This is a genomic window from Amphibacillus marinus, assembly GCF_900110345.1.
Taxonomy (GTDB): Bacteria; Bacillota; Bacilli; order Bacillales; family Amphibacillaceae; genus Amphibacillus_D; species Amphibacillus_D marinus.
The window spans coordinates 176,275-233,945 of the sequence record NZ_FODJ01000004.1 but is presented as its reverse complement, the minus strand read 5'-3'; the positions used below and the strand labels follow the sequence as shown (position 1 = coordinate 233,945).

Annotated in this window: 45 protein-coding genes and 3 riboswitches (2 of these 48 only partly in view); of the genes, 12 read left to right on the top strand and 33 right to left on the bottom strand. The window is 39.4% G+C overall.

Annotated features, from left to right (window positions below; all coding sequences use genetic code 11):
* The 8 genes from BM000_RS08115 to BM000_RS08080 all read right to left on the bottom strand — a co-directional run.
* Positions 1-1,489 carry the 5' portion of a DUF5696 domain-containing protein gene (locus BM000_RS08115; protein WP_091496699.1) on the bottom strand. 1,109 nt of this gene lie to the left of the window's left edge, so the window shows 1,489 of its 2,598 coding nt (coding positions 1-1,489); it begins with the start codon at positions 1,487-1,489; its stop codon lies off the left edge, out of view.
* A 14-nt stretch (positions 1,490-1,503) separates the two neighbouring features.
* Entirely contained in the window at positions 1,504-2,124 is a 621-nt protein-coding gene (locus tag BM000_RS08110) for a Yip1 family protein (RefSeq protein ID WP_091496697.1), read from the bottom strand.
* Positions 2,105-3,574 carry an NHL repeat-containing protein gene (locus BM000_RS08105; protein ID WP_091496694.1) on the bottom strand — a complete coding sequence of 490 codons (1,470 nt, stop codon included), beginning with the start codon at positions 3,572-3,574 and terminating at the stop codon, positions 2,105-2,107. Before BM000_RS08105 ends, BM000_RS08110 begins: the two co-directional genes overlap by 20 nt.
* A gap of 11 nt (positions 3,575-3,585) precedes the next feature.
* Complete coding sequence (locus tag BM000_RS08100; protein ID WP_091496692.1) at positions 3,586-4,464, bottom strand: carbohydrate ABC transporter permease; 879 nt, start codon at positions 4,462-4,464, stop codon at positions 3,586-3,588.
* Between the two features lie 3 nt (positions 4,465-4,467).
* Positions 4,468-5,448, bottom strand: coding sequence for a carbohydrate ABC transporter permease (locus BM000_RS08095; protein ID WP_245751609.1), 981 nt, complete (start codon positions 5,446-5,448; stop codon positions 4,468-4,470).
* A gap of 14 nt (positions 5,449-5,462) precedes the next feature.
* On the bottom strand, positions 5,463-8,402 hold the full coding sequence (locus BM000_RS08090) for an extracellular solute-binding protein (protein WP_245751608.1): 2,940 nt from the start codon (positions 8,400-8,402) through the stop codon (positions 5,463-5,465).
* A 153-nt stretch (positions 8,403-8,555) separates the two neighbouring features.
* Positions 8,556-9,893: an ABC transporter substrate-binding protein gene (locus BM000_RS08085; RefSeq protein ID WP_091496690.1), complete on the bottom strand. Its 1,338-nt coding sequence runs from the start codon at positions 9,891-9,893 to the stop codon at positions 8,556-8,558.
* 532 nt (positions 9,894-10,425) lie between these two features.
* Complete coding sequence (locus BM000_RS08080; RefSeq protein WP_091496688.1) at positions 10,426-11,202, bottom strand: 3D domain-containing protein; 777 nt, start codon at positions 11,200-11,202, stop codon at positions 10,426-10,428.
* Positions 11,203-11,464: 262 nt separating this feature from the next.
* On the opposite strand from BM000_RS08080, the gene BM000_RS08075 reads away from it, so the two are divergent.
* A complete protein-coding gene (locus BM000_RS08075; protein ID WP_091496686.1) occupies positions 11,465-12,205 on the top strand; it encodes a MurR/RpiR family transcriptional regulator in 741 nt (246 codons plus the stop codon).
* Positions 12,206-12,416: 211 nt separating this feature from the next.
* On the opposite strand, the gene BM000_RS08070 is transcribed toward BM000_RS08075, so the two are convergent.
* Positions 12,417-13,871: a glycoside hydrolase family 1 protein gene (locus tag BM000_RS08070; protein WP_091496684.1), complete on the bottom strand. Its 1,455-nt coding sequence runs from the start codon at positions 13,869-13,871 to the stop codon at positions 12,417-12,419.
* A gap of 114 nt (positions 13,872-13,985) precedes the next feature.
* Positions 13,986-14,543, bottom strand: coding sequence for a nitroreductase family protein (locus BM000_RS08065; protein WP_091496682.1), 558 nt, complete (start codon positions 14,541-14,543; stop codon positions 13,986-13,988).
* Between the two features lie 179 nt (positions 14,544-14,722).
* Here BM000_RS08065 and BM000_RS08060 point away from each other — a divergent pair, with 179 nt between their 5' ends.
* The 4 genes from BM000_RS08060 to BM000_RS08045 all read left to right on the top strand — a co-directional run bounded on the left by BM000_RS08060 (position 14,723) and on the right by BM000_RS08045 (position 19,767).
* A complete protein-coding gene (locus BM000_RS08060; protein WP_091496680.1) occupies positions 14,723-15,904 on the top strand; it encodes a galactokinase in 1,182 nt (393 codons plus the stop codon).
* Positions 15,904-16,905 carry a UDP-glucose 4-epimerase GalE gene (gene galE / locus BM000_RS08055; RefSeq protein WP_091496678.1) on the top strand — a complete coding sequence of 334 codons (1,002 nt, stop codon included), beginning with the start codon at positions 15,904-15,906 and terminating at the stop codon, positions 16,903-16,905. Before BM000_RS08060 ends, galE begins: the two co-directional genes overlap by 1 nt.
* Positions 16,906-17,218: 313 nt before the next feature.
* Positions 17,219-18,703 carry a UDP-glucose--hexose-1-phosphate uridylyltransferase gene (gene galT, locus BM000_RS08050; protein ID WP_091496676.1) on the top strand — a complete coding sequence of 495 codons (1,485 nt, stop codon included), beginning with the start codon at positions 17,219-17,221 and terminating at the stop codon, positions 18,701-18,703.
* Positions 18,704-18,723: 20 nt separating this feature from the next.
* A complete protein-coding gene (locus BM000_RS08045; protein WP_091496674.1) occupies positions 18,724-19,767 on the top strand; it encodes an aldose epimerase family protein in 1,044 nt (347 codons plus the stop codon).
* An 88-nt stretch (positions 19,768-19,855) separates the two neighbouring features.
* Here the strand turns inward: BM000_RS08045 and BM000_RS08040 are convergent, their stop codons facing one another.
* From BM000_RS08040 to BM000_RS08025, 4 genes are all read right to left on the bottom strand, one after another.
* Positions 19,856-21,058: an ROK family transcriptional regulator gene (locus tag BM000_RS08040; RefSeq protein ID WP_091496672.1), complete on the bottom strand. Its 1,203-nt coding sequence runs from the start codon at positions 21,056-21,058 to the stop codon at positions 19,856-19,858.
* A 188-nt stretch (positions 21,059-21,246) separates the two neighbouring features.
* Entirely contained in the window at positions 21,247-23,031 is a 1,785-nt protein-coding gene (gene ade / locus BM000_RS08035; protein ID WP_091496670.1) for an adenine deaminase, read from the bottom strand.
* A 94-nt stretch (positions 23,032-23,125) separates the two neighbouring features.
* Positions 23,126-23,226, bottom strand: a riboswitch (purine riboswitch).
* Positions 23,221-24,075 carry a Cof-type HAD-IIB family hydrolase gene (locus tag BM000_RS08030; RefSeq protein ID WP_091496668.1) on the bottom strand — a complete coding sequence of 285 codons (855 nt, stop codon included), beginning with the start codon at positions 24,073-24,075 and terminating at the stop codon, positions 23,221-23,223. (Overlaps the previous riboswitch by 6 nt.)
* 264 nt (positions 24,076-24,339) lie before the next feature.
* Positions 24,340-25,323, bottom strand: coding sequence for a ring-cleaving dioxygenase (locus tag BM000_RS08025; RefSeq protein WP_091496666.1), 984 nt, complete (start codon positions 25,321-25,323; stop codon positions 24,340-24,342).
* A 167-nt stretch (positions 25,324-25,490) separates the two neighbouring features.
* A riboswitch (TPP riboswitch) is annotated at positions 25,491-25,606 on the top strand.
* Between the two features lie 81 nt (positions 25,607-25,687).
* Here BM000_RS08025 and thiW point away from each other — a divergent pair.
* On the top strand, positions 25,688-26,176 hold the full coding sequence (gene thiW / locus BM000_RS08020; protein ID WP_091496664.1) for an energy coupling factor transporter S component ThiW: 489 nt from the start codon (positions 25,688-25,690) through the stop codon (positions 26,174-26,176).
* A 43-nt stretch (positions 26,177-26,219) separates the two neighbouring features.
* On the opposite strand, the gene BM000_RS08015 is transcribed toward thiW, so the two are convergent.
* Positions 26,220-27,515, bottom strand: coding sequence for a hemolysin family protein (locus BM000_RS08015; RefSeq protein WP_091496662.1), 1,296 nt, complete (start codon positions 27,513-27,515; stop codon positions 26,220-26,222).
* A 164-nt stretch (positions 27,516-27,679) separates the two neighbouring features.
* On the opposite strand from BM000_RS08015, the gene BM000_RS08010 reads away from it, so the two are divergent.
* From BM000_RS08010 to zupT, 4 genes are all read left to right on the top strand, one after another.
* Positions 27,680-28,516, top strand: a complete 837-nt coding sequence (locus tag BM000_RS08010) for a MurR/RpiR family transcriptional regulator (RefSeq protein WP_091496661.1) — start codon at positions 27,680-27,682, stop codon at positions 28,514-28,516.
* Positions 28,517-28,529: 13 nt separating this feature from the next.
* Entirely contained in the window at positions 28,530-29,681 is a 1,152-nt protein-coding gene (gene nagA / locus BM000_RS08005; protein WP_091496659.1) for an N-acetylglucosamine-6-phosphate deacetylase, read from the top strand.
* The gene (gene nagB / locus BM000_RS08000; protein ID WP_091496657.1) at positions 29,678-30,412 is read left to right on the top strand and encodes a glucosamine-6-phosphate deaminase; all 735 of its coding nucleotides are present in this window, start codon (positions 29,678-29,680) and stop codon (positions 30,410-30,412) included. The genes nagA and nagB overlap by 4 nt, the downstream gene beginning before the upstream one ends.
* A gap of 527 nt (positions 30,413-30,939) precedes the next feature.
* Entirely contained in the window at positions 30,940-31,749 is an 810-nt protein-coding gene (zupT, locus tag BM000_RS07995) for a zinc transporter ZupT (protein ID WP_091496655.1), read from the top strand.
* A 63-nt stretch (positions 31,750-31,812) separates the two neighbouring features.
* On the opposite strand, the gene helD is transcribed toward zupT, so the two are convergent.
* Positions 31,813-34,158: an RNA polymerase recycling motor HelD gene (gene helD, locus BM000_RS07990; protein WP_091496653.1), complete on the bottom strand. Its 2,346-nt coding sequence runs from the start codon at positions 34,156-34,158 to the stop codon at positions 31,813-31,815.
* 225 nt (positions 34,159-34,383) lie between these two features.
* Between helD and BM000_RS07985 the strand changes: the two genes are divergently transcribed.
* Positions 34,384-35,562 carry an MFS transporter gene (locus BM000_RS07985; RefSeq protein ID WP_091496732.1) on the top strand — a complete coding sequence of 393 codons (1,179 nt, stop codon included), beginning with the start codon at positions 34,384-34,386 and terminating at the stop codon, positions 35,560-35,562.
* Between the two features lie 101 nt (positions 35,563-35,663).
* Here the strand turns inward: BM000_RS07985 and BM000_RS07980 are convergent, their stop codons facing one another.
* The gene (locus BM000_RS07980; protein WP_091496651.1) at positions 35,664-36,044 is read right to left on the bottom strand and encodes a RidA family protein; all 381 of its coding nucleotides are present in this window, start codon (positions 36,042-36,044) and stop codon (positions 35,664-35,666) included.
* A gap of 185 nt (positions 36,045-36,229) precedes the next feature.
* Here BM000_RS07980 and BM000_RS07975 point away from each other — a divergent pair, with 185 nt between their 5' ends.
* Positions 36,230-36,628 carry a secondary thiamine-phosphate synthase enzyme YjbQ gene (locus tag BM000_RS07975; RefSeq protein ID WP_091496649.1) on the top strand — a complete coding sequence of 133 codons (399 nt, stop codon included), beginning with the start codon at positions 36,230-36,232 and terminating at the stop codon, positions 36,626-36,628.
* Between the two features lie 137 nt (positions 36,629-36,765).
* Here the strand turns inward: BM000_RS07975 and BM000_RS07970 are convergent, their stop codons facing one another.
* From BM000_RS07970 to BM000_RS07895, 16 genes are all read right to left on the bottom strand, one after another.
* On the bottom strand, positions 36,766-38,244 hold the full coding sequence (locus BM000_RS07970) for an alpha-N-arabinofuranosidase (protein ID WP_091496647.1): 1,479 nt from the start codon (positions 38,242-38,244) through the stop codon (positions 36,766-36,768).
* A gap of 4 nt (positions 38,245-38,248) precedes the next feature.
* A complete protein-coding gene (locus BM000_RS07965) occupies positions 38,249-39,550 on the bottom strand; it encodes a glycoside hydrolase family 27 protein (RefSeq protein WP_091496645.1) in 1,302 nt (433 codons plus the stop codon).
* A 16-nt stretch (positions 39,551-39,566) separates the two neighbouring features.
* Positions 39,567-41,072 carry an arabinosylfuranosidase ArfA gene (arfA, locus tag BM000_RS07960; RefSeq protein ID WP_091496643.1) on the bottom strand — a complete coding sequence of 502 codons (1,506 nt, stop codon included), beginning with the start codon at positions 41,070-41,072 and terminating at the stop codon, positions 39,567-39,569.
* 576 nt (positions 41,073-41,648) lie between these two features.
* On the bottom strand, positions 41,649-42,764 hold the full coding sequence (locus BM000_RS07955; protein ID WP_091496641.1) for a GntR family transcriptional regulator: 1,116 nt from the start codon (positions 42,762-42,764) through the stop codon (positions 41,649-41,651).
* A gap of 280 nt (positions 42,765-43,044) precedes the next feature.
* Entirely contained in the window at positions 43,045-44,535 is a 1,491-nt protein-coding gene (gene araA / locus BM000_RS07950; protein WP_091496639.1) for an L-arabinose isomerase, read from the bottom strand.
* A 27-nt stretch (positions 44,536-44,562) separates the two neighbouring features.
* Positions 44,563-45,249 (bottom strand): L-ribulose-5-phosphate 4-epimerase, encoded by a 687-nt coding sequence (araD, locus tag BM000_RS07945; protein WP_091496636.1) that lies wholly within the window; start codon positions 45,247-45,249, stop codon positions 44,563-44,565.
* A 571-nt stretch (positions 45,250-45,820) separates the two neighbouring features.
* The gene (locus BM000_RS07940; RefSeq protein ID WP_091496634.1) at positions 45,821-46,819 is read right to left on the bottom strand and encodes an acrylyl-CoA reductase family protein; all 999 of its coding nucleotides are present in this window, start codon (positions 46,817-46,819) and stop codon (positions 45,821-45,823) included.
* Positions 46,820-46,945: 126 nt separating this feature from the next.
* Complete coding sequence (queF, locus tag BM000_RS07935) at positions 46,946-47,443, bottom strand: preQ(1) synthase (protein ID WP_091496632.1); 498 nt, start codon at positions 47,441-47,443, stop codon at positions 46,946-46,948.
* Between the two features lie 240 nt (positions 47,444-47,683).
* A riboswitch (PreQ1 riboswitch) is annotated at positions 47,684-47,730 on the bottom strand.
* 46 nt (positions 47,731-47,776) lie between these two features.
* Complete coding sequence (locus BM000_RS07930; protein ID WP_091496630.1) at positions 47,777-48,979, bottom strand: acetylornithine transaminase; 1,203 nt, start codon at positions 48,977-48,979, stop codon at positions 47,777-47,779.
* Positions 48,972-49,769 (bottom strand): acetylglutamate kinase, encoded by a 798-nt coding sequence (gene argB / locus BM000_RS07925; protein ID WP_342708162.1) that lies wholly within the window; start codon positions 49,767-49,769, stop codon positions 48,972-48,974. Before argB ends, BM000_RS07930 begins: the two co-directional genes overlap by 8 nt.
* Before the next feature lie 4 nt (positions 49,770-49,773).
* The gene (gene argJ / locus BM000_RS07920) at positions 49,774-51,000 is read right to left on the bottom strand and encodes a bifunctional ornithine acetyltransferase/N-acetylglutamate synthase (RefSeq protein ID WP_091496625.1); all 1,227 of its coding nucleotides are present in this window, start codon (positions 50,998-51,000) and stop codon (positions 49,774-49,776) included.
* A gap of 13 nt (positions 51,001-51,013) precedes the next feature.
* On the bottom strand, positions 51,014-52,051 hold the full coding sequence (gene argC / locus BM000_RS07915; RefSeq protein ID WP_091496623.1) for an N-acetyl-gamma-glutamyl-phosphate reductase: 1,038 nt from the start codon (positions 52,049-52,051) through the stop codon (positions 51,014-51,016).
* 679 nt (positions 52,052-52,730) lie between these two features.
* Positions 52,731-54,170, bottom strand: a complete 1,440-nt coding sequence (locus tag BM000_RS07910) for an ABC transporter substrate-binding protein (protein ID WP_177178251.1) — start codon at positions 54,168-54,170, stop codon at positions 52,731-52,733.
* A gap of 52 nt (positions 54,171-54,222) precedes the next feature.
* Positions 54,223-55,224 (bottom strand): carbohydrate ABC transporter permease, encoded by a 1,002-nt coding sequence (locus tag BM000_RS07905; RefSeq protein ID WP_245751607.1) that lies wholly within the window; start codon positions 55,222-55,224, stop codon positions 54,223-54,225.
* Positions 55,225-55,241: 17 nt separating this feature from the next.
* Positions 55,242-56,087 carry a carbohydrate ABC transporter permease gene (locus BM000_RS07900; protein WP_245751612.1) on the bottom strand — a complete coding sequence of 282 codons (846 nt, stop codon included), beginning with the start codon at positions 56,085-56,087 and terminating at the stop codon, positions 55,242-55,244.
* A 2-nt stretch (positions 56,088-56,089) separates the two neighbouring features.
* Positions 56,090-57,671: the 3' portion of a DUF5696 domain-containing protein gene (locus BM000_RS07895; protein WP_091496617.1), read on the bottom strand. Its footprint extends 785 nt past the window's final position; 1,582 of the gene's 2,367 nt are visible here — the last part of the coding sequence; its start codon lies off the right edge, out of view; its stop codon occupies positions 56,090-56,092.

The following is a 57,671-nucleotide window of genomic DNA, read 5'->3' as shown; positions in this document are numbered from 1 at the left end:
CGCCTAAAAACGTTTCTCTTTTCCAAATTGCCCCAGATAAATCGAGATAAAAAGGTACCGTCTGGGTTGTTGCTATCGGCTCAAGCTGATAACGATTAATTAAGTAATCCTGATAAAGCTTAGCCATCCCAACATAGCTTGCCGAGTCATTGACAGCAAACCGATAGCGCAAAGCCATTGCTTGGTCATACGTTCCACCTTGGAAAATTGAAACCGTACTAGAGCGATCACCACCAGACAGTGTTAATTGACCAGATTCCTTAATAGTAAACACACTATAAACGTTATTATATTCATTTAATCGATAGGCAACATCGGCGTAAACAGAAGCAATGGCGTCACCAGATTCAATTATGGCTAAAAAAGCATGATCATCCTGTTTCATACCAAACACCGGCAGCCGTGCAGTCTCGGTAATAGCACCTTCAGTTCGGTTAAAAACAGCTTCATCCTCACCATAGATAGGTATCCGAAACGGCTGGTAGTTTGTTTTTTGGTTATTTAAATCAATGAGTGCCCCTGAGCCATCTGGAACAAACATGTAACCCTCATGTCTTGCATTAGCAGCACCAAAAAACGGTAACAGATGAATCATTGCCAGTGGATTCTGCTCACTGTATTCAAGCTCCCTTCCATCAATTTCAACCAGAAGATCGGCACCATCAAGCTTGATTACTAGTGGAATAACAAAAAAAGTATGCTCTGATTCTTCAAGTTCTTCTTCATATTGTTCCCGATCATAAGCTAAATCCGCCTCAGTATAACCAGCTGCTGCTAGCGTTTGCAGGGATCGCTCTAAAATAACAACTGAAAACGAAGCATCACGTCTTTCATAGCTATCCTCTTCTTCAATAAAGCGAAAACGACTTTTAAAATCTTCTCGTGCCCTTTCGTCCTCAATGTTATCAAGGATGATGGTTTCAAATCGTTCTCGACTCATGTACTTTGGTATTTGCTCAATTCCTTTAGATGCTTCGCCAAAGGTAAATGTTATTTTCACACCATCTTCAATTAAATCAATGTCTACTTGCTCTTTAAGAACACTATCTTGATAGCTATTCATTCGCGTCGTCTGTCCGACTAAATTGTAATAATCTAGATAGAGTAATGCATTTAACAATTGGGCATTTTCACCTTGAGCAATTCGGTCATTTACGCGATCGTTAGGATTGGAATACCAAACATAATCAGTCTTTTTTTCCTGCACGGCAAAGGTTGCTGTTTCCCGATCAATATATAGTGCTAACTGTCCATTATCAGCAACTTGCTCCAGATCTGAAATAACAATTGGGTCTTGTAAATCATACTCCCGATCATCCAAGTCTAGCTCAGTTGGATCAATAACTTCTTCACTAAAATCCAGCTCAGCATTTGGATCAAATGCATCTCCTCCCCCTCCCACTGCATGCAGTGAAATAGGAAACAAAAGAGTGGAGGTGAACAAGCAGATATAACTTAATTGGCTTAAGAGCTTAATTGACCGATCCATAATCTCCCTCCATTCTATAGTCGATACACTATTTCCCGATAGATTGTTTCAATAAATGCATACATTTGTTGGATTAAGCTGAAGAACAACAAGCCTAAGAAAATAATGATGCCCATCACGATAAGTGTTAAGCAAAAAGTCCCAACCGTTTTCGCCACCGTATATTGATGAACAGTCATAATACCGACAAATAATAATCCCAAGAACCAAATGAGTGCAGTACCCTCTAAAAAATAATACAAAGGTACCTCTTCCCTCGTAATAAATTGACTAATAATAATTGTTGCACTATTTACCATGACCATTGGGACTAACGCGTAAGCAGTTACCATGACGATCTCTTTAAACTTACCCTCACCCTCCATTAGCGTCGTAATTGACCAATTCGAAATCGCAAAGAGGAAGAATGGAAATACAATGAAGATAAGTTCATCAATACTATTCAACTGATTAGGATTGTTGAAATTAACAATAAAACCACTATACTGCCTTTTTAAAATAACAATAATGGTTAGTATCGCCAGAATAGCCAAACCTAGCTTCGTCCGGCCCTTCTCTTCATATTTCAAATCCCAAAACCCTTTAAACGGACGAACACACACATAAAACGGATATTTAAACAGCTCGTTTCGCAATCTGCTTCACCTTCTTTCGCCGACGCTTAACTATTTTAAAACCGAAATAGCTAGCAGGAACAAGCAGCACTAAACCCATCATTAATCCAAAATGTTCTCTTAACACTTCTTGGCGATAACGCTTATATGCCTTGGAGTAGTAAAACCGATTGTGGCCATTATCAAAATAAGTCATTGCCGCTTTATTTTCCCCCTCCATTAAGAGCGCTTTACCGATGCCAATATACGCGATTTCATAATTAGCATTTAGACGCAGCACATCCTGCCAATATTGGGCAGATAGATCATCGTCCCCTAAGTTATAGTGCATGACAGCTTGATTAACAAGATAACCAAATTGCGTTGGATCAAAGACAGTTAAACGGCTATAGCCTTTGTCTAAGACTAAGAGCTTGTCAGCCAGATAATCAATGGCAACCGGGGTCCGAAATGTGCCTTCTTGATTACCAATCCCACCGAAAATATAGAGTAAATTGCCATCCTCGTCATAAGAAAAAATACGTCCGCGCTTACCATCTAACGCACTGTACATACCATAATCATTTACAGTAATATCAACAAAGAAAGAACCGCCTGATTGATCGCCAATATGAGCAAATTCCAAATCGCCAACTAGCGGATGATAGCCTTCTCTTCGGATGACATCTTCTCCAGTTGGATTTAACCGTTGAATTGGTGTATTTGAATTCAACTCAGAATTTGTCGTATAAATAAAGCCACTTTGATCTAAAGCTAAATTATTAAACTCAATTGGAATAAATAATGCCATTCTCGATCTCTGTTCACGTGTTGCAATAACGCGCCATAAGTAATCAATTGGATTAAAGGTAACACGATTGGCCCCAGTAAAACCGGTAAACACACCATCAGAATCAAATTCTATAAGGCCATCAAAAACACCTCGACCAATTGCGTAAATTCTACCCGCTTTATCGACAGCTACTTTAGTTGGATAAAATTCAAAGCCAGCCCGAATCACATCGGCATCAGGGCGAGTAATTTCGCGAATGAATTCAGCATCTGCCGTTAGTTCAACAATCCGCTGATTATTTGTATCTGCAACAAAGATATGATTATTCTCAGTTACGAAAATACCCTGGGGTTGACTAAACGTATCGGTAACGCCGGCATTTGCAAACTGGTCAATTTCCCTAATGAACTCGAAGTGTTCATTAAGAATAACAATGCGATCATTGCCTGAATCAAGAATATAAATAAAGCCATTATCGGTTACAAAAATATCCTCTGGTGCACGTAATAAGCCATACTCAGTGTCACGACCATCAATTATTTGGTTCGGCTGATAGGGGATTGCTGCCGGAACTGCCTGCTCCCAATAAGAATAGTTGTAACCGTGATAAGGAACGGAAGCACTGACAGATAAGATATCCGGAGGTATCCAAAGACAGATAACAACAACAGCAAAGATGAGCTTTTTCAGGATATGCATCAACTTCCCTCCTATTCTTTAATACCTGAAGATGACATGGTCTGAATGATGCTTGCTTGGGAAAACAGGAAGATGACAATTGGCACAGCCATAAGCATTAACGCAACCGCAGCCGCAGCACCAGCCCTCGCAATTCCACCTTGAATAATTTGCCCCATCGCATAGTTCATCGTTTTTAGCTCTTCACTATAGATAAAGTTACCACCATCTGTCCCCCAGAGCTGTTGGAACAGTAAGATAACTAGCGTCAACCACGCTGGCTTAACAATGGGCATGACAATTTGCCAAAAAATTCGATATTCACTAGCCCCATCAATGCGCGCAGCCTCTAATAGCGTATCTGGAATCTGTTCCATAAACTGCTTCATTAAATATAAGCCAAGCGAGAAAGCAAATGACGGTACAATGACGGCCCAATACGTATCGACCCACCCTAAAAAGGACATGGTCATATAGTTAGGAACTGCTGTGACATGTGGGGAGAACATTAACGATAGCACAACAATGGTAAATAGAATATTTTTTCCAGGAAAATGATGTTTAGCCAATGGATATGCTGCTGCTGCTGATAAGATAATATGGCCAACGGTTCCTACAATCGTAATAAATAATGTATTAAAAATGTAGCGCGAAAACGGCACCCACGATGTTGCCATCAAATTAAATAAATCGACAAAATTGTTAATCGTCGGATTTCGGACGAGAAAACGTGGTGGGAATAAAAAGATTTCATCTAACGGTTTAAAAGCATTATTAATTGTATAAATAAGTGGCAAAGCCATAAAAGCACCAAATAAGCCAAGTACTATGAAAATCAATAGCGTCCCAAACCACGAACGATTAACTTTTCGTTTCGGACGTGTTCTTATTTTTTTCAGACGGAAAGCCATGCGTTAATCCCCTACCTTTCGCAGTAGCCGTTGGACAACAAGGTTAGACAACATCATAATTAGGAAAAGGATGGTTGCAATTGCAGATGCATAACCCATTTCAAAGCGAATGGTACCGTAGTCAATTAAATGGGTGACAATGGTGTGCGCGGCGTATTGCACACTTGGAAAACCAGCCAGTGCCATTGACACATCTGCTACTGCAAACGACATCGTAATTTGAATAACCGCGCCAAACATTAGCTGTGGCTTCATTGACGGTAACGTAATAAACCATAGCTCTTGATAACGATTACGAATACCATCTATTGCCCCTGCTTCATATAAGGTAAGATCAATATTTTGTAAACCGGCAATAAAGGCGAGAAAACTTGTTCCTAAACTAAGCCATAGTTGCACAACCATGACAATTGCTAGCACATACTTAGCATCATGAAGCCACTGAATTGGCTCATACACTATCCCTAAGCGCATAAGCATGCCATTAGCATAGCCATAACTGTCACCCGAAAAAATAATGAGCCAGATAAAAAAGATATTGCCCGAGATTGACGGGGCAAAAAAGATTAGTGTTAGAAAAGCGCGTAGCTTGGGACCAAACTCATTAATTAGCCAAGCAAAAATAAAACAAGCAATATAGCTTAACGGTCCAGTAATCGCAGCGAATAATACGGTATTCTTTAAAGAAATGAGAAAAACATCATCCTCTAAAAATAAGCGCGCATAGTTATGCCAGCCAACCCAACGTGGGAACTCAAGCATATTAAAGTAAGTGAAGCTAACAACAATTGAAATAATAACAGGGAGCACGGTAAACATGAAGAACAAAACAAAGTAAGGCGCCATCAATACATAAGAATGCTTATGCTGCTTTAGATTCACCTTAACCTTTTGGAACAGAGATTGCTCTCGTTTCCGTTTTTGTTCTCGGTTACGATCATGGAGCATTGGCAAGTCTTCGTCTAAAACCTTTGATTGTAACAAAAGAGATCAACCTCCTATTCTAAAGGTAATTCAAACTCTGTTCGTTTCACTCTGATTTCATCATTAATATAAATAATATAGTCTGTTAATGATTCACGCGGGTTAGTTCCGTTATTAACAACTTCACGGAAGGCATTATCTAAATGACGCCCAGTGAAGTATCCACCGGGAACTTCTGGCACACCATGTACCCATTGCCATTGCTCCTCTAAACGTTGATAATCCTTTACTGGCCATGGTAATTCTTGTAGTGCTTCGACATTCGCCGTTGGGTAACGCGCCGCAGCCCCCATTAACCCTTCCATTTCACGCCCGAATCGAACTTGAACATCTTTATCCGTCCACCACTTTAGAAATTCCCAAGCATCCTGTTGGTTTTCGGCCTGTTCCATAATAATGGCAGAACTCCCTGTACTACTAACATCTCGCCGGATCGTACCATCGACCTGTTCAATACCGGGAATCGGCACAAATTCCCATAATCCACGAATTTCAGGAGCTGATACTGATAAGTGATTATAAAAGGTATAATCAGCAATGCCAATGGGCATCTCACCCGTTCTAAATCGATTAGGAAAATCAAATTTTAAAGGTAATTTATAATTCGTATAAAGACTGGTCCACTCACGAAAAGTCTCTAAGGCAATTCGCTCATCAAGTGCGCTTTCAGTATCATTATCTCGATAAAATTCACCATCCTGTTGATAGAGCATCATAGCAAACGTTTGATTTGGAATTAAATTTTGGACCTCACCAGGAAATTGCGGGTCTTGAACCAATGGTAATGCTAAATCCATATGGTTCTTCTGCAACTCAGGAATTAGCTCAATTATGTCTTCCCACGTGTTAGGAACCTCTAGGTTTAGTTCTTCTAAGATGTCACGCCGATAGAATAGCATGCTGAAAATTTGCTGTTCTGGCAGGGCGTAGACACCCCCATCAAATCGATAAGGCAGTACTGCACTTTCTCTAAATCGTTGTTCAACAGATTGATAGTCATCAAATTGAGTTAAATCGACGACTGCATTACGCATCGCATAGTTAACTGGGATTTCATTTCCAATTTGCATAGCAACGTCTGGTCCTTGTCCAGCTAATGTTGCCGGCAGAAGTACATGCATCTGCACAAGCTTCAAATTAACGTTAATACCTGTCTCTGGTGTGAATGTATCATCGATCATCGCTTTTAGAACTTGTGCTTGATCTCGACCTGTACCAATCCACACAGTGATGTTATCTACCTCATCATCTTCCTCAGCAACATTGCCAATGGTGTTATAGTCTTCGATAAATGAATAAAAGAAGCTACCCATTTCATGTGCTGCTTTTCTAATAAAACCGACATCTGCTTTAGGCATGGTTTGATCTGGTGATGCAACAATTAAATAGTCAATTTCTAGCGGCTGTTCTCGAACTGTTAAAATCCAGGTCCCCAAGCCTCCAACATTGATTCTAAATGAATCTAATCGACGTTGAATCGTTTCGGGTCGTTTAACAAAATCCTCTAACTGATAGGCCATTGTATTGAGAATTGCCGTTACATCACTTGTTTCACCAGTGACTTCTGCAAGCTGGTCGGCAACTCCGTAAAGGATTTCGCTCTGTCGCTTAAACACCTCTTCCATTTCAGGGATGTTCTTAACTAACTGATAATCACGATAAGGATCTGGTGCTACACCTGTGATCATGAGGATATTGCGATAAATGGCATTTAACTCAAGCACACTTGCCTCAACCGTTCTAAGTAATGGCGCAATTTCTCCGAGAGTAACCTCTAGTTTAATTTCATTTAGTCCTTCTTCTAAGTAAAACAAATAAGGCTCCTCTTCACCTAACACGTTCAGATTCCAGCTATTGTGATAGTAAAACGGGATGTTCTCGACCTCTTTAAATGGAAGTTTACCATTAATAAACAGCTTTCTTGTGGAAAAGACACCTCTTAGAGTATTTTGTTTATATTTAACACCAAGCTGATAAATGCCAGCTTCAGGTACATCAACTTGCCAAGAAAGCCACTGCCCCGGCCAGCGCCAATTGTATCCACCAATGGTATTCATTCTGATCTTCGAGATATGGTAAGGCTCAGTCGCTGGACTCGTTCGATCATTAATTGGATATAAGGTTGGAGCCGATTTTAAATTTGCATCTTCACCTTGGATCTTTAATAAAAACCCGGCTGTTTCCTCAACAGCTAATGCTTGGTATGACGCAAGCTGCTCTTGATAGCTCAGCGGCTCTTCAGCTTGATGTAGCTTAATATATTCAATGAGCATCGGTTCTCGTGAAGATTGCAGGGTAATCGTGTTCAAACCAAGCTCGAAATAGAATAAATAAGGCTCGGTATAATAACCATCAGAATCATGAAGATTAACAGTTTGCCAATGCGGATTTTCAACCTGACGCGGACGCAATTCGTTATCTCGATTATCACGCTCAATCTCATCACGTTCATTTTCCCAAATCCTTGGAAACGTTAACGTTGCTGCTCCTTGAAAAGGAAGCTGTCCGTTGATGTATAGCTCCCGTTCAATTGATGAGCTTTTTCCTTCGATCGGATAATACTTTATTTCAATATTGTAAAGACCAGGTTGATCGACCTCGACTTCCCAATGAACTGAACCGATCTCATCCGTTTTTATACTTGGATTTACCGCCCCAGAAAAGGGGTCGAAACGTTCAACATCCATTCCATCTGCTTCTTGATAGTCAATCGCCTGTACAATTATTTCATCCGCAGGTCGCGTTTTGTCCTGATGCTCTACTAAGTAATTGGCATACATATCATCTCGTGCTCCTGCAACAATCTCATCCCAATTAGGCTCATTTTCGTCAGCATTCACAGTAACTTCAAGCCCAAGCAAGCTGGACTGAAATGAAGAAATGCAGATAATGAGCACACATAAGCAAATAATAGTTCGCTTGAGCTTCTGCATTAAATGGTGATGACTTAACATATAACGCTACCCCCAATCCAATTTTTTATTGGATATCCTCTACATAGAACGCTCCCGCGCTAACGATTTAATTAATCGCTTTACGGGAGCAATAATAGTTAACTCAACCTAGCACTAAGCCTCTATGCACAAAGGCGTTTAAAAAATAAGTAGCTAGTTTCCAGTAAAGGCATCAACAAGAGACTGCGCTTCTCCAATAACACTTGTTACCGCTTGAGAAGGTGACTCTGCACCAGATGCAATGTTATCATGCATTTCATAAAACGCATCACTTATGCCGTAAGCTCCCCAGTAATTCGCGGCAATTTGGTTAAGCATTAACGTAGCTGTGTCTACGGCTTCTAAACTAGGCATAACCATTTCAAACCATTCGACAACATCTTCTCCTGAATATTCCCAAACCTGCATATCTTCCCAAATTTTATAAACAATATCAGCATCCTCGACACCTTTCGGAATAACTAAGCCCTCGACATTATTTACTGGTGTTTTATAATCTTCAACTTGAGGACCCTTTGGCCAAAATACATAGCCCCATTCAAAAGGCGTTTCCGCTCTGCCTTCCGCTTCCCAAACAAACCCTTGTGTCATGCCTACTAAACCTTCAGTAAAGTAACGGCGTGGATCTTCCCAGTTGTTTCCTTCATTCTCTTTAATCACTCTATTTTCATTATACAAAGCAGACATAAATTCATAAGCTTCAATTGCATTAGCAGAATCGATCGTAACCTGACCCGTTGTTTCATCCAAATATTGGCCACCATTGGTAACAACCAGATATTCTCCTAGCATGCTTGGATCAGCACTTAATCCGTATGTTGTGCCATCCGTTAAGCGAATTGCTGCTTCAAGCATTGCATCCCATGTCCAATCACCTGCTTGCTGTAATTCAAAGGGATCTGGCAAACCTGCCTGATCAAACATTGTTTTGTTATAGTACATGCCTCCACTTTGATTAACCTGGTGACCGAACATATACACATTCCCACTAATTGTGTAAATATCTTGCAGAGCTTGTGATAGCTGTGATTCGTTTAAATCTATAAGTTCATCTAACGCGTATACATAATCTTGCTGAATCAACGGCGCAACTTGGTTAGCATCTAAACCAACAATATCTGCAAATGGTTCACCAGCTAAAATTGTCGAGGTCAATTGGTCAACTTTTTCTTCCCAAGGGACAACAACCCATTCAATTTTAACGTTGTACTTTTCTTCTACCTCATGCCAGCGCTCAACGGTTAAGTCACCGATTTCTGTCCCACCCTCTGGTGTCATATCCCAATGTTGGGCAATCCGAATAACCCGACCACCTAAATCATAGCTTTCTTCTTCTACGGCAGGCTCTTCTTCACCTTCATTATCCACTTCCTGTTCTTGTTCTGGATCACCTTCATTCGCTGATGGTTCATCATTACCGCCACATGCTACTAACCCCACTAATGCAATAATTAAAAAGAATGCCAACATGGAAAACTGTAAGTTCTTCATTCTAAGAACCCTCCATTACTTTATTTTTTTAGTTTGTTACTTAATAAAAAAATAAACGATTACACATTCACACCGTTATGCTTCACCTCCTTAGTTTAGGGGTTTTAATCCCCTATCCATCTTTGCGATGTGTGGTTTAGTTTGTGAAAAACTTAATAATTAACATCCGTTTACTTAATTATTAAGCTAATCCTAAACTTAATAAAATTATTCTATATTGTAAACGCTTACATGTCAACGAATTTTTTTGTTTTTTGGTTAATCAAAGTTAATTATTCTCATTCTTAAACAAAGAACTGCTTAATTTAGTTTATGCAATTAGCTCGGCCATCTATGAATTAAATCTTAATCATAGTTGTTCATCGCCTTTGTTATAACAGCTTAGCAATAGACATAAATGCCCTTTTTATATCAGGATATGCTTAGCAATAACCTTGACGATAACTTAACTCCGTTTTTTAATGCGCAGACTGGTTATAATCTAAAAAACACCACCTAAGCAATTTTTGCTTAAGTGGTGCTAAATGCTTTATTATTCAAGTATGGTAACAGTTACTTCTCGTACACCCCAGTTAATGGCTTCATCACGTGTTGGGACATGAATATCTATCTTGTTACCTTTAATTGCTCCTCCGACATCACCAGCAACGGCTTCTCCGTATCCTTCAACATGGACACGGGTTCCTAATGGAATAACAGACGGATCAACAGCAATAACTTTCATATTACGATCTTCGTTTAAGTTTAATCCTGTTGCCGTAATACCTGTACAACCATCGCACTCTGCTGTGTATGCTGTTGCGCTCATTGTCATTGTTTTTTGATCACTTTGACCAGTAGATTCATTAGTATTACTAGATTCTGCTTCTGTCTGCTCAACTTCATTTGGTGTATCAACTGGTGCTGATGCAGGTTGAGCCGGTTCTCCCTCAGGGTCATAATCGACCTCTGAGGCATTTGGATAAATGACTAACTCATTACCCGTAATAATGAGATCTGACTCAAGTTTATTCCAATCCATTAAATCTAGCACTGTGACCTCATAATCTTTAGCTAAAGCATACAGGGTATCACCCCGCTCGATTTTATGATATATAGTTTCTTCTACTTGAATAACTTGACCTGGGTGAATAATGTCTGAATCAAGATCATTGAGCTCCCGTAACGATGAAATAGTTGTTTCATAGTCACGTGCAATTTGCCATAAACTGTCTCCTGATTCTACTTCATATTCTTGTGCATGAAGTGTAGCTGGTATAACCGCCGATACAACTGTAGCAGTTATAAACGACATAACCATTTTCTTCATTTTTAATTGCCTCCTTTTTGTTCAGCAGATTTCATGATAATACAAAACTAAGCTTCGTAGGTTACACGGCGATTAAAGGTTAATGAATTTAGAGCGACTTCTTGTTACATTTGTCATTGTGGGGCAATAAATCATGATTTTATACATCTTTTTGTTATTTTTTTTACGGAATTCATGCATTTAGCACATTTAGTTGCGTCTTTGAAATGGGATTGTCTATAATTAAATTAGAATAAATAGTACGTTAAGAGGTGAATTATTTATGTTTATTAGTGAGCAAATTGCTAGTTTTTCAGATCTTGACCATAAATTATATAGCTATATCATTAGGCATTTAGACCAAGCTATTTATATGCGCATTCGCGATTTAGCAGCTGCCACAGGGGTATCAACAACTACTATTTTACGTTTCTGCAAAAAAGTTGGGTGTGATGGCTTTGCCGAATTTAAAATTAAGCTAAAACTTTATAAGAAAGAACAGGATGCAGATAATGATGGGCATGTAATTGCAGGAGAAAAAAGCCTGACGGAGTTTCTAGAGCGGACATTGACGCGCGATTTTGAGGAAGAGATTATAAATATTGCCAAAGTAATTGCCAACTCGAAGCGCCTTGTCTTCACAGGGGTTGGCAGCTCAGGCATTCTAGCTGAATACGGCTCACGATATTTCTCTGGTCTAAAAAAATTTGCATTCTATCTTAAAGATCCTTTTCTGCCGATTCATGAACAATATATTGAAGACAGTGTGACGATTGTGTTATCTGTTTCTGGAGAATCCCAAGCTACCCTCTCACAGGTTCATCAATTTAAGCAAAAAGGTAGTGTTATTGTCAGTATTACCAACGATGCTAATAGCTCTGTTGCAAAGGTATCCGATTATAATCTTGCTTACTACGCTAGTACAGAGTTTATTGGGAATACCAATTTAACAACCCAACTCCCTGTCATCTATTTAATTGAACGACTGGCAAAAGCAACTTACTTTGAACTACAAAAGACATAAGTTGAGATAAACGCTAATATAACTGCTTAGATGCGGATATTTCTGCTTAAGCATGGATTTAGCTGATCTGGATGCGGATATTTCTGCTTAGGTACGGATTTAGCTAGTCTGGATGCGGATATTTCCGATTTGGCGCGGATTTAGCTGCTATTTTTGCTAGCAATATAAAGAAAGCCGCCCATTATACAATGGACGGCTAAACGCTTTTAAGCTATAAATTATTCGCTACTCTGTCTATTAAACCATTTGCCTTAATGACTTCCTGATACCAATAAAAGCTTTTCTTCTTAATTCGACGCAAATCCTTTGGTCCGTCTTCATCACGATTAACATAGACAAAGCCATAGCGTTTTTGATAGCCATTAAGCCAGCTCAATAAATCGGTAAATGACCAGGTGCAATACCCAATAACCTCAACACCATCGGAAATTGCTTCTTGGATTGCCTGAACATGAGACTCCAAGAAGTCAATCCGGTAGTCGTCATTGACAATATCGCCGTCCTCTAATGTATCAAAGGCGCCTAGACCATTTTCAGTAATAAGTACTGGAAGCTGATAACGGTTAGCAATTCGTCTTAAGGCAACACGTAAGCCCTTCGGATCAATTGTCCAATCCCAATCGGTTGTTTTTAGATAAGGATTTTGCACATGCTTGAACAACCCTTGTAGACCAGATTCTTTGGAGGACCCTTTTTTACCAGTTGTATTCATCGCTGCTTCGCCAACCCCATCAAGCGGATTGCTTTTTACGGTAGCTGTTTGGTAATAATTCAATCCCATAAAGTCTGGCTTAGCCAGCTTCATTAGCTTAAAATCACCTTCGACAACATCAGGTGCTAAACCTTCCGCCTCTAGGTAGTTCCAGATCGCACGTGGATACTCTCCCCATGCATAGATATCCATCCACCAATGTGAATTTAATTCTTCAGCATTTTCAGCAGCAATCACATGGTCAGGGTTGCTATCAAATGGGTAGACAGGCGAATAGGCAAAGCTTGCCCCGATTTTACCATCCTTAACAACTGTTCTAAACGTCTCAATTGCTTTAGCGTTGGCAATGTTTGCAATATGATTAGCCTGATACATCCGTTTTAAATCCTTTACTCCTGGAGGGTGAACCGCTTTTTGGTAGCCTAGGCCAATAAAAATATTCTGCTCATTTAAGGTCACCCAGTATTTAACCCGATCACCATAGCGTTTAAAGATGGTTTCGCAATAGAAATTAAAATCCTCAATAATTTCACGTGACTCCCAAGCACCATAGGCATCCATTAGTGCTTGAGGCACGTCCCAATGATAAACCGTTACAACCGGTTCGATATTATGCTTAATTAATTCATCAATTAAATCGTCATAAAATTGCAGGCCGGCTTCATTAATCTGACCGCGCCCTTCTGGTAGAATGCGTGCCCAGGCAATTGAAAAGCGATAAGCCTTTAAGCCTTGCTCCGCCATCAAAGCAACATCTTCTTGATAACGATTGTAGTGATCTACGGCAATATCACCGTTTGTTTCTTTAAAGGTTGTACCAGGGATTTTAGTATAAACATCCCATACTGATGGCCCCTTACCATCTTGGTCATGTGCGCCCTCAATTTGGTAGGCAGCAGAGGCTGAACCCCACAAAAAGTTATTTGGAAAGGCTTTCAATTGTTTATGTTCCATTAGAAGTCTCCTTTATTAAATTATTTCTTATCTTCAGCCATTATAACGTATTTGTCCACCAAAAAAAACCACTCTAATTAGAGTGGTTTCTTATCTAATTTGAGAGGTTATAAACTAGTTAAGTTCTGTAATTCGTTCTTCTACATCAATTCGCGGCCTTGCCTTAGGTACTTTTTTAGGATAACCAATTTGAACCATACCAACAAACTTTTCTCCTTTGTTAATACCAATTAATTCTCTAAATGCAGGGTCATCAGTTAGCGGCCCAGTTTTCCAGACCATTCCCAAACCTTTTTCCCAAGCTAATAAGCTGAGGTTATGGATAATTAAGCTTGTGGCAGCATAGTCCTCTTGATTTAACTTTAGAATATGATTTTCTTCCATTAACACCATTAAGAATACTGGTACTTGTTTAAAGGTTTGATAAGCCTTTTGAACAGCACTGTCTCTTTCCTCACCCTGCTTCCCCTTACCCATGTAGTCTCCAGCAAGCTGAGCTAACTGTTCCTTTGTCTCCCCTGTGATAATGACAAATCGCCATGGCTGTGTCATTTTGTGATTCGGAACCCAGATAGCTGTTTTTAGCAGTTCCTTAACTTCTTTAGGCTCGACTTCTCGATCTTCAAACATTGAAATTGAGCGTCTTTCTTTAATAATTTGTTCAAGCTTCACTTCAATCCCATCCTTTCTCCCCTTTGTTGCAGTAAGTATAGCATATCTTTTTTAAAATACGCAGTCATGCACTTTAGACTAATTACATCACTAAAAAATTTATTGCTTTTAGCTTCTTTTCATGCTAGAATGTAATTAATAAATTAATTTAATTAAGTAGAAGGGGATGTGTGCTATTTATGAAGCTTGACACACTCATAGAACAATTTAAAACTCGATTTAAACCGGTCCAGCCAGTTCATACTTTTTTTGCACCTGGACGGATCAATTTAATTGGCGAGCATACCGATTATAATGGCGGCTATGTCTTCCCTGCTTCAATTTCATTTGGTACCTATGCCATTGCAGCAAAACGTGATGATCGCAAGGTTCAATTTTATTCAGTGAACTTTGAGGATAAAGGCATTATTTCAGTTAATCTAGAACAGCTAGACTATAACAAAGCAGATAATTGGGCCAACTACCCCAAAGGAATGATTAAAGCATTTATTGATGAAGGGTTTGACATCAATACCGGGTTTGATGTGCTTATTTACGGCAACATTCCAAACGGTGCTGGGCTATCCTCCTCTGCATCAATTGAACTTGTAACAGGTGTCCTTCTTGAGTCACTTTATCAGCTCAACATTGATCGCATTCGCATGGTTCAGCTCGGGCAACAGGTGGAAAATCACTATATCGGCGTAAACAGTGGGATCATGGATCAATTTGCAATTGGGATGGGCAAGCAGGATCATGCTATTCAATTAGATTGCAATACCCTTGATTATCAATATGCACCAATTGAACTTGGAAATTATGTTATTATCATTATGAATACGAACAAACGACGTGAACTAGCAGACTCTAAGTATAATGAACGTCGCAGTGAATGTGAACGCGCGTTAAAGGAATTGCAAGAGGTGTTGCCCATTCATAGCCTTGGTGAGTTGACAACAGATCAGTTTGAGACCCACAAAGATGTGATTAAAAATGCTACCGAGCGCAAACGGGCTAAGCATGCTGTCTATGAAAATCAACGGACTAAAGATGCTTTAGTTAAACTGCAAAGTGGTGACTTAATTGGTTTTGGTCAGTTAATGAACCAATCTCACCAATCTTTAAAGCAAGATTATGAGGTAACAGGTGTTGAATTAGACACATTAGCAGAAACAGCTTGGCAGCAAGCAGGCGTTTTAGGAGCAAGAATGACTGGTGCGGGTTTTGGCGGTTGTGCCATCGCACTTGTTGATAAAGCACAAGTTGATTCCTTTAAAGACCAAATAAAAACAATCTATACCAACAAAATTGGCTATGCCCCTACCTTCTATGAGGCAACCATCGGGGATGGCGCAAAAGAACTGACAGGAGGCAATATTTAATGAATGTTCTCGTATTAGGTGGTGCAGGATACATTGGCTCACATGCAGTCTATCAATTAATTGAACAAAACCATCATGTTATTGTCATTGATAATCTTTCAACCGGTCATCATGAAGCTATTCACCCAGAAGCACAATTCTACCAAGGGGACATTCGTGAAATTGATTTTTTAAGAGAGGTATTTGAACACGAACAGATTGATGCGGTCATCCATTTTGCTGCAAACTCCTTAGTAGGCGAATCAATGGAGAATCCCTTAAAATACTTTGACAATAATGTGTACGGTACACAAGTTTTATTACAGGCCATGCAAGAGTTTGGCATTAAGAACATTGTCTTCTCCTCAACAGCTGCCACGTATGGTGAGCTTGAATCTGTCCCTATTACAGAGGAGATGCCAACTATCCCTACTAACACTTATGGTGAAACAAAGCTAACGATGGAGAAGCTAATGCGCTGGTGTGAACAGGCATATGACATGCGCTATGTATCGCTTCGCTACTTTAACGTGGCAGGGGCACGTGAGGATGCCGCAATTGGAGAAGATCATGATCCCGAAACACACCTTATTCCGATCGTGCTACAAGTAGCATTAGATCAAAGAGATTTTATCACGATCTATGGTGAAGACTACCAAACAGTGGATGGCACCTGCATTCGAGATTACATCCATGTCGAGGATTTAATAGATGCCCATATCCGTGCCGTTGAGTACCTTCAAAATGGTGGCGAAAGTAATATTTTTAACCTTGGTAGCTCACAGGGCTTTTCGGTAAAAGAAATAGTCAAAGCCGCTCGTCAGGTTACTGGCCATCCGATTCCAGAAAAAATTGGTGAAAGACGCGCTGGTGATCCAAGTACGTTAATTGCTTCATCTGCTAAGGCGCAAGCAGTGCTTGGTTGGTCACCTAGCCGAACAGATATTACTACAATTTTAACAGATGCTTGGCGCTGGCACCAACTACGCCCACAAGGTTATCATAATCGCACTAAGCAATAGTGAACCGTTAATTAGTGAGCGTTTCACTGAAAGATAACACCACAGGCATGGGAATGCGTTTACTCGCCCTATCGAAAACATTTGCACCTAAAGGCTCGACTAAAATACAGTCTCTTAATGCATCAAGCTTTTCCTGACTGTTGATCCCCCGCTTAGCCTGCTCAAATACTTCGCATACGCTTGATAGGGGGATACAGTTAGTTAATAAGCGATAAAAGTTAATTGCTAGTCGTAACCATGATTTGAAATGTGTGCGATCATAGTTTTATCACTTTTAAATGCTAAATAGATTTGCACCGAACGGAGGATAACCATGATTGAACAAAGCATTGAACAGCTCATTAATAAGAGCATTGAAGCCGGACTGATTGAAGAACGCGATCGAATTTACAGTCGTAATCAACTAATTGGCTTATTAAAGCTGGACAGCTTTACCGAGCCTAATACACTGCAAAGCGAGGCTTCAATTCCTGAGCTTCTCAATCAATTAATTAATTATGCTGTGGAGCACTCGGTAATTGATAGCGCCCTAGACGATAGAGAAAAATTAGATGCGCAGCTAATGAATGTATTTTTATCAAAGCCATCTGAAATTAATCATACTTTTTCAAGGTTATACATGCAGGACCCTAAGAAAGCAACAAATTACTTCTATCACATGAGTCAAGTTAGTCATTACATTCAGACAGAACGTATAGCGAAAAATATTCATTATCAGGCGGAGACGGCCTATGGAAAGCTTGATATTACCATTAACCTTTCCAAGCCTGAGAAGGACCCCGAACAAATTAAGCGGGAGCGTCAACTGAAGCAAGCTGTGAAATACCCACAGTGCTTGCTCTGTAGAGAAAATGAAGGCTACGTTGGTAGAACAGGACATCCGGCGCGCTCGAATCACCGAATTATTGATCTTGAGTTGGATAAAGAAGCGTGGTTCTTTCAATATTCGCCTTATGTTTATTACAATGAACACAGTATTGTCTTTGCCAAAGACCATCGCCCAATGGTTATCGCCAAAAAGACATTTAAACGCTTGCTTGATTTTGTGGCGCAATTCCCCCACTATTTTATTGGCTCTAACGCTGATTTACCGATTGTAGGTGGCAGCATTTTAAGTCATGATCATTATCAAGCTGGTAATTATACGTTTGGTATGACAGAGGCAGCAAATTTGTTCTCATTTGAGTTACAAAATTATCCAAATATACAGGCATCTGTCTTAAATTGGCCAATGTCTGTCATTCGATTACGCCACCCTGAACAAGAACAACTTGTCCAAGCTGGTGACGCTATTTTACAAAGCTGGCGGAACTATAGTGATGAGGAAGTTGCAATTAGAGCCTATTCTGACGATACGCCACATAATACCATTACCCCAATTGCGAGATACCGTGATGGCTATTTTGAATTGGACCTGGTCTTAAGGAATAACCGAACAAATAAAGCGCACCCAGATGGTATATTTCACCCTCACCAAGATGTTCATCATATAAAAAAGGAGAACATTGGATTGATCGAAGTGATGGGTTTAGCTGTCTTACCTCCACGACTTAAGCCTGAGCTCGACCAAGTTAGCGCCTATTTAACAGAACAGTCAGACTCAATCGCAGACTATCATCAAGCATGGGCAGACCAATTAAGAGCCGAGACGGACATCACGCCAGAAAACGTTCAAGGGGTTATTGAAGAAGCATTAGCCAAAAAATTCACTCGCGTATTAGAGGATTCTGGTGTGTTTAAATTGAATATAGAAGGGGAAGCGGCATTTAAGCGCTTTATTTCATTTCTAAACAGCTAAAAAACAGGAGGAAGAAACAAATGAAAATGACTTCAACGCCTTTGCAGGTGGATGGTAACCAATGGACAGAATACACACTGACTAATACAAATGGCATGTCCGTTAGTTTTTTAGATTTTGGTGGCATCATCACTTCAGTAAAAGTTCCTGATCGTAACGAAACATATCAGAATGTTGTCATTGCCTTTGATGACTATCAAGACTATTTAAATAACACCAGTTATTTCGGCGCACTAATTGGGCGGGTAGCCGGTCGAATTGATCATGCTAGCTTTAAGCTTGGTGAAAAAACTTTTTCTTTACCAGCTAACGAGGGCGACCACCATTTACACGGGGGCCAAGTTGGTCTTCATAATATCGTTTGGCAGGTTGAACTACTTGAGCGTGCATCAAGCTTAGCGGCGGTTCTCTATCACACTAGTATAGATGAAGAGAGTGGTTACCCTGGTACAGTTCAATACAAGGTTACTTATACACTGACTGCTGAAAATACGTTTGAGATTGATTATGAGGCATTTTCTGATCAGGATACTGTATTAACATTAACAAATCACACTTACTTTAATCTTTCAGGCGATCTTGAAACAGATATTCTGAATCATCAGGTGATGTTAGATGCTGATCAATTTGTTGAGCTTGATGACGCGTTGATTCCAACTGGCCGAATCTTACCCGTAACAGGTACAGCATTTGACTTTACCAGTGGTCGACCACTTCGTGATGGTGTTAACAGCATTGATCCACAAAATATCGTTGCTAATAATGGTTATGACCATTTCTTTATCTTTAATAAGCAACAAGCAGCAGATGCTATTCTAACTGATCCTGTAAGTGGCCGCGTATTAACGGTTAAAACAGATCAACCAGGTGTTGTGATGTATACATCGAATGGGCTGGATGATTCCTTTAAGCTTAAAGAACGGCTCTCTGCTAAGTACTTAGGTGTGTGTTTAGAAACACAAAGCTCTCCAGCGTCATTGGTTTACGATGGTTTTCCAACCATCTTGTTAGGTGCACATGAGGTTTATCGAAAATCAACCACCTTTACCTTCTCAGTGCTATAAGCGTAACAGTAAAATGCGCATCGCTGCATACGTGCTTATCAAGTAAGCGATTTGTATGCAGTGATGCGCATTAATTATTCTTTAGAAGTTAGAGCTCCAATTCTCCGTTTTTCGCAAAAAGCTCAACTAGGATAAGAGCAACTGCACCGAGCGCCGTAGCATGATCCCCTAATTCAGAAACAGTAACAAGCGTATCCTTTGCTGCTCTCGTTAACACCCGCTCAGCAATAGTTTCTTTAATGATTGGCATTAAATACGTGTTCGCCTTCATTACCCCACCATTTAAAATGATTTGACTAGGATTGATAGTATGGATTAAATTCGTTAAACCAACACCAATGTAATAGCCGGTCTCGGTAAGAATCTTTTGTGCAAAAGTATCACCCGCTTCGGCTGCTTCGAAAACATCAAAGGCGGTCACATCGGTTAAGTCAGTTAGTGACGTATCCATGCCCTCTTTAATAAATTGCTTCGTTCTAGTCGCAATAGATGGCCCAGAGATAACCGTTTGCCAACAGCCATAATTTCCACAGCTACAGCGCGCACCATTTAAATCTATCGTCATATGACCAATTTCTCCCGCAATAAACGTCTCTCCATGATACAAGTCGCCCTCTATCACTACCCCTGCTCCAACACCAGTACCAATATTAACAGCGACTAAGCGATCGTAGCCCTTGCCCTGTCCAAACCAAGTCTCTGCCAACGCAAGCGCTCGTGCATCATTTTCCACCTTTACCATGTATGAAAAATGGTTGGACAAAGCTTCTGCAATTGGCATATCACGTAAATTTAGATTAGGTGCATAAAGAGATTCCCCCTCATTTGCGTCTACAACACCATGCATAGCAACACCAATTCCAATAATATGATCGCTATACTTCACATGATCTGTTACCATTGCCTCTGTTACATGAATAAGCTGTGTTAAAAATTGTTTATCCGTAATTGGGAGTAGCAGCTGATGCTGTGCATTGGCAATAATTTTTCCTGATAAGTCAGTTAGGATAAGGTCAATTTGACTTGGACCAGCATCGATTCCGATCATATAATACGCTTGCTGATCAATGACTAGCATGGTTGGCTTCCGTCCACCCTTCGAAGTGCCTTGGGTACTTTCTTTAACAATCCTCTGATCAATTAGCTCTTTAACTAAGGAGCCTACAGTTGGCGGAGTTAATTGCGTGTCTTTAGCAATTTGCGCTCGGGAAATCGGTCCTTCATTTAAAATCTTAGTCAGAATAATCGATTTATTTAATGATTTCATTCCTTTAAAGCTACCACGTTGCATAGTTGTATCTCCTATCGTTCAGTTCATCTAATAGTCTATTTTAACATGTAAGTTAACTTAATTAAAGAACCTACTCATAGAATTAATGGTAAATGGAACTTAGCTCATTGCACTATTTAAATAGAGAAACAGAGATAATCTAAAGTAGCTTTAAATTATCTCTGTTTTTTTAAAATTAAAAATGACATTTAGCTATTAACAACATCAATTAATTGAAAGGTTGTCACATCAACTAAGCCACGATTTGAAATACGAATATCTGGTATGACTGGTAATGCAATTAGTGAAAATGTCATAAACGGTGCATGAATTGGGCAGCCCAATCGCTTCCATGCTGCTTCTAATTGTTGAACCTGTTCAACAACCAGCTCAGCGGGGTGATCTGACATTAGCCCTGCAACAGGCATTGGAACCTCTGCAATCACTTTACCATCCTCTACCACTAGCATGCCACCACCTAATGCAACTAGCTTGTTTGCGGCTATTGCCATATCTTCATCGTTAACACCCATAACCAATAAATTGTGGCTATCATGCGCGACCGTGGAAGCAACAGCCCCTCGTTTCAATTGAAAGCCATGCGTAAACGCTAACGATCGATCACCTGATTGATGATGGCGATCTAGACAAGCTAACTTAATAACATCCTGATCCAAATCGGCATGAATATACCCGTCATGATCAGCTGTTAAGGTAAATTGTCCCCGTTCTGTTCGCGCACTATTTTCAATAATATTAATCACATTAGCACTTACCTGTTGGTTCCCCTTCACTCCTTTGAAATGAAAGTCCTCTGCCGTCAGTGTTCGTTTAACATGAATGGATTGTTTAATATAGTCAGGATACCGATAGGTAGGTATATCTTTAACAATGGTGCCATCCTTCGCCACAATTTCACCATTGGCAATGACCAACTGTGGGTTCATTGTGGTTAAATCATCAAGTACAATAATATCCGCAATTTTACGTGGCGATATACTGCCATAGTCATCTGCTAGCTTAAAATACCTCGCCGTATTTATCGTAGCTAACTTAATGGCTGTGACAGGATCTACGCCCTCTTCAATCGCACGTCTTACAACATAATTAATCTGTCCCTTATCCATTAATGTTTGTGGGTAGATATCATCCGTGACAAGCATGATCTGATCAGTCTGAATATTGTCCTCTGTAATGACCTTAATGACCTCTTTAACATCCTGCCAAGCAGAACCTTCTCGAATCATGACGTACATCCCTAACCTTAGTTTTTCTAGGGCTTGCTCCTTGGTCACCGTCTCATGGCATGAATCAACACCCGCAGCTAAGTATGCTTGGAGCATCTCAGTACTGCCCTCGGGGAAATGTCCCGTTACCGTTCGCCCAGCGGCAATGGTTGCGTTAATCTCCCCCATCATTTTTGCATCTCTGCCAATCACACCGGGGAAGTTCATGACTTCGCCTAAGCCAACGACATTCGGCCATGTTAAGCCCTCTTCGACATCAGCAACCGATATTGATGCTCCTGCATCCTCTAAGCCATCTGTTGCAGGCACACACGATGGAAAGGTGGTAAACACATGCAAGGGTAACCTTGCCCCTTCCTCATGCATAAGCTTCACGCCATCTTTACCAAACACATTGGCCATCTCGTGCGGATCCATAAAAATACTTGTCGTTCCTTTCGTTAATGCAATTCGGGCGAATTCAGTGACGGTTAGCATTGTACTCTCGACATGCATATGACCATCCATCAAGCCTGGCGCAATAAATTTACCCGCTAACTCAATTATCGTTGTGCTCTTTCCAATTGTATGATCTGCCTTACCGACATAGGCAATTCGGTTTTGGTAGATGGCTACATCAATATTTTTATTTAATTCACCAGTAATAACATTAACCAAGGTTCCGTTTTTCAACACAAGATCGGCAGGCTGTTCACCTAAAGCAACCGCAATTAATTGTTCATTTATTCTAGATAATTGACTAATCATTTCTAACACCTTCCTTAAAGTTTTTTAGCTGTACAAAAAAAGCCTAGGTTTACTAGACTTCATGGATGCACAAAAACAAAAGGGTAGTGTTTGCACCTTCAGCTTATGTACATGTAGTCCAATGATTTACGGTCATCCGGTAGAGACGCTTATGCCCATCCATAAGCTTATACATGCGGATCTATTCATTTATTTTGTTAAAAACCGACTATAAAGGTAATGATAAACCCCTTCTTCATCACACGTGTGTGTTGTCACATCAGTTGCCAAGTCTTTAATTTCTTTAGGTGCATTTTTCATCGCTACTGCTTCTCCAGCGAGGGCGAACATTTGCACATCATTAAAACTATCGCCCATTACTAATATATCGGCAGCATCTATAGCTAGTTCAGCCAAAAATTCTTCAATTGCTGTTGCTTTATTCTTTCCAGCTACCATCAATTCAATGTTATGAGGTGTAGAGGACGATGTTGAAAACGGTAGCGTTTCTTGCAGACTTGCTAAAACAGCACCCCATGATTGGATATGTGCTTGCTCCTTGCTAAAAAAGTAAAATTTTGAATATTGACCTTCTTCAATCTTATCTACCCATTCAATTGCTTGTTCCATTGATTCTAAGCGCTCTGTCCACTCGTTGATACCAACACTTTCAGGTTTTGGTTCATACGTCTCCTTCGAGAAATAAGGATAATCCTGACGCTCAGCTAGACACGCCCCCTGCGTTGGAAACAACTCATAATAAACTTGATGTGTGCGTGCTTTGATAATAACTTCTTTGACCAGCTTTACTGGCAGCGTGTACTCAAATAGCTTGCGTCCAGATAAATAACCAGACATACCGTTAGAGCTTATAAAACCGTCTATTTCAAAATCGTCCGGAGCTGTTGGATAAATTTCTTCATTTCCTCTACCTGTTGCAACAAAGACCTTTATACCTTTTGCCCTAATTTGTTTGATCACGTCTTTCGTGCGTTCAGTTACTTGATTGTCATGGTTAAGTAACGTACCATCCATATCTAGAAAGATTGCTTTCGGTGTTGGCATGTTCATCCCCTCTTTCTCTATAATTAAAAACTAGTATAGCATGTTTAGAAACATTCGTAGTATTTTTTAAAAAAATTAATTCTTTGCAAAAAAACAACCCACAGATAATGGGTTGTGAAAAAAGTGGTTGATTACGATAAATGATGCAAATAGGAATCCATCATTTTAGCCCTTTACGCGTACTATGCTTTATTTATTAGCGGTATTAAATGCGATTTTGCTACCTACCTCAACTTTTCCGTAACTTCTCTTGCTTTTTTAGGTTTATCCGCGACTTCTCTTTTTTGTATTTAGTGGTTTAATGGTCGCTTCTATCTCAGCTCTTCTATCTTCTAAAAACGGCGGCAAAGCAAGCGTTTCTCCAAGTTGGTCAACGGATTCATCAACAGCAAACCCTGGCTCATCCGTCGATAATTCATACAAAATGCCATTAGGCTCTCTAAAGTAAAGTGCTTGAAAATAATATCTGTCGACGATCCCGGAATTAGGCATACGTTCTCCTTTGACGCGCTCAAACCATTGATTTAACGTTTTCTTATCCTTCACACGAAATGCAACATGATGAACACTTCCACGTCCCGGCCGTTCACGTGGTAAGTCTGTTCTCACTTCAATATGAACCTCCCCACCTGTTCCACCAGCGCCTGTCTGGTATACCTCTACATCAGGCTGACCATCTTGATAAGCAGGGTAGCTACTAACATGCTTAAACCCCATGACATTGACCAAAACTCTTTCAGTTGGCACTAATTCTGGAACGGTTAGCCGGACTGGTCCTAATCCAGTAATCCCATACTCTTGTGGGACATTGCCCTTTTCCCAAGGGATCCCCGCTTCAATCCCTTGATTATGTTGATCCGAGACTAGCATTAACCGTTGGCCTTCAGGATCGTCAAAGAAAACAACGGCACGACCCAATTGTTGCTCAATGCCCTGATGCTTTACATCATAGTGATTAAACCGTTCAACCCAATAAGCTAACGCTTGATCATTGGCTACTCTTAAACCGGTTAGCGATATACTATTATTTCCTCGGTATGTTTGCCCAATACCTAACATTTCAAAGAAGGTTAAGTCTGTTCCCGGACGACCTATTTCATCAGCATAAAACAAATGATACATATCGGGAGCATCTTGATTCACTGATTTTTTTACCAGTCTTAGACCAATAACATCAGTATAAAATTGATAATTGCGTTCTGCACTTGCAGTTAACGCCGAAACATGGTGAATGCCTAATAATTGCATGAATTGAACCTCCCTAATTATTACATCATCATTACCACTACTATAGCTAATTATGCTTCCATCTTAACTAACTTTAGTATAACCTGAAATTATCTCGAATTCAAGATAAATATTTTTCCCCTTCTCAAACTAACTTAAATATGTTATGCTTTCGTTAATTAAATAGCTTTGACTACTAGGGGTGCCCATCTGTATGGGCTGAGAGAAAAGCGCGCTAAAGCTTTTTAACTCTTATGGACCTGATCTAGTTTATACTAGCGGAGGGAAGTAGTATAGTTACTCTATTTCTATTTATCAGGTCCTGTCTTTAAGCTATTTTAGATAATTTTAATTATCTAATTGACATTAAAGGAGGGCTTTTCTTATGAACAAAACAAAGCAAATGACGGTGATGGCTGCCTTTATCGCGATTGGTGTGTTAGGTGCTTCATTCTTGTGGTTTCCTACTGGAATTGCACGTGCATTTCCAGTCCAGCATGCGTTAAATGTCATTAGCGCCGTCGTACTAGGCCCGATTCCTACAGTAATTATTGCATTCGGGGTTGGTTTAGTTAGAAATCTTCTCGGTTTGGGCACATTACTTGCTTTTCCTGGCGGGCTAGCCGGTGCTATCGCAGCTGGGCTTTTTTTTCGAATGCGCAAAACAACTACGGCGGCTATTGTGGGTGAAATCATTGGGACTGGCATAATCGGCTCGTTATTAGCTATCCCAGTCGCACGCATCTTGATGGATCAAGCGGTTGGCGTCTTTGCATTTGTACCTGGATTTATCATAAGTAGTTTGGTCGGATCAGTAATTGCCGCATTAGTTTTACCGAAAATTAAACCACTTTTAGAAAAAGAAACCATTTAACTTAAAAAGTCTGATCTAGCAACGTTGCTGATCAGACTTTTAGCTAGTTAATGCTGACATGAATTTTTTCAATACGCTTGTCAGAAACCTCAACAATGCTAAAGGTTATATTCTTATAAACATGCTCTGCCTGTTCATCTTGTTGCGGGATCCGGCCAAATTGATTAATTAAAAACCCATTAATGGTCTCGTGTTGACCGATTGGAAGCTCAACACCGAAGTACTCATTAAAATCAACGAGGTGGGTCTTGCCCTTTACAATTGCTTCGTTAGCTGTTATCCGTTCAATATCAAGCTGGTCCTCGTTAATGCCATGCTCACTTGAGATCTCACCAACTATCTCTTCAATTAAATCCTCAATGGTAACTAAACCATGCGTGCCACCATACTCATCAATTACAATCGCAATATGTAGGTTTTCCGCCTGCATCATCCGAAACACTTCGTCAATTGATTTTCCATTGATGATAAAATAAGGCTCACGCATAATACGCTCAAGAACAAAGCTGTCAGATCCACTTGTTAAAAGGGGAATTAAATCTTTTGTGTGTAAAATACCAACTACTTGATCAATATGCTGATCATAAATTGGATAGCGGGTATATCTTTCTTCACTAACTTTTTTAATAATATCTTCTATACCCGCGCGAACATCAATTGCAGATATAGCTGTCCGGTGCGTCATGACGTCTGATACACGCTTATCATTAAACTCAAAAATATTATGAATCATCATTTTTTCACGCGTATTAATTGTTCCCCGCTCTCCACCAATATCGATCATCATCCGAATCTCTTCTTCGGTCGCTTCATCATTCTGAGCGTTTGGATCGACACCAAATAACCGCACAAAAAGATTAGTTGAAGCATTTAAAAATACCACAATTGGGAGGCTTACTTTAAACAGAATAGTAATGGGCTTAACGACAAAACGTGCGATTGTCTCTGCCTTTTGTAACGCCAGCTGTTTCGGTACAAGCTCTCCAAAAACAAGGGTGAAATAGGATAGCAAAATAGTAATGACAAAGACTGCAATGGTATTAATAGCCGGTAATGATAATGGCAGCCCCCATTCATACAAGAACTCAGCGACCGGCGCCGCAAATGTATCAGCTGCAAATGCACTGGCTAAGAAACCAGCTAAAGTTATTCCAATTTGGATGGTAGCGAGAAAACGCCCAGGTTGTTTAAGTAAGCGATTTATCAATTGAGCTGTTTTATCTCCCCGGTCAGCTTCTCGCTCAATCTTATTATCATTTAGCGAAACAAGCGCGATCTCTGAAGCCGCAAAAAAAGCATTTAATAGAATTAAAACAATTAAAATAATTAATGATCCCATTTTTTAGTTAATTCTCCTTCTTACCCATTGGTACTTCCATTATATCTTTGCTCAATTTTATTTGTCACGTTTTGATCTTTGACAATTAACAGTCAAATATATATTGTAATTTGACCATTAACATTCAAAGTGGTATAGTTGACTTAACAAAAAGGAGTGAAAACATGCATGATCATTCACACCACTCACTTAAGCCATCAATCCAAATTGAACAACATAAGCACCATTTTACTAAATCCGAGCAAAAAATTGTCCATTATATCTTAACCAATCACGAGAACATTATTTACGACTCTTTAACTGAGCTGTCGGAAAACAGTGAGGTTGCTGAAGCAACAGCGCTACGATTTTTTAGAAAAATAGGCTTTAGTGGATTTCAAGCATTTAAACTGGCATATGCTCATGAACAAACTTATCGCCAGCAAGAAAGCGCATTAGATTACGTTGACCAAATTAAAGCAAATATGGTGACAGCTATTGAAGAATCTTACCATTTAGTGGATCAAACGCAGTTGGATCAAGCCGTTAAGTTGATTAACTCAAGTAATGATATTGTTGTTTTTGGAATTGGCGCTTCTGGAATTGCTGCATTAGACATGCAGAATCGTCTTATGCGAATTGGAAAGAATATTGAAGTTATTACAGATACACATGCCCAAATTATGCGTGCTACTTCGTCGAAAGCAGATACGGTAATTATTGCGATTAGCTTGACCGGAAGTACTAAAGAAATTATTGATAATATCACCATTGCAAAAAATAAAGGAGCAAGTATTGTTGCTCTAACGAACTATTCAAAATCACCACTGACCAAGCTTGCTGACATCGTCTTATTATCGTCTGCAAAAGAAAATCCCCTTGATCGTGGCTCACTTGTCTCTAAAATATCTCAGCTCTACCTTATTGATCTTATTTGTACGGGCATAACTATTTTAAATAGTGAGGAAGCTGAACGAATTAAACGTGAAATCACTGAAAACACCACCAATAAGCTCTTCTAGGAGGAACCTATCTATGCTCTTAATAAAGAATATTAATGTTTATTTAGAGAACAAAGTCATTGCAGGTGATGTCTTAATTAAAAATGGCATTATTCAAGAAATTGCAGCTAGCATTCCTTGTGAACCGGACACCATTATTAATGGGACCGGGCTGAATCTTATCCCTGGGTTTATCGATACACATATCCATGGCGCTAACGGCGCTGATGTGATGGATGCAACCCCTGAAGCCTTAGATAAAATGGCCTCGTATTTAGTCACTGAAGGAACAACAAGTTTTTTAGCGACTACAATTACCCAAGCTCACCCTCAAATTGAAGCCGCTTTATGCAATGTCGCGACCTATCAACAAAAAGAAGGAACAGCTCAACTGCTCGGCGTTCATTTAGAGGGACCATTTGTTGAAAAGTCAAAAGCAGGCGCACAACCAGAACAATACATTTGTCAGCCTGATCTCTTATTATTTAAGCACTGGCAAGCTTTAGCTGACAATAAAATAAAGACGATTACGATTGCACCTGAACACGACCATGATGGTAGCTTTATTCAAGCCTTACGCGAGCAAGGTGTGAATGTTTCTGCCGGGCATACTAATGCTGGATTTAGTGAATTAAAGCGGGCGGTTGATCGAGGCGTTAATCAGCTAACACATCTTTGCAATGCGATGAACGGTATTCACCATCGCGATATCGGTGCAGTCGGAGCAGCTTTTCTATCAGAATCACTTAAAGCAGAGATTATCGCAGACGGCATTCACGTTGACCCTAGCATGCTCGAGCTTATTTACAAGAACATTGGAAGTGAGCGATTAATCTTAATCACCGATGCAATGCGAGCCAAAGGGTTACCATCAGGGAATTACGAGCTAGGTGGGCAACCTGTGTTTGTTTCACAGGACCGCGCAGTCCTTGAGGACGGTACACTTGCAGGTAGTATCCTCAATATGATCGATGGTGCTAAACAACTACTCAACATTCCTGACGTTAAACTTGAGGATATTATCAAGATGGCAGCCATTAATCCAGCTAAACAATTAGGCATTTTTAAGCAGAAAGGCTCAATTAAAGTTGGAAAAGATGCCGATTTACTAATTGTAGATGACGCATTGACTTTAAATACAACAATTGCACAAGGAAAAATTGTTTTCCAAGGAGGAGCATCATGAACATTATTACAGTAACAGACTATCAAGCAATGAGTGATTGGGCTTGTCAGCATCTCATTAAGCGGATTAATGAATTAGAGCAGCCCGTATTAGGGTTAGCAACTGGCTCAACACCTGAAGGCATGTACTCAAGTTTAATTAATGCCTATCAAAATAAGCAAATTTCTTTTGAAAACGTCATTTCATTTAATTTAGATGAATATGTGGGGCTACCTAGCGATGACCATAACAGCTACAACTATTTCATGCATGATAAATTATTTAATCACATTGATATCAAGGGTAAAAATGCTCATCTTCCCAACGGCATCGCCTCATCACCCGACCAAGAATGCCAAGATTATGAAAAACTAATTACACAGACGAATGGCATTGATTTGCAAATACTTGGCATCGGTTTAAACGGACATATTGGCTTTAATGAACCTGGCACACCTTTTTCTAGCCGCACTCATGTTGTGGAACTGGATGATTTGACACGTGAGGCAAATGCCCGCTTCTTTGCAAGCAAGGATGATGTTCCTACTCATGCCATCACGATGGGAATTGCAACCATTATGGAAAGCAAAGAAATTATCTTACTCATCTCTGGAGAGAATAAAGCAGAAGCACTTAAACAGCTTATCGAATCAGATGTGACGGAAGACTTCCCTGCTTCAATTTTACAAAAACACCCTAATTTAACAATTGTGGCAGATGAAGCAGCTGCCCATAGTCTTGTAACGAAGTAATGTAGCTATTTTTAAGAAATACTTGTTTGAAAAGGTAGTTGGCCTGTTTACAGAGCAACTATCTTTTTTATTATTCAACTCTGGCACACTGAAAATAGTCATGAAGCCTTGCTCGTCTATGGGAGAATCGTTATGTACTACCCATGTTGACTTTCTTATCCGCTTGGCGCGCTATGTTGTTCGAAAAGCAATGGATTCGCTTTTCGTTAGGCTGGCTTTAGCCATCTTAGCTGAACTTTAATATATTGATGCGAAAGGTAAGCTATTATAATTCAACCAGTCCCGTACATTCTTTTCGGTGCTTTAAGGGATTACAATGTTTAGAACATTAGCTGCTTACACATGCTAACAATGTTTTTTCTTAATATATTTTTTAAGTAACTCATTAAAATTGTTTGCATAATAAGTCTGCTCAGATTACAATAAGACCATGTTGGTCTGAGGAAACTTTTAAGACCAAGCACAATTTTTTGAACCTAAGCCTATAATATTAAAGCAAATATTAAGGATAGAAAGGATTAACATAAATGGACCAGAATGTTTTGCTCGCTTTTGGATTAACATTATTCGCAGGGCTTGCTACTGGAATTGGGAGTTTACTGGCTTTTTTCACTTCCACAACCAATACGAAATTTTTGTCTTTTTCTTTAGGTTTTTCGGCTGGCGTTATGATTTATGTTTCAATGGTTGAAATATTCGCTAAAGCACAAGATGCGTTGACAAATGAGCTCGGTCAAGTTAAGGGTAATTGGATGACTGTCGTTGGTTTTTTTGGTGGAATGCTCTTAATTGCAATAATTGACCGCTTCATTCCCAAACAGGGTAATCCACATGAAGTAAAAAAAGTTGAGGATATGGATAAAAATCCAGCACAAGTTAAGGATGCTAACTTATTAAAGATGGGTTCTTTTACCGCTTTGGCCATTGCGATTCATAATTTCCCAGAAGGGATAGCAACTTTTGCAGCAACCTTGCAGGATCCACAGCTGGGCATACCTATTGCAATAGCAATAGCGATTCATAACATTCCTGAGGGAATTGCTATTTCAGTACCTATTTATTATTCAACAGGCAGTAAGAAAAAAGCCTTTAAACTGTCTTTCCTGTCTGGCTTAGCTGAGCCTGCCGGTGCAATAATTGCTTATTTTTTATTAATGAACTTCCTAACTGATACTGTATTTGGCGTTATATTTGCTGGGGTAGCAGGGATTATGATCTTTATTTCATTGGATGAGCTTTTGCCAGCAGCGAAGCGCTATGACGAAACGCATATTCCAATTTATGGTTTAATTGCAGGAATGGTGGTCATGGCATTAAGCATCTTATTGTTAATGTAGTCACCTAAAAAAGAGATCATGTCGGAAAGGCTAAGTGCCACTGACATGATCTCTTTGTAAAATTTACTGTTTTCCGCTAATCTGGTGTACTTTATAGTAGTGATAGAATTGAGTTGGCACCTCTTTTATATACGCTGATACCTCTTCAATAGCAATAACTGTTAATGCATGCATGGCTCGTGTACAGCCTGTGTACAATAGGTTTCTTTCCAGCTCATCTTGGTAATGCGTCGCTGAGGCATTATAAACAATAACTGCATCAAATTCTATTCCCTTAGCGAGATACGTCGGAATAATTTGCACGCCGGGATTAAAGGTATGCGATTCAATATTGACAAGATGGGATTCTGGATAGGTTGGCTTAATTAAATTGGCCAATTCTTCTGCCTCTTTTAAGGTTTTCGTAATGACAGCAATATTGTTAAAGCCCTTATTCGTATAACCATCAATTGCTTCGTAGAGTTTGTGCTCAGCAATCGTTTTATTCTCGACCTCCAATACAACCGGAAGACTTCCAGATCGATTAAACGCCTCTATTTTACTGCCATTAGGCATAAATGCTTTAGAAAACTCAATAATTTGCTTTGTAGATCGATAACTACGCCATAAGGTAATAAATGATTGCTCATCATAATGATGATGTTGCAATACATTTTGCTCAGACAATGCATGATAATAGATAGCTTGATTGACATCACCAAGTAATGTCATCCTACAGCTTGGATATATTCGTGCAAGGTATTTTAACTGGAAGGTTGAATAATCCTGAGCCTCATCTAGAATGATATGTTTAATCATTCTGTTTTCATCAAACCCGATCAGCATTCTTTCAAAATACAAGAATGGCGTAGCATCTTCCCAAGTTAGATAACGTTGGGTAATATGCTGCTTGGTAAAGCGTGCAATGTGCTGCCACTCTTCATCCTTCATTTCTGCAGTACCTTCTTGTTCAAACAACTGTAAATATGTTTTCATCGTGTCAACATACTTAAACTGGGTAATCTTTTGCCTTAATGGCTTCAGTTGTTTTCTTAGCCACTTAGCCTTTAAATAAAGTGCCTCTTTTTCACTATCGTTATAGCTTTCAAATTGCTCCTCCTGCTCAGACTGCATCTCGTAGTATGCTTCTTGAAAATCAGCTTTATCTAATAGCTCTAATTCATCCTCTAGCCATTCTGCCTTTAAAAACCCACGTTCCTTCTCCTTAAGGTTAGTAAGCAACCACTCTGTCATTTTAACTAACCTGTTTTGAATACTCATGTTAGACGGTAGTTGATAAAAAAAATGATTTAGTGTGTCTTTATTAAACAATAATTGATTTCGGAAACGAATATTTCGAAAAACAAGCCCCTGTGCTTTTAATTGTTCGAGAAAGGCATCAACATGATGCTGATAGGCTTCTGAAGATTTATAATGCATAGCTTGCAGCCTAACTTGATCATGTTGCTCCCTTTGCTTTAAGGTAGCCTCAAGTTGCTCAAACGGGGATTCGACTGTAAACCGATTACCCAATTGTTGGTCAACATAATGATAAAAAGTCATCTGTTTAATATTTTCTTCTCCAAGTTCAGGTAATACACTTGCAACATAGCTATTGAATAATGGGTTTGGTGAGAATAAGATCATTTGATCTGCTTTCAGCTCTTCACGATATCGATATAACAAATAGGCAACTCTCTGCAATGCTGCTGATGTTTTCCCACTGCCAGCAACACCTTGGACTACAAGGATTCTACTCTTCTCATTTCGAATAATCTTATTTTGTTCTCGTTGTATGGTTGCGACAATACTTTTCATTTTAGTATCCGATGATTCACCAAGAACAGACTGAAGCAAATGGTCACCAATGGTTAAACCGGTATCAAACATGCCTGTCAACTGTCCCTGTTTTATCACATATTGCCGCTTTAGTGTAATCTCACCATCTACTTTCTCAGTAACCGCTTCATATGCTGCTGGGCCAGGTGCATAATCATAGTACATGCTGGAGATCGGTGCACGCCAGTCATAAACTAGAAACTCCTCTTCCTGCTCATCCATTAAAGAAGCGGTCCCAATATAAATCTCTTCTGTTTGCCGATCACCTTGTTCAATAAAATCAATTCTCCCGAAATACGGCTTTTCCTTTAAGTCGAGCAATTTGCTTAGTTGCTGACCAAGCTGACCATGACTGCGCTCACGCTCAGATAAAAACTCGGCTTGCTGCTTCAAACTAGCCTGTGTTTCAATGGCATCATCAAGCTCACTTAAGTTAACCGTAACATCGTCCCAGAAGTCTTTCCTTATATCAATAACGCGTTCTTTTAATGTTGTCATATATTTCTTTATCCGTTGAATTTTTTGATTGACAAATTGGCTAACATATTTAACACGGTCAAACTCTTGCTGCCAATCTTTATTCTCTGACATTTCTTTCACTCCTCTTATATTACAAAATACAAATGGATTCGAAATTTCTACTTCTATTTTAAGCGATTATCCAATAAAAAACTATGATAAACCGTCATTCGTGCGAATCTCTTTCATCCACTAAGAAAATCAGCTATAATATACTTAGAGAGGCGAAATATTCTAGGTTAGAAAGAAGGGATTTGTATTCAAGAGCAACAATTGGTTAAGAAAAATGTTGCGATTATGTGGTTTGCCAATTTTTTTATTGCTGGTAGCATCACAATGGTTCAACCATTTTTATCACTATATATTCATACTTTAGGAAATCATTCCGCCAGCCAAGTACAAACATGGTCTGGGTTGATCTTTAGCATTACTTTTGTAACGGCATTTATATTCTCTCCTATTTGGGGCAAAATAGGTGATCGCTATGGGCGCAAACCAATCCTTGTTGCATTTGCATTCGGATTGAGTATTTCGCTTTTTTTAATGGGTTTAGTTACCTCAATTCCACAATTATTTCTTCTGAGGATGTTTATGGGTATTTTTACTGGTTTTATTTCAATGTCACAAGCCCTTATATCTACTCAAACATCAAAACGAGTAGCTGGTCAGGTACTTGGTACATTACAAACAGGTAGTATAACAGGAACACTAATGGGCCCACTTATTGGTGGCGCATTAGCGGACTTATTTGGCTATTCAGCCACTTTTCAATGGCTGGCTGCTGTCTTAATTTTCGCTAGTCTACTCGTCTTGTTTGGGATAAAAGAATTTCGCATACAGGAGGATGAGCGACCTATCAAATATACTAGTCGACAAGTTATTCTCCACATTTTACGGCAACCTATGCTCTTAATCGTCATGATTATGTCAATGATTGTCCAAATAGCAAACTTTAGCGTACAACCGATCTTATCGTTATTTGTCGGAGATATTAATGGACCGGCTAATATTGCTTTCTTTTCCGGTCTAGCCTTTTCCGCTGCTGGACTAGGTAATTTATTAATGGCACGCAAATGGGGTGGGCTAGGCGATCGTATTGGCTATATTAAGCTCCTTACTTGGCTTCTCTTTGCTGCTGGGCTTATCTATTTACCAGGGGGCATGGTTACCAGCCTATGGCAACTTGTCATTATCCGCTTTTTGTTGGGGATAGCGATAGGTGGTATTATTCCAATTCGAATTGCTTATATTCGTCAAGAGGCCCCAATCTCTATGCAGGGGGAGGTGCTAGGCTACAATACTAGTCTTCGCTTCTTTGGAAATATGATTGGTCCAATGCTCGGTGGAACAATTAGTGCCTATTTTGGTTATTCGACTGTCTTTGTTACGACTGGCATACTGTTACTAATGAGCGGCGGCATTATGGCGATAGCTCAGCGAAAGCATCCTGAACTAGCTGCAAATCATGCCGCCTAAGCGGCTGGCAGTTAAACTCATTTGCTCGCACTCTGGTCAAACCGAATAGAATTAATTTTAAAAAACGGACAGGTATCTTAATCTGTCCGTTTTTGTTAGGATTATCTCTTAGCAATGACATCCATTTCTACTTTTACCCCTTTTGGAAGTTGGCTAACTTCTACAGTTGCCCTAGCTGGATAAGGGGCTTTCAAGAATGCTGCATACGTATCATTCAGGCTTGCAAAGTCATTCATATCTGTCAAATAAATAGTAAACTTAGCAACATGATCAAAGCTCAAACCTGCTTCTGCTAATACGGCTGATAAATTCTTCATTACTTGAATTGTTTGTTGCTTAATGTCACCTTCGACAATTTCCATTGTTTCTGGATTTAACGGAATTTGACCTGAGACAAAAACAAGGTCACCAAGATCAATTGCTTGAGAATATGGTCCAATTGCTTGCGGCGCTTTATTTGTTTCAACTGCTTTTCTAGACATTATTTATTACCCCTTTACTAGTTTGATCTTAAAATTTTACCACAGTTCGGTTTTTCTAGTAAACTGTTAGGTGAACCAATCGGGCTTTTACTGACTGTTGTCCACCTCATAACATAATTAGATTCCACGCTTCCACTTCTAGTGGGGGCTTATAGTCAGTTAACCTAAAAAAGGAGTTGAAAAAAATGCTTAAAACCTTTTCATTACAGACAAGGCATCACAGCGACATGATTGATGTAACTGAGCAAATTCAAGCATGGATTAATCAACAAGGAATTGCGGATGGTGTTATTATCGTATCATCACTGCATACAACTGCAGGGATAACAGTTAATGAAAATGCCGATCCTGATGTTAAAACTGATTTTCTAAGACGATTAGATGAAGCTTATCCTTGGGATCACCCTAAAGATCAGCATATTGAAGGAAATACAGCCGCTCACCTAAAGACAAGCACGGTAGGTCACGCCCAAACCATTGTTGTTGCTGGCGGTCGTCTTGTCTTAGGGACATGGCAAGGCATTTATTTTTGTGAATTTGATGGACCACGATCTCGTATGTTTCACGTCAAGGTGATGCAATAAGTATACTAAAGCAAAATAGACGAACGCTTGGTTTACATTAGCCAAGGTAATCGTCTATTTTGCTTTTTTTAGCTTAACAAAACGAACAACCGATTTCTGACATGTATACGTATCATGCTCTCTTATACAAGTTCAGACTAATCTTTAGCCGTCAGCATAACGACGGACATTGGCGGCAGAGTTACTTGCACTGATTCACCAGAACGATTAAATTGCTTAAATGGTAAAGGCTGAACTTTATTAGGATTATCGAACGTATTTCGATCATTCATTTTACTTGATGTAATGATTTCTCCAGATAAGTTAGCGACAGTTAGTCCTCTTAATTCAAGCTGAATTACTGCTTCATTATCTATATCGGCATTCGTTAAACTTATATTCACTGTGCCATCTTGTTGCTTAGAGGCAGAACCATTAACTTGAGGATATTGATTTCCATCAATCTCTAGCTTATTTACGTCAAGATCCAAAGCGATTCGCTCAGCATTTTGGTGTACCTTAAACATTTTAAAAACATGGTATGTTGGCGTTAATATCATTTGATCACCCTCTGTTAACACCATTGCTTGAATAACATTAACCATTTGGGCAATATTAGCCATTTTAATTCGATCATTATGATTATTAAAGATATTTAAGGAAATTCCAGCAATAACAGCGTCGCGAACTGTATTTTGTTGATATAGGAAGCCTGGATTTGTACCTGGCTCGACATCATACCATGCCCCCCACTCATCTACAATCATTGCAATCCGTTTATCTGGATCATATTTATCCATGATTGTACTGTGCTTATTAATAAGCTCTTCAATATGATAGGCTTTTTGCATGGAGACACGCCACTCTTGCTCATCAAAACGAACAGCATCACCTTTTGCCCAAAAGCCGCCGGGATGTACATAATAATGCAGACTTAAACCATCCATAAGATGCGTACTTTCTCGCATCATCACTTCTGTCCAATTATAATCATCAACGTTCGCGCCGCCAGCTATTTTAAAAATGCGATTATCGCCATAATGACGGACATATGTTTGAAAGCGGCGATAAAGATCAGCATAATACTCTGGACGCATATGTCCACCACAGCCCCAGTTTTCGTTACCTACACCAAAGTATTTAACCTTCCATGGTTTCTCTTGACCGTTTGCTTTTCGCCAATTAGCCATTGGTGACTCACCATCAAATGTCATATACTCAACCCACTCCGACATTTCCTGGACCGAACCACTGCCAACATTTCCATTAATATAAGGCTCAGTCTCAAGTAATTCACAGAGTTTCATAAATTCATGTGTCCCAAAGTGATTATTTTCAACAAGACCACCCCAGTGTGTATTTACCATCCGTTTCCGATCTGCTCTTGGGCCAACCCCATCTTTCCAATGATATTCATCAGCAAAGCAGCCACCAGGCCAACGAAGAACAGGAATACTTAAATCTTTCAAAGCTTGTAGAACATCATTGCGAATACCGTTTGTGTTAGGGATGTCAGAATCTTCGCCCACCCATAACCCTTCGTAAATACAACGTCCTAAATGCTCAGCAAATTGGCCATATATGTTTTTATCAATTATCCCTTTAGAAATATCTACATTCACTATTCCTTTATTCATCTCACTACACACCTCTACTTTGTTTTAATTTAAGCAATTGACAAGCATGAGGACGTAAGCTAGCAGTTAGCTCATAGTTCCCCTGTGGCAATATGTCATGAGTCCACACATCCTCAACACAATTAAATTTATCAATTGGTAAGCCAAGTTGCTCACTGGTGACTGTTACAGTCCCAACATTATCAGTTAGATTAAACAACGCAACATACACCGAATCATCATGACCATTGGTACACCAAACAACATGATCATTGTGGCGATATACTTGTCTTGCGGCAGATCCATGTTGATTAATCGCTAACAAATCCTTATTTGTTAACAATTCAAGTGTGAAATCATCATTGTCTCTCAATTCACCACCGATCATAAGTGGCGATCTAAAGACTGACCAGAGCGTCATCATTGTCCTCTGCTCGTCTTTGGTAAAGCGCGTATATCGATCACTCGCCCCACCGTCAACTGATCGAATCCCAATTCGACCTAGTGGCAGCATATCGGCATCTGGCCAATGCCCAGGGCCAACATTCTTACTCCAGCGATAGCAGCGATCAAACATATCATATAACGGTGGCCATAAATCCCAGAAGTCGTCGGTCATGCGCCACATATTAGCATTCTCCTCAAGAACGGCAGCATGATCTAACTGAGCCGGGCCGGGAGATAAACTAAGTACCATTAATCGACCGCATTGGTCAATCGCACGTCTAATCATTTTTATTTCCTCGATATGAGCACCATATAGCTTGGAATCGGCAATATCGTCAACTTTGACAAAATCTACTCCCCACTCTGCATACAAATCAAATAAGGAATTATAATAGCTTTGCGCTCCTTCCTTACTTGAATCAACCCCATACATATCCGTGTTCCAAGGACAAATTGAATTGGTATGCGCAATAGCACGCGCAGTTTGGTTACTTCCTTTAATAGATTGATTTTGATGCACTGCTTGACGAGGAATACCACGCATAATATGGATACCAAATTTCAACCCTAAACTATGCACATAATCTGCCAATGGTTTAAACCCTTTTCCCTCCCTCGCAGAGGGAAAGCGATTAGTTGCGGGCATTAGCCTTGAGAATGTATCCATGTCCAACGGTACAAACGGGTGATAGACAGAAGACACTGCATCTGGTTCATACCATTGAATATCAACAACAATGTATTCCCAACCAAACTGTTTTAGGTGTTTAGCCATATAGTCCGCATTTGCTTTCACCTCTGCTTCGGTAACTGTCGCACCATAGCAATCCCAACTATTCCAGCCTAATGGTGGTGTTAACGCATTTTGATGATGCTTCATCTTTGACCCACTCCAATTATTTTCTCAAGCGAATAACATTCCATGATGTCTTAGCTAATTGCGCAGTCAAGACCCCATCAACAAGGGTAGAATCCGCATTATAAGTTGGTGAAACCGCCTGGTGATCTTTCGTGTTAACCGCTTTCAAATCATTATGAACAAGTTGCATATGTTCAACAAGCTGATAATTCGTAAAGCTTCTTAAATCAATTTCAATTGGCATACTACTTTCTAGATGCTTATTAACAAGGAAGATGGTTAACTCTTCATGTTCTTCGTTGTAAACCGATGCAGCATCTACATAAGGTACATCAGTAAAGTCTTTACTATCATACTTGGGTACAGTAAGAATCGGCTTAAGTGAAATACCTCTTCCATAAGTTGAAACATGGGCATAAGGATAAAAAATTGTTTGTTTCCACGCTCTACCATTGTTCTCAGTCATAATAGGTGCAATAACATTAACAAGCTGAGCCATCGCAGCCATTTTCACACGATCAGCATGCTGTAAAAAGGTAATGAGTAAACTACCAATTAGCAGTGCATCCTCAAAGTTGTAGTGATCCTCTAGTTGTGGAGGAGCAATTGACCATGGTTCAATTTTTTGATCGGCATCATTAGAGTGGTACCAAACATTCCATTCATCAAAACTTAAGTTAATCGTCTTTTTACTTCTTTTTTTAGCTTTAATGTAGTCACATGTTGCAATTACCGTTTTGATAAAATGATCCATATCGTGATTTTTTGCTAAATAATTAGCTGTATCATTGGAACGGTTACCATAGTATTGGTGTAACGAAATATAGTCAACATGATCATAAGCAATATCAAGTGTTGTCGCTTCATATTCTGGAAATGTCGGCATGCCTGTATTTGAACTACCACAAGCAACTAGCTCAATTGTTGGATCAACAAGTTTCATGGCCTTGGCAGTCTCTTGGGCTAAACGCCCATATTCATATGCTGTTTTATGACCAACCTGCCACGGACCATCCATCTCATTACCTAGACACCACGTTTTTATCGCGTGTGGTGCTTCATAACCGTGAGAACGACGAAGGTCACTCCAATATGTACCACTTGGATGATTAGTATACTCGATGAGATTGCGGGCAGCATCAATACCGCGAGTCCCTAAGTTAACAGCCATCATTACATCAGATCCAGCTTTTTTAGCCCAATCAACAAATTCATTCGTTCCTACTTCATTTGTTTCAATTGTACGCCATGCTAATTCAAGCCTTCTTGGACGATCTTCTCTCGGACCAACCCCATCCTCCCAATTATAAGCAGAAACCATATTCCCACCTGGATAACGTACGATTGGAACCCTAAGCTCTTTAACAAGTTCAATAACATCTTTCCGAAATCCTTGCTCATCCGCCTCAGAGTGCTCTGGCTGGTATATCCCGCCATATACAGCTCGTCCTAAATGCTCAATAAACGAACCGTAAATTCGCTCATCTACCTTTGCAATTTGAAACTGTTTGTCTAGAACCATTTTTGCTTTTAATCCTGACATCTTAAATCCTCCTTAACTTGTTTATAAAATTTATATACTTTAAATCTAATAAGCTGGTTTAAGCCTTTGTCTAACCAAGTAAAAAAACATAAACAACTGTCACCATCATCCATTTGTTATAATTTGCTTTCCACCTTGTCAAACTGTACTTTTGCTAATACCGGCATTTAAATTTATTACCCAAACGATACCTTTCTGCAGTATGCGTAAATTGCCCTTCCAACTCATTTATAATTTATACGTATATGTTTACGCTTACATTATATACGGAATTGTATGGCATTTCAATTATAAAAGTGCGAAAATAACTTATTTTTTTAAAGGAAGCATATTAATTACTCTAAACCTAACAAACTCGATCGGACAACTTCGATCCTAATATACTTCACTTAACATATTGTTACTCGATTTAGACAAGTCTGATAAAAATACGCCAAAAAAAGCACACAAGCACTACTTAAGCTCCCATTACATCAGTAAAGAAAGGCTTTTTGAAGTGCTCTTGTGCTTATTGTTTATCTGAATTAGTGAAATTATGTTTCGCTTGTCGACCAGATGTATTATGTTTAACGCTATTTACTTTATTTTAGCCGTGGAACTTCTAATGACTAGTTCTGGTTCAAATACAATTGAATCGAAATTACCTTTAGTCTTTTTCGGATTAGCATGTGAACTATTAATGATGTTTAAGATTGTTTCGGCAGCTACCTTACCTATTTCACTTTGTGGATGACTAATAGTTGTTAACTTTACCTCAGAAACCTCTGCTAAAAAAGAATCATCAAAACCGATCACAGAAATATCTCTCGGAACCTGTAGTTTCCGCTTTCTTAGTACATCAAGTAGCATAATTGCTAATTCATCGTTATAACAAACCAATGCGGTTGGTCGTTCGGCTTCCGGCAAGGAAAGTAGTTTATCTAACTCTTCCGCCGGCTTCAGATGCTTCTCCTCTGTTTTATAAGTTATAATATGATTAGGATTAAGTAAAAGCCCATGTCTGCGGTGTGCTTTTAAATATCCCTTCATACGTTTCGACCCTTGACTATCATCATTTTTGAAGAATCCCACAATGTTTTTGTGCCCTAATTCAATAAGGTGCTCAGTTTGCAGTAACCCACCCACCTCATCATTTAAGGTAATACTTAGTGGCTCTAACTCATCATAATAAGCATTAATCATAATATAAGGAATATTTTTTCGTTCAAGATTTAAATAATAATTAATATTAGGATTACTCATTGCACTTTTAGTCGGCTCAATTATAACGCCATCAAACTGCTGAGTTAAAATACTTTCTAAGAATTTCCGTTCGTTTTTATGGTCATTATTGGTACTAAATAAACTTACATGGTAGCCTTGCTGGCTCAAATAAGACTCAGCCCCTCTAATAATAGAAGGGAAAATGTAGTCAGATATATACGTTGTAATAATTGCGATATTTTTCTGGTTTTTGACATTCTGCCCTTCTTCCAGTTTAGAGCGATCTGCACAAAATGTACCTGAGCCTTGCTCTCTATATAACCACCCTTGATTCACAAGCTCCCCGATAGCGAGCCTTACCGTATGCCTACTGACACTAAATTGCTTCATTAATTCACTTTCAGAGCTTATTTTTTGGTGCGGCTGAAAGGTTCCATCTAAGATTTTTGACTTAATCGCTTGTTTGACAATGCTATATTTCGTTTGCATCGATACACCTCACTATCTAAACCCAATTACTAATCATCATATCATTTTTTTAGAACCATTTATATAAAAAAACGTTCATAAATGAAAATTTTTCTAATTAATCTTAAATTTGTACTTACATTTCTCTTTTCATAATATAGACAGCTTATTTTCAAGCTAATCTCGTAAGCGATAACCACAGCCTACAAGGTGGTTTAATTTAGATAAGAAAAACCCGAACATTATGTGCAAAATGCATTGTCATAATGTCCGGATACTCAGTTCATTATTTAGTTATGCCTCAGCCTCTTTTAAATACAACTTCATTCCATTTTAATTCGTTTTTAAATTGTCGTAGGCTTAAATGCTGATCAATAACAACACACTCAATATTCATCATTTCAGCATAATCAACTAACTGCTCTGTTGAAACCGCAAATGAGAAAACAGTGTGGTGAGCCCCCCCTGCATATATCCAAGCAGTGGTTGCCTCATTTAAGGACGGCTCTGGTTTCCAAAGAACTTTAGCAACTGGTAAGTGCGGCGTATCGAATTTAGACGCCTCTGCGTTAACCTCATTAACAATTAGTCGGTATCGACCCCCTAATTCAATTAATGACGCTACCACAGCAGTGCCGGCCTTCCCATCAAAAACAAGGCGGGCAGGGTCCTCTTTCCCACCAATACCTAATGGATTTACGACAATTTTTGGTTTAGTGTCAGCTATGGTCGGACATATTTCAAGCATGTGTGAACCAAGAATCATTTCATTACCAGGCTCTAGATGATAAGTGTAATCTTCCATAAAAGAAGTATCTTTATTGTCTGACATTATTTTAAGTAATCGCGTTAAAGCAGCGGTGCGCCAATCACCTTCGCCAGCAAAACCATAGCCTTGCGCCATTAATCGTTGGGCAGCTAAGCCTGGCAACTGTTTCATGCCATGTAAATCCTCGAAATTAGTTGTAAATGCTGTATAATTACCCTTCCGCAAAAAGGATAGCAGTGCAATTTCAATTTTTGCTTGGTAGCGAATAGCTTCACGAATGCTCCCTGATTGCTTAGCTTCATCTGGCAAGTCATACAAGCCTTCATAAGTCTTGTACAAATCATCGACTACTTGATCTTCTACCTGATCAATCTCATTAACAAGATCGCCAATTCCATAATAGTCGACTGTCCAACCAAACTTAATTTGCGCTTCTATTTTATCTCCATCAGTGACGGCAACGTTACGCATATTGTCCCCAAAGCGGGCAACACGGATATTCATACCCTCTTTGACTGAGATCGCAACTCTCATCCATTGCGCTATCTGGTTAACGACATTGTCATTTTGCCAGTGACCCACAATGACTTTCCGACCAAGACTTAGGCGCGTTCCAATAAAACCGTATTCGCGATCACCATGCGCAGCTTGATTCGTATTCATAAAATCCATATCAATAGAATCCCAAGGAATGTCTCGATTATATTGTGTATGCAGGTGTAACAATGGTGTCTGTAAAGCCTTTAAGCCAGCAATCCATGATTTTGCAGGCGAAAAAGTATGCATCCAAGTTATGAGACCGGCGCAGCTTTCAGTTGCATTTGCATCAAGCGCTAACTTATGAATACTTTGGTCTGTTGTTACCACTTCTTTAAATTCAATTGGGTATGGTAGGATACCAGCTGCATTTAACCCATTAACAACTTTCCTTGAATTGTCCTCTACCTCTTTAAGCGTCTCCTCACCATAAAGCGGCTGACTTCCTGTTACAAACCAAAATTTATAAGATTTTAAACGTACCATAATATTTCCTCCCTTATTCACTTTACTTTATTGCCCATAATAGGCATGCTTACCATGTTTACGCAAATAATGTTTATCCAATAATGTCTGCTGCATACGCTTAACATTAGGATTAATTTCACGACTATAAAAAGCCATTTTTGCTACTTCCTCTAAGACGACCGCATTATGTACCGCTTCTTTGGGATCTTTCCCCCAATTAAATGGCGCATGGCTGTGCACTAACACACTAGGGATAGCTAGCGGATCACGATCTCTAAATGTTTCAACAATGACATGGCCAGTCTCCCGTTCATATTCACCACTAATTTCTGTCGTTGTCATGCGACGCGTACACGGAATATCGCCGTAGAAATAATCGGCTTGTGTAGTACCTAACGCCGGGATATCTTCTCCGGCTTGAGCCCAACTCGTCGCCCACGGTGAATGGGTATGCACAATTCCGCCCACATGATCAAAATGCTTATAAAGAACCAAATGTGTGGCGGTATCAGATGAAGGGTTTTTATCTCCTTCAACAATTTCACCAGCTAAATTAACGACTACTAAATCAGAAATAGTCAGTTCATCATAAGGCACACCACTCGGCTTTATCACAACTAGACCTTGCTCTTTATCGAAACCGCTTACATTTCCCCAAGTAAATGTAACTAGCCCATACTTCGGCAGGGCAAGGTTTGCCTGAAGCACTTGCTCCTTTAATGCCTCTAACATTATGAATCACACCTTCCTTAATTGTTGTACGGATGTATATACTTATAGAACTATAATAATATAATTTGTACGTACATTCAATATGTAAATTTATTTTCTTAACTAATGTGCTTAAAAGTGAGGAGTAAAGCCACTATTAGAATTTGTGAAGGTTTGGCAGACTAAGCGCGACGTCATATCGCAACGCTAATTGATGCACAGCCTGTGAGCCTGAGGATGTGACGTTTGTGCTCCTGGTATGAAAGTGAAGGGGCTACTGATTGCACTACACTAACGATTTTATTGTTTATTACTTATCTTCTAACACGTGCAAAAATAAATAACTAGATGAAAAATTCGTTTTTATGGTTGAGTATTAGATTGTGCCATAGATTCAGGTTATAGCTTCAGTACAGTAAACGTTTAGTTATCCATTTTAAAAATAAGGCTGGGACAAAAGCGTAATGAGATAAGGAAAATCCGAATATTATGTCTGAAAGCGTATAGCGCTTCGGTAAATCATAATGTTCGGATACCCTGTTCCAATATTTAGTTATGTTCCAGCATCATTTTTAAAAATGTTTCAGCTATTTTAGATTTTAACAAGTACTCGTCCTAAAGACTGACCTTCGAGTAATGTTGGCAGATTACTACTTAACTCTTCTAAAGAAATAACCCGATTGGTAATCTGCTTAAACTGCTCATCAGACAACCGCATATCAGATCCTAAGCGTAGCCAGATTGATTTCCGCGTCTCCATTGGGCAATAAACGGAATCAATGCCAATTAAGCTAATCCCACGCAAGATAAACGGGTAAACTGAAGTTGGAATTTCAATCCCTCCAGTAAGTCCACTTGCTGCCACCACCCCGTTGTACTTTAATTTACTTAAAACAGCAGCAAGCGTTTCACCACCAACAGAATCGACAGCACCAACCCACTGTTGTTTATCAATTAGACGTACTTTTTCACCCACTACATCTTCCCGTGTCATGACAGCCGACGCACCCAACGTTGTTAGATATGAATGACTAGCTTGTTTTCCAGAGCTGGCTTCAACCTCATAACCTAGGTTTGCTAACAAGGCTGTTGCGATGCTGCCAACCCCTCCTGAAGCACCCGTAACAAGAATAGGACCTGAATTAGGTTCTATTCCCTGCTGCTGGAGCTGAGCTACAGACATTGCCGCTGTCAAACCAGCTGTTCCTAAAAGCATTGCTTGCGCTAGACTTAAGCCCTGTGGTAACGGAATGACCCACTCCGCTTTTACCCGAGCATACTCACTATAGCCACCATCGTGACTGACGCCTAATGCGTAACTTGTCACAATAACTAGATCCCCTGCTTCAAAGCGATCATCGACCGATTCTACCACTTCACCAGCCAAGTCAATCCCCGGAATAAACGGATATTGATTAACAATTGGGCTGTTAGGCATATTTGCCATGGCATCTTTGTAATTAAGGCCCGAGTATTGAACTTTAATTAACACTTCCCCTTCTGGTAAATCATTTTGGGTTAGTGTTGTTACAGCTCCAGTCACTGTGCCATTCGTTTTTTGGAGCTGATAGGCTCGAAAGGTTTTATTCACAGAGTATCACCTCTAAATTAGAATTTAATATCCCTTTTACTTTATCAAAAGCTGCTAAAGAAGGCAAAGCAGAGTAATCCGTACCATCCTTCCTCTACTAGCACAGGGCTTAAGCGGTCACTCTCATTATCGATTATCAATCTTCTCTGGGTATAAATCGTGATTCATCATTCGATGATCAGCAATTTGCTCATACTTTGTTCCTGGAACACCATAATTACAATATGGATCAATTGAGATACCACCGCGCGGTGTAAACTTACCCCATACTTCAATGTACCTTGGTTTCATTAGCTTAATTAAATCATTCATAATAATATTCATACTATCCTCATGAAAGTCGCCATGATTACGGAAACTAAACAAGTAAAGCTTTAATGATTTACTTTCAACCATTTTCTCACTAGGAATATAGCTGATGTATACAGCCCCAAAATCTGGTTGATTAGTCTTCGGGCACAATGTTGTAAACTCTGGACAGTTAAATTTAACAAAATAATCTCGATTAACATGCTTGTTATCAAACGTTTCTAGTACTTCTGGTGTATAGTCAAAACTGTAACGTGTTTCTTGATTACCTAATAGTGAGAGATCTTTCAATTCATGATCTTTTCTTCCTTGCATTGGTATTTTCCTCCTAAATATGAAAATGCAATAAAATATAGTTGGTTATAACGTGACATAAAAGAATCCTATAATTCTCCACCCTTAACACCCTCACCTATTTAAAATTATGCAGTTGGCACAACTTATTGTAAGGAGATAGAGCTGGGTATGCACTGTTATCCTCTGGACACTTTTTTTATTCTTTTTAAACAATAAAAAACCACATCCCAAAGGATATGGCTTGTTTTATCATGTCATATACCCTTAGTTTTTTATAGAGGGTTTAAGCTAAGAACCTCTCCGAATAACCGGATATATATAGTTTGTTACCGAATTATTATACTGAGCACATTAGTAGTTGTCAACTTCGTTTTTTAGAAACAATGCATTTAAAATTTTGCAAGCCTGATCAATTTCTTGTTTTGTGGTATTTAACGGAGGGAGAATTCGAATGACTTGTGGTCCAGCCACCAAAATAAGCAAACCAGCCGCCCTTGCTTTATTGACATAATCAATTGCTTTCGTTGACACCTTTATCCCGATTAAGAAGCCACTTCCCCTAATCTCTACAATATCCTCAGCTTGCTCAGCTAATACATTTAACTGTTGCCACAAATATTGTTGTTGCTTGCTAACTGATTCGAAAAAAGCAGGCTCACAAATATGGGCTAAGGTTGCCAATCCTGCTGACATTGCCAATGGGTTTCCTCCAAAGGTTGATCCATGTGAACCAGGTGTAAGTGCAGTGGAAATGTCAGCTTTGGCTAAAACCGCCCCTACTGGAAAACCAGATGCTAAGCCTTTAGCAACCGTCATAATGTCCGGTTCAAAACCATATTGTTGATAGGCAAAGAGAGAGCCTAGCCGCCCCATTCCTGTCTGAATTTCATCAACAATAATAAGCACACCATGTTGGCGACATAATGTAACAAGCTGATCGACCCATGCCTGGTCAGCAGGGATAACCCCCCCTTCACCTTGGACGAGTTCAAGCATAACAGCAATTGTTTTCGGCTGAATTAATTGAGCAAATTCTTTTTCATCATTATAGCGTGCATATCTAAAGCCCGGCATGTGAGGAGCATAGCCATCCTGTATTTTAGGCTGACCAGTAGCTGACATCGTCGCTAATGTTCTTCCATGAAAGGAATCAGTGAACGTAACTATCTCAAACTGATCCGTTTGTTTAATCTTATGAGCGTAACGTCTCGCCAATTTAATGGCACCTTCATTAGCCTCAGCACCACTATTTGCAAAAAAAACCTGATCAAAGCAGGTCTGATCTACTAAGAGCTCAGCAAGCTGATCCTGCTTTGGAATGTGATACAAATTGGAGCAATGCCAGAGCTTATTTAACTGTTCCTCGACTGCTGCTTGCACAGTAGCTGGTCGATGACCTAGATTACAGGTAGCAATACCAGCTGTATAATCTAAATATTTAGCGCCCTGATCATCCCATACAAAGCTACCTTTACCTTCCGTTAAGGTAATCGGAAACCGCGTATAAGTTGTCATAACGGCATTATTTTCCGCTACTGTTACTGAGTTAGACATGGGAGACCTCCTTCAATTTAATACGTGTACCACAACACTCCCCGTTAACAAATGCCTCTAAACTGGCAGGATTCATTCCATCAAGAATGGCGACCTCTGGCACACCCGTTTCAAGCGCATTAAGGGCCGCCTTTACCTTAGGAATCATTCCGCCGTAGATTGTTTGACTGTCAATTAGCCGGTTAATTGTCATTTGATCGGCTGAGTGAATAACTTGATCGTCAACACAAATACCAGGGATATCACTTATAAAGCAAAGCGGTGCAGACAACGCTGATGCAATGGCTGATGCAGCTGTGTCTGCATTAACATTATAGCGTTGTTGCTTAGCTCCAATTGCTAAAGGTGAAATGACCGGAACATATTCTTGTTCAAGAAGGGTTTTAAGTAAGGAAACATTAACCTGGTTAACCTGACCAACATAACCAATTTGTCTGAACTCTTTTACAGGTTCAGCTTGTAATAAATGTCCGTCTACTCCACTCATTCCAATTGCTTTAATGTCATGCTCATGCAACTGTCGGACAATACGCTTATTAATACTTCCACTCAACACCATTTCTACAACATCAAGTACCTCGTCAGTTGTCACTCTTAGTCCATCTACAAAAGTCGTTGTCACATCCATCTGCTTCAGTTGCGAAGAAATCATCGGACCACCACCATGGACTAAAATTGGTTTAATTCCATAATACTTCTGGATAACAGCAAGCTTCTGATAAAATTCGCTAGGTAGCTTATCAACAACACTTCCACCATATTTAATAATTAAGTAAGACACATTTATCATCCCTTCACGTGCGATAAGAGGCATTAATTCTGACGTATTCATAAGATAGGTCACAGCCCCAGCCAACCGTATGTCCTGGACCATTTCCTAACGATACAAGAATAAGGACTTCATCTTGCTCTAAATATTGCTTTGCCTCTGCTTCATCAAATTGGACGGGAACACCCTGGTTAACGACGGGTATGTTACCAAGCTTGACCGTAACATGCTCCGGATCAAGGATGACACCACTGTAACCAATCGCGGTAATAATTCTCCCCCAATTTGCGTCAGCACCATGGATGGCGGTTTTAACAAGATTAGAGCCTATTATTGCTTTGGCAATTTTTTCAGCACCTTCGTTCGTTGCTGTTCCATCCACTTGGACTTCGATTAACTTGGTTGCCCCTTCACCATCACGGGCAATCTCTTTAGCAAGTGTTTGAAAGACAAAGCTCAATGCCTCAAGAAAAATGGACCACTCAGGGTGGTTTTCATCTAAACGTTTATTTCCTGCCAAGCCGTTGGCCATAAGTAAAACCATATCATTTGTGCTCGTATCACCATCAACCGTAATCATATTAAAGGATTGATTAGTCAATTCTTTTAGAGCGTTATCTAGTGCACGAGGAGCAACCACTGCATCTGTGGTGATAAAGCTCAGCATTGTTGCCATATTAGGCTTAATCATCCCAGAACCTTTTGCCGCTCCACCGATCTTAATTTTCTTTTTATCAATCTCTAATTCTATAGCCAGCCCTTTTTCTTTTGTATCTGTCGTAAGGATTGCTGTTTCGAATTGATCACTTGTTTGAACCATTGGGTCAATAGCGTTAACCCCTTTGCGAATTACTGCCATCGGAAGTGGTTCCCCGATTAACCCCGTAGAGGCCACTGCTGCATGATGAGGCTTGACATTAAACCTATCAGCAATTAGCTGACGCATTTCATAAGCATCTCGTTCTCCCTGCTTGCCCGTGCATGCATTAGCAATCCCTGAGTTGACAATTAGTGTTTGTAGCTTACCATCGACAGAAAGACTGTCCTTTGTTACTTTTAAAGGTGCCGCTTGAAAGCTATTTAACGTGTAAACCCCTGCAGCATATGCAGGTACAGTAGAGAATAACCAGCCTAAGTCTAGCTTTTTCTTACGAATACCACAGTGTAGACCTCCAGCCTGATAGCCAGTAGGCGTGGCAATATCCCCATGCTGGATAATTTTTATTTGCTTTGTTAATGTTGTAAGATGCATTTAAATGACCTCCTTAAGGATAAATCGGGACGTCATTTAATCCGAGCTGTTCGTCCCATCCGTTTAAAATATTCATATTTTGAATGGCTTGGCCTGCTGCCCCTTTTACTAAATTATCAATAACCGAAACGATAATGAGTTTGTTGGTTCGTCTATCAACCTGCAAGCCGATATCACAATAATTACTACCGTAAACCTCCTTGGTCGCAGGTAACTGACCTATTGGTCGAATCCGCACAAATGTGTGCCCTTGATAGTAATCTCGATACAGCTGCTCAATTTCTTCTGCTGTTATTAATTCTTGAAGATCAGCATAAATTGTCGCCATTAGCCCTCTTGTCATTGGAATAATGTGTGGTGTGAAATTAATCTGGATTTCCTTGTTAGTCCGATCCGATAAATAACGTTCTATTTCCGGAATATGCTTATGTTGACATACATTATATGCTCTTGTGTTTTCATTCATTTCAGAAAAATGGACAGCTAGTGACATGCTGCGTCCTGCCCCAGAAACACCTGTCTTTCCATCAATTATAATACCCGTCTCCTTAATTACTTTATGCTCCAAGGCAGGAAGTAAAGCTAATAGAGTAGCCGTAGGATAACAACCTGGATTAGCAACTAGTTTGGTGGCTTTAATTTGTTGATGATACAGTTCACTTAAGCCATAAACCGCTTTAGCTAAATCGACTTTAGCTGCTGTTTTTGTACCATACCATTGTTCATATTGCTCAGGGTCAGCTAACCGAAAGTCGCCTGACAAATCAATACAAAACACACCTTTATCAACTAAAGCAGGAACATACTTGTAGCTAACACTAGACGGCGTAGCAAAAAAAACACCTTCAACCTCGTTAGCTAATTCCTCAATGCTTAATGCAGACATATGCTGGCTAACAATTTGAGTCATATGTGGATATGCCTCTTCAAAGGCTTTACCCGCCTGCGAATGCGATACAATTTTTATCTCTTTAATATTTGGATGGCGTTCTAGGAAACGAATAAGCTCTACTGCTCCATAGCCCGTTCCACCAACAATGGCAACCTTCATCTTTTTCACACCCCTAATCCGTTCTCTTTGTGATTAATTATTATACTTCATTGTGCATGTTTATACAATAGATAATTAATATTTAATTAAAAAATCAACATTTAGTGAATAAATATTCACTTTGCGCTTTTTTAAATTATTTGCTATAACAACTGGTGGGCTGACATAGATGAGAGCACAATAAAGTGTTTACAAGCACGGGTTCTTTTGGAGTTGGAAAGCGTATCTAGTGACGGTCGTAAAGACCCAATAACACTTGCTAAGTCTTTAAAACAAGGGACTTTCTGGAGGTAATGCGAGAGAATTGACACTAGAGAAATTTTAACAACGGGTTGACCACATGCTACAACAAAGAAATTCGACTATTTTTTGATGCAGAAAAGCTAATTGGTACATACTTAAATGCTCTTTAAACGTAAAACATACTAAGATTAGTGGGTAAGATCATCGACGGATCAATCTTACCCACTAATCTTAGTATGTTTATCGCTCATTTTTCGGTCGAGAGCAGATTAAAGCACACCCTAATCACGACCAATTACATTCCAAGGCAGACATGCTCTCTTTATAGCAGATCGAGAAATTACAAGAACCCCCGAACCACATAACGAGAGCATATCAATCAATTAATCATTCATTTTTCGCTTGCTATATCAGCTATTTGTTTTAAGTATTGCTTTTAGTAAAACAGTTCATTAAGGGCTTGATCATAATACTGGTTTATTAATTCAGTTAAGTCAGAAGAAATATCATAAGCATTGACCTCACCGCTAATGACAGCTGCTTCAACATCTCCATATTCTCCACCAAAGTAAACTTCGTCCAGGTAGGTTTGGAAGCCAGGCATTGCAGCACCACCTAAAGGAATTGGATATTTTGATCTCGCAAGGAATTCATCATAGTAATCTAAATCTGGTAGCAATGTTCGTAATTCTTCCCACAGATCCTCGTCTTTCACAAGTGGTAATCCATCAGGATGATTAAAGACGAGTTCACCATCCTCTCGCGTTAACGTCTGGAATGCTTCTAGCTTTGCTTCCCATCCGTCTCTTCCCCAACCAAAGAACTTCAACAACTCATATGCCTCTCTCGGATGATCTGTTGCTGCTGAAATTGAACCAAAGTCAATAAAAGCTGGTTTATTTTCTGTTTGGGCATTGTCACCTTTAGGAACGACATAAGGAACCCATTTAATTCCTTTATCAACAAATTCGTCTGTTCCAAACAGATCAACTGTCCACCAAGCATCAAATTGCATGGCAATACGGCCAGTTGAAGCTGCCCAGAGCTCTCGATCACCAAATGCCGCTTCTGCTTCATCAGTATCATAGAATGGTGCATGATTGCCATTACGGACAAATTCACCATGCTTCATTAGTGCATCATCCCACTCACCTGTCATATCATAGCTTTCGCCATCCCAACCAAACTCACCATCAGAATCGCCATTTACAATCGGCGCCATGGTAACCAGCTTAGTAAAGGTATTGTAGCCGAAAATCCCTTGTTCTGGAATGGTCATCTCTTCAATAAGGTCCAACATTTCAGAATAGGTCCAGTCTGCTGAAGGCATCGCAACGTTCTGTTGCGTAAATAAATTTTCATCTAAGAAAATGGTATACGGTAAGTATGCCGTTGGCGCTGCAAGCTTCCGGTCTCCATCAAAATACCCTTTGTCAACAATTGTATCAAGTAACTGATCTGTTTCAGGATCGGCCTCGAAGTATGAGGTAAAGTCACCTAGCCACATGTTACGAATAGGAATATCGACATTCCCCATGTACCAGAAAACGTCAGGCAAGTCACCCGTACTTGCAAGATTCGTTAAATGATCATTCCAGCCATCTTGCTCCAAGGCAACGATTTCCACTGTTATGTTTGGATACTTGGCGGTAAATTGCTCAGCTAAATAGTTTTGTAACTCATGGTTTTGCCAAGACGCATACGTTAGCGTAATTTCCTCATCAGTCATTGGTGGTAACTCAGCATGTTCGCTACCCTCTTCTGACTCCACTATCCCTGTATTTGTTTGTTCATCAGAATCATTTGACGAGCAGCCCGTAACGAACACAACCATAATTAACAAAATTGATAAGATCGGCCATACATTTTTTCTCATCATTTCTCCCCATTTCTCTTAATGGAATTTTAATAAATTTATATTACGGTGATTATTCACCGGTAATACCTGTGTTATCAACACTTTCAACAAAGTAACGCTGTAGAAAAAAGTAAGTCGCAAGTAACGGTAAAATACTAATAACAGTCCCTGCCATTTTGATTCCTTCATTAATTCTATTCGGACTCGCCTCAGTAGTTGGGTATAACGACTGATAGTTCGTTTCAAATTGTTGCAGTTGAATAAGAATAGTCGTAATATCTGTTGACGAGCTGGTTAAATAGAGCGTTGTTAAATACGTTTCATTCCAATACCAAACAAACGAAAACAAGAAAGCAACAATAAATGCAGGAACAGCCATTGGAATGGCTATTCTAAAGAAACTTACCAACTGGTTAGCGCCATCAACTTCAGCTGCTTCATACAACGATTTCGGTGTTTGCTTAAAAAACTGGTAAAAAATCAGGATAAATATTGTACTATTTAACCCTTGTCCCAGACCAGCGGGGACTGTAAAAGCGCTCAGTGAACCCGTCAAACCAAGTTCACTAAACAAGCGATAGGTTGGCATCATTAAGATTTGTGGTGGAATAATGAAGCTAAATAACATTAATCCAAACCACAGACGCTTAAGAGGAAAGTTAAACCGAGCAAAGCCATAACCTACTGTAGCAGACACAACCACTTGTAAAATCGTTGGAAACAAAGCAATTTGTATACTGCCTAATAATGCCGGTCTAATATTTAAAACAGAATAGGCTTGTTGGTAATTCTGAGTGTAAAAGCTTGATGGAATCCAATTAATAGCCATATCTAACAGATCATTTAATGACTTCATACTTGTTATAAACATATAGAGTATTGGATACAAGTAAACAAAGCCAATTCCTAATAACAGCATATATATGACAAGTTTAAGCAAGAGACCTTTCCGGTCATTAAATCCAAATAGAATATGGTGCAACTTTAAACGAACGAGATGCAACTTTTCCTTAGCATCCATTTGATCATTTCTTAACACATTCATTAGTCGTGTTGCTTGTTTTGTCGCCATCGCACACCCCTCCTTTCCTAACGCTTTTTCACTTTCTTCTCGCGAAACGCTAATAATAGAATACCTAACATAAGCACAATAATAACGGCATACATCCAAGCCATCGCTGAAGCAAAGCCATACCCGCGCGTCGCATTAAACATGTTGGCATAAATTAAATTAATAATTGGATTTTGGCCGCTATTCGCCAGCGAAACAAGCGTGTAAATCAAATTAATTAAAATTAATGGTTTAATCGTTGGCAACGTAATCTTCCAAAAACACTCCCAGCTTGACCCACCATCAATTTTAGCTGCTTCATATAAATTAGGATCAATTTTCTGTAACACAGCTAGAAAAAGTAAGATTTGCACACCGGAATACCACAGAATGGTTATAATTTCATTAAATAAATTACTCAACACACCAGCAAACCAAGTCGGAAACAATGCATTTAGAATGCTCATAATAATATCTTGGTTTAACATAGGAATTGCCGTAGCGCCCTGATCAACCAACTGACTAATGACTGGACCACTTGCCACAATAACAGGTAAAAAGAAAATGGTTCTAAATAATCCTTTAAATCTGACATCTTGATTAAGGAGCATAGCAATAACTAACGCGAAGACGACAATGACTGGCACTCGAATAAAGGTATCTAATGCAAAAGCCATTAGCTCTTGAATAAAAAACATGTCTTGTAACCACACATTAAGGAAGTTGTTAAAGCCTGCATAAACAAATTGAAGGCCATGCGGTGTGATGCGCATATCATTCATACTAAAGTAAAACGATTGGATCATTGGATAAAGCACTAAACTAAGAAAGCCAATTAGCCAAGGTAAAATAAACAAATAGCCATATAACGTTTCGCGTTTCATCTTCACCAATCATTCACCACCTTATAGGACAAGCCTTCAATCATAACTCCATCAAGACTGCCTTCGACATCACTATAATTGACGTAAATGTCTACTCCATTCTCATAACTAACTTTAGTTATTGATCCAGAACGCTGATAATCGACAATAACTGCGCCAACGACAGCTGCATGTACTTGCTCTAATTCTTCATAATAGGATGGAATCATTTCCTGATAGCGTTCATATTGCGAGCTATAAATATAAGATGCATTTGTGTTAATTAACTCGGCAGGACTTTCATGGGTAATGAGAAACGAAGGATGTAAGCCCTGTTCAATCATTTGTAAAAAGAAAGCAGCTTGATTTGCCTGAAAATTAACGTATTCCCCATACATTGGCATAACCCCTTTTAAAGTCAATGCAATAAATGGAATATCCTCGTCAACAAAAACATAATTTGATGACCGAGATGGTAAATCAATAATTGCCTCCGTTTGGTCCCACAAATAAGCAAATGGTTGCTCGAGAAGCAGGTTAAGCGATTCTGAATATTGCTCTATAATTGATCGATAATGATTTTTGGTTGATAAACGATCTAACTCCCGATTGCCTTCGCTATACGAGAATAACGTGTTGGAAATACCACTTATTAGCACATTATCAATTTCTTCATTTTGGTAATCTATTAGCACATCTGTCATGACATTAATAGTCGCTTGTGGATGCAAGTAATTGAATTCTCGATAAACCTTACCAAAAACCTCTTCGTTATAGGTACGCTTATTAAATTTCTTCATAACGCGGTGGCGACTTGTTCCTAACTCTTCCATATTAATGCGCAGTCCATCATGATAGAGAAACAAATCAATTGATTCGTCCGCTAACTCAGTTAGTAAGGTAGTTAAGCTTGTGCCGTCATCCAAGGTAGCTTCTGGATCAAATGATCGAATTGGCAAACCACCATGAAGTCCTTTATCCTGCCAGCCCTTATAGACAGACATAATGTTTGAAGCCCCTCGCCCCTTTAAGTCTGTTAAAATATCATACGCTTGTGAATAAGTTGTCATCGGCACATTACTTTTAAACAACAAGCCTTGCTCAACCTCAGCACCTAATAAATCAACCCTAAGCTTGAATTCATCTTCTTTAGATTCAATTAAGTTATTTGCTAATAAATAATCACGATATCGTTCAGCTAGACCTAAATAAGTTGCTCGTTCATTAGCAACAAATTGATAATGAACACGAATATCAAAGTCGTTTCGATTACGCTGTCTAACAACCATCGTCCCTGTATCTTGGCTTGTTGGTTGATTATACACTTGACGATAAATGAACTTTGGTGTAATCCAGTTGTACGGAAGAATGGCACCGTTCGGATATGCCTCTAATCGCGCACTAAATTGACCCTCTTCAATAATCCCTAAATAGCCTAGCTGATTATCGGTGTGAACCATCCCAAATACCGGCGCAATAATTTGCTCAGGATCATTGAAGGGATCCATGTTATTAAATAATGAGAGTACAAATGGATCGTCGATACCAGCATTCTCTCCGTAAATCATTGCCGAATACGGTTGTGAGTATTTTCCATCTTTATCA

Excerpts from the sequence above, each read along its gene's own strand:
- BM000_RS08105 (WP_091496694.1), bottom strand. The coding sequence starts at position 3,574 with ATGCATATCCTGAAAAAGCTCATCTTTGCTGTTGTTGTTATCTGTCTT.
- BM000_RS08100 (WP_091496692.1), bottom strand. The coding sequence starts at position 4,464 with ATGGCTTTCCGTCTGAAAAAAATAAGAACACGTCCGAAACGAAAAGTT.
- BM000_RS08090 (WP_245751608.1), bottom strand. The coding sequence starts at position 8,402 with ATGTTAAGTCATCACCATTTAATGCAGAAGCTCAAGCGAACTATTATT.
- BM000_RS08085 (WP_091496690.1), bottom strand. The coding sequence starts at position 9,893 with ATGAAGAACTTACAGTTTTCCATGTTGGCATTCTTTTTAATTATTGCA.
- BM000_RS08080 (WP_091496688.1), bottom strand. The coding sequence starts at position 11,202 with ATGAAGAAAATGGTTATGTCGTTTATAACTGCTACAGTTGTATCGGCG.
- BM000_RS08075 (WP_091496686.1), top strand. The coding sequence starts at position 11,465 with ATGTTTATTAGTGAGCAAATTGCTAGTTTTTCAGATCTTGACCATAAA.
- BM000_RS08070 (WP_091496684.1), bottom strand. The coding sequence starts at position 13,871 with ATGGAACATAAACAATTGAAAGCCTTTCCAAATAACTTTTTGTGGGGT.
- BM000_RS08060 (WP_091496680.1), top strand. The coding sequence starts at position 14,723 with ATGAAGCTTGACACACTCATAGAACAATTTAAAACTCGATTTAAACCG.
- galE (WP_091496678.1), top strand. The coding sequence starts at position 15,904 with ATGAATGTTCTCGTATTAGGTGGTGCAGGATACATTGGCTCACATGCA.
- galT (WP_091496676.1), top strand. The coding sequence starts at position 17,219 with ATGATTGAACAAAGCATTGAACAGCTCATTAATAAGAGCATTGAAGCC.
- BM000_RS08045 (WP_091496674.1), top strand. The coding sequence starts at position 18,724 with ATGAAAATGACTTCAACGCCTTTGCAGGTGGATGGTAACCAATGGACA.
- BM000_RS08040 (WP_091496672.1), bottom strand. The coding sequence starts at position 21,058 with ATGCAACGTGGTAGCTTTAAAGGAATGAAATCATTAAATAAATCGATT.
- ade (WP_091496670.1), bottom strand. The coding sequence starts at position 23,031 with ATGATTAGTCAATTATCTAGAATAAATGAACAATTAATTGCGGTTGCT.
- BM000_RS08030 (WP_091496668.1), bottom strand. The coding sequence starts at position 24,075 with ATGCCAACACCGAAAGCAATCTTTCTAGATATGGATGGTACGTTACTT.
- BM000_RS08025 (WP_091496666.1), bottom strand. The coding sequence starts at position 25,323 with ATGCAATTATTAGGCATTCACCATGTTTCGGCGTTAACTGCAAGTGCA.
- thiW (WP_091496664.1), top strand. The coding sequence starts at position 25,688 with ATGAACAAAACAAAGCAAATGACGGTGATGGCTGCCTTTATCGCGATT.
- BM000_RS08015 (WP_091496662.1), bottom strand. The coding sequence starts at position 27,515 with ATGGGATCATTAATTATTTTAATTGTTTTAATTCTATTAAATGCTTTT.
- BM000_RS08010 (WP_091496661.1), top strand. The coding sequence starts at position 27,680 with ATGCATGATCATTCACACCACTCACTTAAGCCATCAATCCAAATTGAA.
- nagA (WP_091496659.1), top strand. The coding sequence starts at position 28,530 with ATGCTCTTAATAAAGAATATTAATGTTTATTTAGAGAACAAAGTCATT.
- nagB (WP_091496657.1), top strand. The coding sequence starts at position 29,678 with ATGAACATTATTACAGTAACAGACTATCAAGCAATGAGTGATTGGGCT.
- zupT (WP_091496655.1), top strand. The coding sequence starts at position 30,940 with ATGGACCAGAATGTTTTGCTCGCTTTTGGATTAACATTATTCGCAGGG.
- helD (WP_091496653.1), bottom strand. The coding sequence starts at position 34,158 with ATGTCAGAGAATAAAGATTGGCAGCAAGAGTTTGACCGTGTTAAATAT.
- BM000_RS07985 (WP_091496732.1), top strand. The coding sequence starts at position 34,384 with ATGTGGTTTGCCAATTTTTTTATTGCTGGTAGCATCACAATGGTTCAA.
- BM000_RS07980 (WP_091496651.1), bottom strand. The coding sequence starts at position 36,044 with ATGTCTAGAAAAGCAGTTGAAACAAATAAAGCGCCGCAAGCAATTGGA.
- BM000_RS07975 (WP_091496649.1), top strand. The coding sequence starts at position 36,230 with ATGCTTAAAACCTTTTCATTACAGACAAGGCATCACAGCGACATGATT.
- BM000_RS07970 (WP_091496647.1), bottom strand. The coding sequence starts at position 38,244 with ATGAATAAAGGAATAGTGAATGTAGATATTTCTAAAGGGATAATTGAT.
- BM000_RS07965 (WP_091496645.1), bottom strand. The coding sequence starts at position 39,550 with ATGAAGCATCATCAAAATGCGTTAACACCACCATTAGGCTGGAATAGT.
- arfA (WP_091496643.1), bottom strand. The coding sequence starts at position 41,072 with ATGTCAGGATTAAAAGCAAAAATGGTTCTAGACAAACAGTTTCAAATT.
- BM000_RS07955 (WP_091496641.1), bottom strand. The coding sequence starts at position 42,764 with ATGCAAACGAAATATAGCATTGTCAAACAAGCGATTAAGTCAAAAATC.
- araA (WP_091496639.1), bottom strand. The coding sequence starts at position 44,535 with ATGGTACGTTTAAAATCTTATAAATTTTGGTTTGTAACAGGAAGTCAG.
- araD (WP_091496636.1), bottom strand. The coding sequence starts at position 45,249 with ATGTTAGAGGCATTAAAGGAGCAAGTGCTTCAGGCAAACCTTGCCCTG.
- queF (WP_091496632.1), bottom strand. The coding sequence starts at position 47,443 with ATGCAAGGAAGAAAAGATCATGAATTGAAAGATCTCTCACTATTAGGT.
- BM000_RS07930 (WP_091496630.1), bottom strand. The coding sequence starts at position 48,979 with ATGTCTAACTCAGTAACAGTAGCGGAAAATAATGCCGTTATGACAACT.
- argB (WP_342708162.1), bottom strand. The coding sequence starts at position 49,769 with ATGATAAATGTGTCTTACTTAATTATTAAATATGGTGGAAGTGTTGTT.
- argJ (WP_091496625.1), bottom strand. The coding sequence starts at position 51,000 with ATGCATCTTACAACATTAACAAAGCAAATAAAAATTATCCAGCATGGG.
- argC (WP_091496623.1), bottom strand. The coding sequence starts at position 52,051 with ATGAAGGTTGCCATTGTTGGTGGAACGGGCTATGGAGCAGTAGAGCTT.
- BM000_RS07910 (WP_177178251.1), bottom strand. The coding sequence starts at position 54,170 with ATGAGAAAAAATGTATGGCCGATCTTATCAATTTTGTTAATTATGGTT.
- BM000_RS07905 (WP_245751607.1), bottom strand. The coding sequence starts at position 55,224 with ATGGCGACAAAACAAGCAACACGACTAATGAATGTGTTAAGAAATGAT.
- BM000_RS07900 (WP_245751612.1), bottom strand. The coding sequence starts at position 56,087 with ATGAAACGCGAAACGTTATATGGCTATTTGTTTATTTTACCTTGGCTA.